48 protein-coding genes, 1 tRNA gene, 2 other RNA genes and 2 pseudogenes (1 of these 53 running past the window's edge) are annotated in these 56891 nt (G+C 64.8%); 27 read left to right on the forward strand and 26 right to left on the reverse strand.

Annotated elements, in window-relative coordinates:
* Positions 1–434: pseudogene (locus A7D17_RS22800) on the reverse strand (transposase); the annotation flags it as partial.
* A 491-nt stretch (positions 435–925) separates the two neighbouring features.
* Here A7D17_RS22800 and A7D17_RS11415 point away from each other — a divergent pair.
* Both A7D17_RS11415 and A7D17_RS24065 read left to right on the forward strand, forming a co-directional pair.
* Positions 926–1363 (forward strand): GNAT family N-acetyltransferase, encoded by a 438-nt coding sequence (locus A7D17_RS11415; RefSeq protein WP_239692170.1) that lies wholly within the window; start codon positions 926–928, stop codon positions 1361–1363.
* Positions 1364–1801: 438 nt separating this feature from the next.
* Complete coding sequence (locus A7D17_RS24065) at positions 1802–2560, forward strand: hypothetical protein (protein ID WP_153041933.1); 759 nt, start codon at positions 1802–1804, stop codon at positions 2558–2560.
* A 228-nt stretch (positions 2561–2788) separates the two neighbouring features.
* Here the strand turns inward: A7D17_RS24065 and A7D17_RS11420 are convergent, their stop codons facing one another.
* The 4 genes from A7D17_RS11420 to A7D17_RS11435 all read right to left on the reverse strand — a co-directional run bounded on the left by A7D17_RS11420 (position 2789) and on the right by A7D17_RS11435 (position 6432).
* Entirely contained in the window at positions 2789–3184 is a 396-nt protein-coding gene (locus A7D17_RS11420; RefSeq protein ID WP_064509191.1) for an H-NS histone family protein, read from the reverse strand.
* A 129-nt stretch (positions 3185–3313) separates the two neighbouring features.
* On the reverse strand, positions 3314–4834 hold the full coding sequence (locus A7D17_RS11425; RefSeq protein ID WP_064509192.1) for a site-specific integrase: 1521 nt from the start codon (positions 4832–4834) through the stop codon (positions 3314–3316).
* 87 nt (positions 4835–4921) lie between these two features.
* Positions 4922–5011: transfer RNA gene (locus A7D17_RS11430), tRNA-Ser, on the reverse strand.
* A 404-nt stretch (positions 5012–5415) separates the two neighbouring features.
* Entirely contained in the window at positions 5416–6432 is a 1017-nt protein-coding gene (locus tag A7D17_RS11435) for a LysR family transcriptional regulator (RefSeq protein ID WP_007964080.1), read from the reverse strand.
* 100 nt (positions 6433–6532) lie between these two features.
* Between A7D17_RS11435 and A7D17_RS11440 the strand changes: the two are divergent.
* Positions 6533–7111: pseudogene (locus A7D17_RS11440) on the forward strand (FMN-dependent NADH-azoreductase).
* A 60-nt stretch (positions 7112–7171) separates the two neighbouring features.
* Positions 7172–7248: non-coding RNA, sX9 sRNA (locus tag A7D17_RS11445), on the forward strand.
* Positions 7249–7622: 374 nt separating this feature from the next.
* Here the strand turns inward: A7D17_RS11445 and serS are convergent.
* Complete coding sequence (gene serS, locus A7D17_RS11450; protein WP_064509193.1) at positions 7623–8903, reverse strand: serine--tRNA ligase; 1281 nt, start codon at positions 8901–8903, stop codon at positions 7623–7625.
* Between the two features lie 110 nt (positions 8904–9013).
* On the opposite strand from serS, the gene A7D17_RS11455 reads away from it, so the two are divergent.
* Both A7D17_RS11455 and A7D17_RS11460 read left to right on the forward strand, forming a co-directional pair.
* Positions 9014–9676: an energy transducer TonB gene (locus tag A7D17_RS11455; protein ID WP_064509194.1), complete on the forward strand. Its 663-nt coding sequence runs from the start codon at positions 9014–9016 to the stop codon at positions 9674–9676.
* A gap of 247 nt (positions 9677–9923) precedes the next feature.
* Positions 9924–10490 (forward strand): TonB family protein, encoded by a 567-nt coding sequence (locus tag A7D17_RS11460; protein ID WP_082861912.1) that lies wholly within the window; start codon positions 9924–9926, stop codon positions 10488–10490.
* On the opposite strand, the gene aroA is transcribed toward A7D17_RS11460, so the two are convergent.
* The 3 genes from aroA to serC form a co-directional block, all read right to left on the reverse strand.
* On the reverse strand, positions 10474–11790 hold the full coding sequence (gene aroA / locus A7D17_RS11465) for a 3-phosphoshikimate 1-carboxyvinyltransferase (RefSeq protein WP_064509196.1): 1317 nt from the start codon (positions 11788–11790) through the stop codon (positions 10474–10476). The two genes, A7D17_RS11460 and aroA, sit on opposite strands and share 17 nt — an antisense overlap.
* 124 nt (positions 11791–11914) lie before the next feature.
* A complete protein-coding gene (gene pheA / locus A7D17_RS11470) occupies positions 11915–13180 on the reverse strand; it encodes a prephenate dehydratase (RefSeq protein WP_064509197.1) in 1266 nt (421 codons plus the stop codon).
* Positions 13181–13246: 66 nt separating this feature from the next.
* A complete protein-coding gene (serC, locus tag A7D17_RS11475) occupies positions 13247–14332 on the reverse strand; it encodes a 3-phosphoserine/phosphohydroxythreonine transaminase (protein ID WP_064509198.1) in 1086 nt (361 codons plus the stop codon).
* Positions 14333–14508: 176 nt separating this feature from the next.
* Between serC and msrP the strand changes: the two genes are divergently transcribed.
* Together msrP and msrQ are read left to right on the forward strand one after the other, a co-directional pair.
* Positions 14509–15477: a protein-methionine-sulfoxide reductase catalytic subunit MsrP gene (gene msrP, locus A7D17_RS11480; RefSeq protein ID WP_064509199.1), complete on the forward strand. Its 969-nt coding sequence runs from the start codon at positions 14509–14511 to the stop codon at positions 15475–15477.
* Between the two features lie 124 nt (positions 15478–15601).
* Positions 15602–16258 (forward strand): protein-methionine-sulfoxide reductase heme-binding subunit MsrQ, encoded by a 657-nt coding sequence (msrQ, locus tag A7D17_RS11485; RefSeq protein ID WP_064509200.1) that lies wholly within the window; start codon positions 15602–15604, stop codon positions 16256–16258.
* Here msrQ and A7D17_RS11490 read toward each other — a convergent pair.
* Entirely contained in the window at positions 16200–17009 is an 810-nt protein-coding gene (locus A7D17_RS11490) for an FHA domain-containing protein (protein ID WP_064509201.1), read from the reverse strand. The two genes, msrQ and A7D17_RS11490, sit on opposite strands and share 59 nt — an antisense overlap.
* A gap of 248 nt (positions 17010–17257) precedes the next feature.
* Between A7D17_RS11490 and A7D17_RS11495 the strand changes: the two genes are divergently transcribed.
* The 3 genes from A7D17_RS11495 to A7D17_RS11505 all read left to right on the forward strand — a co-directional run bounded on the left by A7D17_RS11495 (position 17258) and on the right by A7D17_RS11505 (position 19599).
* Positions 17258–17533 (forward strand): polyhydroxyalkanoic acid system family protein, encoded by a 276-nt coding sequence (locus A7D17_RS11495; protein WP_029219471.1) that lies wholly within the window; start codon positions 17258–17260, stop codon positions 17531–17533.
* A 159-nt stretch (positions 17534–17692) separates the two neighbouring features.
* Positions 17693–18259: a phasin family protein gene (locus tag A7D17_RS11500; protein WP_064509202.1), complete on the forward strand. Its 567-nt coding sequence runs from the start codon at positions 17693–17695 to the stop codon at positions 18257–18259.
* Between the two features lie 347 nt (positions 18260–18606).
* On the forward strand, positions 18607–19599 hold the full coding sequence (locus A7D17_RS11505) for a restriction endonuclease (RefSeq protein WP_064509203.1): 993 nt from the start codon (positions 18607–18609) through the stop codon (positions 19597–19599).
* 485 nt (positions 19600–20084) lie between these two features.
* On the opposite strand, the gene hutC is transcribed toward A7D17_RS11505, so the two are convergent.
* The gene (gene hutC / locus A7D17_RS11510) at positions 20085–20822 is read right to left on the reverse strand and encodes a histidine utilization transcriptional repressor HutC (RefSeq protein ID WP_064509204.1); all 738 of its coding nucleotides are present in this window, start codon (positions 20820–20822) and stop codon (positions 20085–20087) included.
* Positions 20823–20929: 107 nt separating this feature from the next.
* On the opposite strand from hutC, the gene A7D17_RS11515 reads away from it, so the two are divergent.
* A non-coding RNA gene (locus tag A7D17_RS11515) (sX9 sRNA) lies at positions 20930–21002 on the forward strand.
* Positions 21003–21006: 4 nt separating this feature from the next.
* Here the strand turns inward: A7D17_RS11515 and A7D17_RS11520 are convergent.
* Positions 21007–22383 (reverse strand): formimidoylglutamate deiminase, encoded by a 1377-nt coding sequence (locus A7D17_RS11520; protein ID WP_064509205.1) that lies wholly within the window; start codon positions 22381–22383, stop codon positions 21007–21009.
* Between the two features lie 60 nt (positions 22384–22443).
* On the opposite strand from A7D17_RS11520, the gene hutI reads away from it, so the two are divergent.
* From hutI to A7D17_RS23655, 6 genes are all read left to right on the forward strand, one after another.
* Positions 22444–23649, forward strand: coding sequence for an imidazolonepropionase (hutI, locus tag A7D17_RS11525; protein WP_064509206.1), 1206 nt, complete (start codon positions 22444–22446; stop codon positions 23647–23649).
* Positions 23650–23666: 17 nt separating this feature from the next.
* The gene (gene hutH / locus A7D17_RS11530; protein ID WP_064509207.1) at positions 23667–25208 is read left to right on the forward strand and encodes a histidine ammonia-lyase; all 1542 of its coding nucleotides are present in this window, start codon (positions 23667–23669) and stop codon (positions 25206–25208) included.
* Positions 25209–25395: 187 nt separating this feature from the next.
* Complete coding sequence (gene hutG, locus A7D17_RS11535) at positions 25396–26253, forward strand: N-formylglutamate deformylase (protein ID WP_064509208.1); 858 nt, start codon at positions 25396–25398, stop codon at positions 26251–26253.
* Positions 26254–26269: 16 nt separating this feature from the next.
* Positions 26270–27937 carry a urocanate hydratase gene (gene hutU, locus A7D17_RS11540; RefSeq protein WP_064509273.1) on the forward strand — a complete coding sequence of 556 codons (1668 nt, stop codon included), beginning with the start codon at positions 26270–26272 and terminating at the stop codon, positions 27935–27937.
* A gap of 469 nt (positions 27938–28406) precedes the next feature.
* The gene (locus A7D17_RS11545) at positions 28407–29516 is read left to right on the forward strand and encodes an acyltransferase family protein (RefSeq protein WP_064509209.1); all 1110 of its coding nucleotides are present in this window, start codon (positions 28407–28409) and stop codon (positions 29514–29516) included.
* 130 nt (positions 29517–29646) lie between these two features.
* Complete coding sequence (locus tag A7D17_RS23655) at positions 29647–30378, forward strand: hypothetical protein (protein ID WP_064509210.1); 732 nt, start codon at positions 29647–29649, stop codon at positions 30376–30378.
* 165 nt (positions 30379–30543) lie between these two features.
* Here the strand turns inward: A7D17_RS23655 and A7D17_RS11555 are convergent, their stop codons facing one another.
* From A7D17_RS11555 to ligA, 6 genes are all read right to left on the reverse strand, one after another.
* Positions 30544–32994: a membrane-bound PQQ-dependent dehydrogenase, glucose/quinate/shikimate family gene (locus tag A7D17_RS11555; protein ID WP_064509211.1), complete on the reverse strand. Its 2451-nt coding sequence runs from the start codon at positions 32992–32994 to the stop codon at positions 30544–30546.
* Between the two features lie 225 nt (positions 32995–33219).
* Complete coding sequence (gene gyrA / locus A7D17_RS11560; RefSeq protein ID WP_064509212.1) at positions 33220–35928, reverse strand: DNA gyrase subunit A; 2709 nt, start codon at positions 35926–35928, stop codon at positions 33220–33222.
* 209 nt (positions 35929–36137) lie between these two features.
* On the reverse strand, positions 36138–37202 hold the full coding sequence (gene mtnA, locus A7D17_RS11565) for an S-methyl-5-thioribose-1-phosphate isomerase (protein ID WP_064509213.1): 1065 nt from the start codon (positions 37200–37202) through the stop codon (positions 36138–36140).
* A gap of 511 nt (positions 37203–37713) precedes the next feature.
* Positions 37714–38397 carry a DUF3011 domain-containing protein gene (locus tag A7D17_RS11570; RefSeq protein WP_064509214.1) on the reverse strand — a complete coding sequence of 228 codons (684 nt, stop codon included), beginning with the start codon at positions 38395–38397 and terminating at the stop codon, positions 37714–37716.
* A 274-nt stretch (positions 38398–38671) separates the two neighbouring features.
* Positions 38672–39634 (reverse strand): EF-P lysine aminoacylase EpmA, encoded by a 963-nt coding sequence (gene epmA / locus A7D17_RS11575; protein ID WP_064509215.1) that lies wholly within the window; start codon positions 39632–39634, stop codon positions 38672–38674.
* Complete coding sequence (ligA, locus tag A7D17_RS11580) at positions 39631–42132, reverse strand: NAD-dependent DNA ligase LigA (protein WP_064509216.1); 2502 nt, start codon at positions 42130–42132, stop codon at positions 39631–39633. The genes epmA and ligA overlap by 4 nt, the downstream gene beginning before the upstream one ends.
* Before the next feature lie 333 nt (positions 42133–42465).
* Between ligA and A7D17_RS11585 the strand changes: the two genes are divergently transcribed.
* Positions 42466–43590 carry a pyridoxal phosphate-dependent aminotransferase gene (locus A7D17_RS11585; protein WP_064509217.1) on the forward strand — a complete coding sequence of 375 codons (1125 nt, stop codon included), beginning with the start codon at positions 42466–42468 and terminating at the stop codon, positions 43588–43590.
* A gap of 231 nt (positions 43591–43821) precedes the next feature.
* On the opposite strand, the gene A7D17_RS11590 is transcribed toward A7D17_RS11585, so the two are convergent.
* The 7 genes from A7D17_RS11590 to A7D17_RS11620 all read right to left on the reverse strand — a co-directional run bounded on the left by A7D17_RS11590 (position 43822) and on the right by A7D17_RS11620 (position 51040).
* Positions 43822–44226, reverse strand: coding sequence for a hypothetical protein (locus A7D17_RS11590; RefSeq protein WP_064509218.1), 405 nt, complete (start codon positions 44224–44226; stop codon positions 43822–43824).
* A gap of 9 nt (positions 44227–44235) precedes the next feature.
* Positions 44236–44970: a cell division protein ZipA gene (gene zipA / locus A7D17_RS11595; protein WP_064509219.1), complete on the reverse strand. Its 735-nt coding sequence runs from the start codon at positions 44968–44970 to the stop codon at positions 44236–44238.
* Positions 44971–45026: 56 nt separating this feature from the next.
* Positions 45027–48530 carry a chromosome segregation protein SMC gene (gene smc / locus A7D17_RS11600; protein WP_064509220.1) on the reverse strand — a complete coding sequence of 1168 codons (3504 nt, stop codon included), beginning with the start codon at positions 48528–48530 and terminating at the stop codon, positions 45027–45029.
* Between the two features lie 207 nt (positions 48531–48737).
* Positions 48738–49187, reverse strand: a complete 450-nt coding sequence (rplI, locus tag A7D17_RS11605) for a 50S ribosomal protein L9 (RefSeq protein WP_064509221.1) — start codon at positions 49185–49187, stop codon at positions 48738–48740.
* Between the two features lie 291 nt (positions 49188–49478).
* A complete protein-coding gene (rpsR, locus tag A7D17_RS11610) occupies positions 49479–49709 on the reverse strand; it encodes a 30S ribosomal protein S18 (protein WP_005991243.1) in 231 nt (76 codons plus the stop codon).
* Positions 49710–49720: 11 nt separating this feature from the next.
* Entirely contained in the window at positions 49721–50152 is a 432-nt protein-coding gene (gene rpsF / locus A7D17_RS11615; RefSeq protein ID WP_039411444.1) for a 30S ribosomal protein S6, read from the reverse strand.
* 549 nt (positions 50153–50701) lie between these two features.
* Entirely contained in the window at positions 50702–51040 is a 339-nt protein-coding gene (locus tag A7D17_RS11620) for a HesB/IscA family protein (RefSeq protein ID WP_064509222.1), read from the reverse strand.
* 204 nt (positions 51041–51244) lie between these two features.
* On the opposite strand from A7D17_RS11620, the gene asnS reads away from it, so the two are divergent.
* From asnS to A7D17_RS11645, 5 genes are read left to right on the forward strand one after another with little or no spacing between them, the layout of a single operon-like run.
* Positions 51245–52639 (forward strand): asparagine--tRNA ligase, encoded by a 1395-nt coding sequence (asnS, locus tag A7D17_RS11625; RefSeq protein WP_064509223.1) that lies wholly within the window; start codon positions 51245–51247, stop codon positions 52637–52639.
* 1 nt (position 52640) lies between these two features.
* Positions 52641–52898, forward strand: a complete 258-nt coding sequence (locus A7D17_RS11630) for a hypothetical protein (RefSeq protein ID WP_064509224.1) — start codon at positions 52641–52643, stop codon at positions 52896–52898.
* Positions 52895–53200, forward strand: coding sequence for a hypothetical protein (locus tag A7D17_RS11635; protein WP_064509225.1), 306 nt, complete (start codon positions 52895–52897; stop codon positions 53198–53200). Before A7D17_RS11630 ends, A7D17_RS11635 begins: the two co-directional genes overlap by 4 nt.
* Positions 53197–53523, forward strand: a complete 327-nt coding sequence (locus A7D17_RS11640; RefSeq protein ID WP_064509226.1) for a hypothetical protein — start codon at positions 53197–53199, stop codon at positions 53521–53523. Before A7D17_RS11635 ends, A7D17_RS11640 begins: the two co-directional genes overlap by 4 nt.
* Before the next feature lies 1 nt (position 53524).
* The gene (locus A7D17_RS11645) at positions 53525–54160 is read left to right on the forward strand and encodes an FMN-binding negative transcriptional regulator (protein ID WP_064509227.1); all 636 of its coding nucleotides are present in this window, start codon (positions 53525–53527) and stop codon (positions 54158–54160) included.
* A gap of 386 nt (positions 54161–54546) precedes the next feature.
* Here A7D17_RS11645 and A7D17_RS11650 read toward each other — a convergent pair whose 3' ends face one another.
* Entirely contained in the window at positions 54547–55284 is a 738-nt protein-coding gene (locus A7D17_RS11650) for a hypothetical protein (RefSeq protein WP_064509228.1), read from the reverse strand.
* Between A7D17_RS11650 and A7D17_RS25100 the strand changes: the two genes are divergently transcribed.
* The 3 genes from A7D17_RS25100 to A7D17_RS11665 all read left to right on the forward strand — a co-directional run.
* Positions 55283–55489: a hypothetical protein gene (locus A7D17_RS25100; protein WP_064509229.1), complete on the forward strand. Its 207-nt coding sequence runs from the start codon at positions 55283–55285 to the stop codon at positions 55487–55489. The two genes, A7D17_RS11650 and A7D17_RS25100, sit on opposite strands and share 2 nt — an antisense overlap.
* Positions 55490–55848: 359 nt before the next feature.
* Positions 55849–56511, forward strand: coding sequence for a carbonate dehydratase (can, locus tag A7D17_RS11660; RefSeq protein ID WP_064509230.1), 663 nt, complete (start codon positions 55849–55851; stop codon positions 56509–56511).
* 85 nt (positions 56512–56596) lie between these two features.
* On the forward strand, positions 56597–56891 hold the 5' portion of the coding sequence (locus tag A7D17_RS11665; protein ID WP_064509274.1) for a 3-hydroxyanthranilate 3,4-dioxygenase. The gene runs 236 nt beyond the window's last position; only the first 295 of its 531 coding nucleotides appear in the window; it begins with the start codon at positions 56597–56599; the stop codon falls past the right edge of the window.

Consider the following 56891-nt stretch of genomic DNA (forward strand, 5'->3'; position numbering starts at 1 on the left):
GTGCTTGATCAATCCCAGCAGGCGTTGGTCTTCCTTGGCGCGCTCACTGTCAGGCGAGCGTAACCAGGCGTAATAACCCGCCCGGTTGACGCGCAATACCCGACACATCGCGCATACCCTGAATTCCCTGCGATGGTCTTGCATGAACGCGTACTTTGCCTTCACCCCTTGGCAAAGTACGCGGCGGCCTTTTTTAGGATGTCGCGCTCCTCGGTCACGCGACGCAACTCTGCCTTCAGCCGCCGAACCTCGGCGCTCTGGTCCACCTCGGCGCGATGCACCACGCCAGGCTTGCCGAACTTGCGCAGCCAGGCGTACAGGCTGTGCGTCGTGACACCCAGTCGCTCGGCGACCTCTGCCACCTTGAACCCACGATCGGTCACTTGCCGGACCGCTTCGATCTTGAACTCATCCGTATACCGCTTGCTGCTCATGGACACCTCCGAATCTGCCATTTTCCATGGCCTTGAGATGTCTAGGAAAGCCTGGGCGTATCAAGCTTCATCGGTTCTTCTCCACCAGCGCGTTGTGCGCCTCGTGGGAACCGACAGGCGAAGCGTCCGGCCCTACCGCACCCGAGAGCGAGCACTGCGCAAGCAGCGCGCAGCGCAGGGCCGTAACAAAGCGCAAGCGTCGAGAAGGAGGCTTGCCCTTGCGGTCGGGACAGCGAAGCCAAGATTCCCTTCAAGAGGCCCAGCGCTGGTGGAGATGAAAACGCTGAGACCCAAGCTAGCTGGCAGATACCTACCTGAGTAAAGAGGACAGCTGCAGGGTTATCGGTCACTGGGTCTATGGGACAAAGCACCGTGCGCATGGCCCAGGCTTGCGCTTGCGCATTAGCTTTTGCAGTGCGCTTACGTGTCTGAGGCAAACTGACCGGCTGGATACGATTCGGACCTACCGCTCTCGCGACTTTGACGCGTGCATGGCGGTCTTCGATGGCAATGTGCCGGCGTCTTTATGCGCTGAGGAAAGACCAGAATTCGTGCGCTTTCTAACGCACCACGCTGCCGCCTGGCACTATCACGTCATTGAGCGTGCGGGCGAGCTGGTGGCCTGTGCGGGCTACTCCATCAGCACGGGTGGCACGACAGAAAGCCTCGGCTGGGGCATGGTGCATCCGCTGCTACAGCGCCAGGGCTTGGTAACACAGCTGCTCATGGCTCGCCTTGAAGCGATACGTCTTACGCCGGACATTGAGCGAGTCGTGCTGGATACCAGCCGACACACGCACCCGTTTTATGCCCGCTTTGGTTTATCGTGCAGCAAATCGTGCCGGATAGCCATGGTGCATGGCTTGGACCGTGGGGAAGTCACGTCCAACATTATGACACTTGCATTACGCTATTTGAGCAACCATTAATACCACGCTTAAAAACAGTAAAAAACATAAACACACCTTCCAAGCAATTAATAGGAGTCTTAAATGCTTTACGCACCTGATGATTCAATATTCAAAGTAATGTCACTCAAGCTAAAACCTAAACCTTTGGAATACGCATATTCTTAAGAGGAAGCAAATGAAAAATGGCCAGGATTAATCAACGAACTTGACCGGGTCGTCAGCAGCCTACTTGTTTCGGCAAAAATAAATGCAAATGTGACCTTTGCAGTAGTGTCATCCCAAAGTCCTTTTCAAGCCATGCACGTTGGACAAGACGACTTTGTAATACTCGTTGACACCCGCACGTTCGAAACATTGCTTTCCCTATGTTTACGAGTTCAATCTCTAGAAGCTCTTAACGAGATAATTGGAGCACCTCACATAAGTGAGCCGAGAGACTTTTCAGGCAAATTCTTGATGGATATTGCCAAAGAAATTGTATTTCACACCAAAGACCCCAAATATCTATTACTGCCATCACAGCCAAAATACATCTATCAGGCAGCTTTATGCTTCATCGTGGGTCACGAACTTGCACATATTTCCAACGGACACCTGGATTTCATAAAATCCGTAGGATTTATTCACCACTCAAATACGATTGAAGAGAAAGCGCTAACTCTAAAAACACTTGAAATGGATGCCGACACTACTGCGACCTCGTCGGTCATAAAAGTATTTGAACCCATGATCGAACAAGTAAGAATTCAAAATGACCTCCCTCAATCTGAGCGCGACACCGCCGAACGATCAATTAGAGCTGGATACGTTCTAGGAATATATATAGCGCACCTCTATCATGACGCATTAACACTCGACTACTTCCCGAAAGCACACCCAATCACCTATTCCCGCTTCATGATATCCATATATGTTTTGAAGAGATTCTACATCAGGCAGTTCCCTGATCAATTTCACCTCCCTGATGATGTCCGCGAGGCACTAACCAATGCTTTTGTGAGTCTAAGTGGCAGCTTGGACAATCTTTGCCATCCCATTGCAGCTAATACAGAGATTTATGATCTTAAGGATGACAAATCCACATATGAATACCAATTTTCGGGCGAGTTGATCGCGCTAGATTTTCTCGAGCCTTTACATGAAATGTGGGCAATTATAAGACCTGAACTGGAGATTTTCCGACGGGGCGGTTTTCTAGCCCCTACATTTACTTAAATGCATCGCGCCACCGTGCCGAAGGGACATTCTGTGCCGCCAGAGCTAGGTCGAGTAAAAGACGTGGTTGGTTTGCGTGCTGAGGCAAAGTCACGGTAGACGATTGCAAAGTTGAATAGCACCTTCTGGGGAATGCTATGAGTTTAGTTAGTGTCAGAGAACTCTTCCCGATATTCCCCAAAGCTCCGCACTTGGAGAAAGGCCTCGCCGTGCGAGGCCTCTTCAAATTCACCCAGGATACTTAGGGAACTTTTCGTCGGGATGCTTGGCTTTCCACTCTTTGTAAGACGCGCTCCCCTGCCAAATGGTGAAGGCCTTAGGCGGACGACCGCGCCCTGACCATGTCTCCTGATTGTGTGGCAACCAATACTTGGGCGCTACTTCCTTTCTTGTGGAAGCAGCCTTTTTCGGCTTGACCACATCAGCGCCGATCAGAGCCGCAATCTCGGACTTCTGCTTTGCACTGAAATGCTCGGTGTATTGGTCGAGAAGCTTGACGATCTCCGAATAAGCTTCAGATGATTGCTGCTGGCGTAGCTGAGCTTCCTGCTCTTCCAACTTCCGAATTTCTTCTGCCAATTTCTCTTTAGCAGCGGCAAGGGCACTCAAAGACGCGGTTGTCATTCAGGACTATTCCAATCGGTTGACGGTTGATTAGCAAATTATTCGGGAGAAATTTATCGCAGCAAAGCTGTGTCTGGTCAAGTCAGCAAGCTCAACTCTTTGGCTTTAGTAGCATGTTTTCGCAATAGTTTAGGGAAATGGCCGAACACGCCTAAACGATACAGCTTTCATGCCCCCGTCTGCACCAAGGCATTTGCGAAGAAGCTCGACGTTCAAGCCATAGTGCAACGATTTCAAACCAGGAGAGTGCTTGCTCAAGCCTTTGAGCTTTTCTGCGACGGTGAAATCACGGCTATACGTCGCGTGGTGCTCGTCGTCCAATTCATGACCCACGATCTGAGCGCGCAACTCCGAAGGACACCCAGCCCCCTGCAACTCCTGGATCACCGACTTGCGAAGCGAGTGAAAACCACGCTTTGCCTTCGGCCACTCTTTTCCGATCTCGGCGAGATGGCGACTGAACGCCTTGGTGATCCAATTGCCGGCTCCATTCTTGGCGTCCGCCCTTGCTTGGGGGAACAGTCGCTTGTGTCCAGCCGCCTTACAGGTATCGACCCACTCCATAAAACCTAGGGCCAAAAGATCCGGATGCAGCGGCACCGTGCGCAAACTCACTTCGGTCTTGACCTTCTGGTGCTCGCCTTCATCCGAAATCCGGATGCAAGGGATCTTGCCCTCTTTGAACACATCAGCCACCAACAGCTGCCCGACTTCTGATGCTCGCGCCCCCGTATAAAGACCAATCAAAGCTGCCCATCGGGCATTGGCCGAGAGTCGTTCGAAGTTGACCGGGGAGAAGATCGTTTTGATTTGCTCACGGTCATAGGCTTTGAACCCAAGCTTGCGCCTGGCACGCTTCTCTCGCACGGAGTAGCTCACATGTCCGGATGCGGGGTTGTCGCCTTTGGGGTAGTAGCCAGAGGCAATCGCCCAATCAAAGAAGCCGCCCTTCCCGCCCACATAGCTTTGCTTGTTTGTGAGTGTTGGTGTCGAAGCACCCTTCTCCCGCATGTGCTGATACCAGCGAGCCAAATCAGGTCGCGTGATCGTGTGGAGCTTGGTCTTTGCCCCCAAAAAAGCGACCAGCGAATCAACAGCCGCCATCTTGATCGTATAGGTCTTGGGGAGGGTGCGACTCTTGATGGTTGCCAACCAAGCCTCGCGCGCCTTCGACAAAACAATGACCTCGGCCACCTGCGGCAGAGAAGCTTTCGGTTGAACTGTAAGACCAGGGTCAAGAGCGCCGATGGCGGCGACTTCTGCCGCATTGGCCCATGTCTGACTCTTGCGGAAGAGCCGAAGATCTTCGTCGTTGTCGATCTGCCAGCGCTCACTGATCGTGCCATCCGGTGCTTGCGTGCGATGCAAGGTGAGCTCACGAAGCGAAGCTCCATGGCCTAGGCGCTCGACCAAGGCTTCCATGTCTTTCTTGCCCAGCTTATCCACACGTCGATCCCTCAACACGTCGAAGGCCTGAGCATAGCCTGCGGCAAGCAGCAATGCGCGCAGACGCGCACTGGCAAGCTCGCTGGTGTGGAGGGTTCGTTTGATGACCTTTTGGTCGAGCACACGCTGCAGATCGACAGGCACGCGCTGACGAAAAGCCCAGTGACCCGTTGGAGAGCGAGTGAGGTGATGAGGGATACGCATCGGGGAGATGTGTCCCGATTTGTGTCCTGCCGAAGACCTTCATCAAGCTAGAAATAATTGTTAAAAATCAACAACTTAGATCCAACTTGGCGGAGAGAGTGGGATTCGAACCCACGGAAGGTTTGACCCTTCGCCGGTTTTCAAGACCGGTGCCTTAAACCGCTCGGCCATCTCTCCGATGCTGCTACGCATGATCGCCGAAGGCATCGGCTGTCACGCTGGCGACCCGCGTTGCGCGGGTGACGCCTGATGGTGGCCACACGGGCATCTTGTGCTGGGCCACCACTCCCAGGAGTGCTCCCGGGCGCGCATTCTCGCATGCCCGGGCGCGTTTTGCTTGGTGGCACCACTCGCTTGTGGCGGGCTAGCTAGCTGGCTAGCTGGCCGGCTGGCGCAGCGTAGCGCGGCGCTACTCGTGGCCGGCCGCTACACGTGGTGATCGGCGGGATGCACCCAAGATGGACGCAGCCGGCCGAACGTCTGAAGTGAACTGACTGCCGAGCACCTCGCGGGCTGCCAAACAACCGGACAGCCAGCGCAGCATCCAAGCACAGCCCTCAGCCGGCTTCGACAACGAGTGCTCAGCCTGCCTCGGCCACCGCCAGGCGCGGCGCAGTGCCGGCGGCACGCTTGAGCTTTTCGGCCAGTTCGGCGCAATTGCCGCCGCAGTCAAGGCGTGAGCGTTCGATCTCCTGCGGCAGGTGTTCGGCCAGGAAGTCGATGAACACGCGCACGGCCGGCAGCAGGCCGCGACGCGAGGCGAACACGGCGTGGCAGATGCCTTGCGGCAACGACCAGTGCGGGAGCACTACTTCCAGTTCGCCGCTGCGCACCGCTTCGGCGCACACGGTTTCCGGCAGCATGGTGATGCCGAAGCCATCGCGCGCCATTGATTGCAGCAACGGGAAATCGAATCCGGCAAGGCGCGGCTGCAGGTCCACGCGGCGCATTTCGCCGTTCGGGCCATGCAGTTCCCAGCGCTGATGGGCTTCGTCTTCGCTGGTGCTCATGGTGGTGTGGTTAGCCAGTTCGCTCGGGTCTTTCGGGCGTCCGGCGCGGTCCAGATATTTGGGGCTGGCCACCAGCAGTTCCTGCACCTGGCCGAAGCTGCGCATCACCAGGCTGCCGTCGTCGTCCAGGCGCGACCGTACCCGCAGGGCGATGTCGTAGCCTTCATTGATGACGTCGACGCGGCGGTTGCTGATGTTGAGCTGCAGCCGCACCTTGGGGTACTTGGCCAGAAATTCCGGAAGCAGCTTGGGCAACTGGATCTGCGCGAGCGAGACAGGAACGCTCACACGTACAAGACCGCGTGGCTCGGCACTGAGACGATCCACCACCTCGCGCGCGGCCTGGGCCTCGGCGAGCATGGTCTGGGCATGGCGGTGCACGCTGGTGCCCACGTCGGTGACCGCAAAACGGCGCGTGGAGCGCTGCAGCAGGCGCACGCCCAGGTCGGTTTCGAGCTGGCTGATGCGCCGGCTCAGGCGCGATTTGGGGATGCCGAGCGCGCGCTCGGCTGCGGCGAAGCCGCCGTGGTCGACCACCATCGCGAAGTAGTACAGGTCATTCAGGTCGTGCATGGCGCAGGTATCCATGGATAGAACGATAAGTGATATTTAACCATCTTTATCCCAACAGAGCAACGACCTAGCTGCACGCCTCCGCGGCGCCGCCGCGTGCCAGCAGGTCCTTGCCATGAAGCTGCTTCATCTCGATTCCAGTGCCCTGGGCGCCAACTCCATCAGCCGCGAACTCAGTGCTGCCGTGGTGGCGCAGCAGCGCCTGCTTCACCCGGACCTGCAGGCGAGCTACCGCGACCTGGACCAGGACCCGATCCCCCATCTCACCGGCCAGTCGCTGGCGCAGGCCGATGCGGCCTAGGCGGCCGCCGCCGAGCAGGTGATGCAGCAGTTTCTGGATGCCGACGTCATCGTGATCGGTGCGCCGATGTACAACTTCAGCATTCCCTCCACGCTGAAGGCGTGGATCGACCGGATCGCGGTGGCCGGGCGCACGTTCCGCTATACCGCCACGGGGCCGGAGGGCTTGGCCGGCGGCAAGCGCCTCATCATCGCCAGCGCGCGTGGTGGCATCTACCCCGAGACGAGCAACGATTTCCAGGAACCGTACCTGCGCCAGGTGTTCGGCTTTCTGGGCATCGACGAGGTGAGCTTTGTGCGTGCGGAAGGCGGTGCCTATTCGCCACAGCATCGCAACGACGCGCTGGCCCAGGCGCTGGCATCACTGCAGCAACCGGAAGAAATGGCTGCCTAGTGCAGGTGGCAGGACGATTGCGCAGCCGCCAGGCGGACGCGGCCGGCATTCGAAATCGGCATGGACGACGCGCAGATTCCGGTGCTGGCCGCACCGCCCGCACCCGTCTGACAACTGCTCGCCAGATGGTGTTAGCCGCTCTTGAGCGCACGGTTTCTCGGCATTCGTCGCAGCACATCGCGCAATGCGGGATGTGCATGGCTCGTGTCCGTGCCTCCGTTGCCCGCATATCTGCGCGTCCTGCTGCGGGCATGCGAGATCCTGGTTGACGCTTGCACCAATACCTCCAATCGCGCGTGCGCATCGCAAGGCAAACAAAAAGGGGCCTTTGCAGGCCCCTTTTTGTTCGTCGTTCTGGATGCTGCTGGTAGTGGCGAGCTGCAGACTCCTGCGCAGCAGCCAGCATCAACCGGGCTGCGGATCGGCCGCGCGTAGCGGTATCGACGTCACGCAGACCCGTTGCCGCGTATCGGAGCCGGTGCGTGGCGCACCGGCTCCGATGCGGGTGGCATCAACCGATTTTTTCCAGCCCGCCCATGTACGGACGCAGCACCTGCGGCACATCGATCGAGCCATCGGCGTTCTGATAGTTCTCCATCACCGCGATCATCGCGCGGCCCACCGCCGTGCCCGAGCCGTTGAGGGTATGCAGCAGTTCCGGCTTGCCGCTGGCCGGGTTGCGCCAGCGCGCCTGCATGCGCCGCGCCTGGAAATCGCCGCAGTTGGAGCACGATGAAATTTCGCGATAGGTGTTCTGCGACGGCAGCCAGACTTCCAGGTCGTAGGTCTTGATCGCGGAAAAGCCCATGTCGCCGGTGCACAGCAACACTTTGCGATACGGCAGGCCGAGCTGTTCCAGCACCACTTCGGCGCAGCGCGTCATGCGCTGGTGTTCGGCATCGCTGTCGTCCGGCGCGCAGGCGGTGACCAGCTCGACCTTCTCGAACTGGTGCTGGCGAATCATGCCGCGGGTATCGCGGCCGCCGCTGCCGGCTTCCGCGCGAAAGCACATCGAATGCGCAGTCATGCGCAGCGGCAGGCGCTCGGCATCGATGATCTCGTCGCGCACGATATTGGTCAGCGGCACTTCTGAGGTGGGGATCAGATATCGCCGCGATTCGCCCACTTCGGTCTGGAACAAATCCTCTTCGAACTTGGGCAACTGCCCGGTGCCGCGCATCGAATCGGCGTTGACCAGCAACGGCACATTGGTTTCTTCGTAGCCGTGCGCGCCGACGTGCAGGTCGAGCATGAATTGCGCCAGCGCGCGGTGCAGGCGCGCAATCGGCCCGCGCAACACGGTGAAACGTGCGCCCGAGAGCTTGGCGGCGGTTTCGCCATCCAGCCAGCCGTGCGGCGCGCCGAGTTCCACATGATCCTTGACCGCAAAGTCGAAGGTGCGCGGGGTGCCCCAGCGCGACTGCTCCACGTTGTCGGCCTCGTCCTGGCCGTGCGGGACATCGTCGGCGGGCAGGTTGGGCAAGCCCAGCGCGATGATCTCCAGCTTGCCGCGAATGCCATCCAGGGCCTCTTCCGACGCCTTGAGCTCGTCGCCGAAACCGGCCACCTCGGCCATCAGCGCGGCAACATCTTCGCCCTTGGCCTTGGCCTGCCCAATCGCCTTGGATTTCGAATTACGCAGGCTCTGCAACTCCTGCGTGCGCACCTGGATACGCTTGCGCTCGCTCTCCAGCGACTCCAGTTCCGCGGTGTCCAGGGAGAAACTGCGCGTGCTGCGCAGGCGCTCGGCAAGGTCGGCGGGATGTTGGCGAAGCAGGGCCGGATCTAGCATCGGAAGTCTGTGTGTCGGTGGGAGCCTGGGATTATCGCCTGTTCCGCCACCTGCTGCGATCGATTCACCGGGGCTATGCCAGAATTGCGGCGATCCTTCAGGTGAGTCCTATGCCCGCGCCCCGCCCTGCGTCCGATCGCCAGATCGTCCTGCGTCTGCCCCGCCACACCCTGAAAATTGCCGGCATTGCCTTCGGCGCCGGCCTGCTGCTGTTCCTGCTGGTCTGGGCCACCGGCCGCAAGGACGACTTCTACAAGCCCTCGCCCACCCAGCCGAGCGCCAACGCGACCGCCACGGACGACACGCTGCAGCCGCTGCCTGCACCACTGCCGGCGCAGGACAGCGCCAGCGACATGCCGCAGGCCAAGCCGCAGGAAGACACCCCCACCCTGGTGGAAACTGCGCCAACGCCCCCGCCAGCACCGGCTCCCTTGCCTGAAGACGCTGCTCCCGGAGCGCCGGGCACGGCAGCGCCTTCTGCACCGATGGCAGGCGGCAACCGCCCGGTTCCGATGCAGGGCCAGATGCCGCCGCCGCGTTATCCCTCGGCGGCCTTGCGCCGCGGCGACGCTGGCGACGTGGTGGTGCGCGTGGATGTGGACGCGGCCGGCAATCCGGGCGGAGTCACCCTGGTGCAGCGCAGCGGCTCGCGCGACCTGGACCGCGCGGCGATGGAGGCCGTGCGGCACTGGCGCTTCCATCCGGCGCAGAACAATGGCCAGCCGGTGGCCGGCAGCCTGGACATCCCCTTCGAGTTCAAGCCTGCGCAGTAAGCGGGGCTAACAGCATGCACTGGGCACTGGCGGCACCAGGCGTCGTCCGGCCCCGGCAATCGATGAAAGAGCTGTTAAATCGTGAACTTGGGCGGCCCACTCACGTCTCGCACCGTAGCCCGTTAGCGTCACTAAGCTGAATCACGACACAGCCTGGGTGGAGCAAGTCCGCCCTGCCTTAGCTGCCCCTCAGGCAATGCCGACCAGACTGCCTGGGTCATCCCACAGATGCGCCAGGAGGTCGGCCATGTCCTTCACCTCGAATCCTTCAACCCAGAGTCCGGCCCTGCCACGTGCTGCAGAGACGCGCAGGCAGGACATGGAGAACGACGGAGCCTCGCCCTGGCTCTGGGCGACCCTGGTTGCCGTGCTGGTGGTGATCCCGACCTGGTGGTGGGCGCGCCACAGTGACGAATCGTTCGCCACCGACACGGCCCCTGCCCCGGCGGCCAGCAGGCAGATCCTGCCCAGCGCCGATGGCCCGCGCGCGATGACCATGGTGGCGCATCAGCCGATGCGTGCACCGGTCAGCAGCAAGGAAGCCATTCCGCTCCCCGGCAATGCCCTGCCCGCCTACCCGGCCGAGCTGGCCCGTGCCGATCTCGAAGGCAGCCGGACGGCGCGGCTGCAGCTGGATATGCAAGGGCACGTGCGTGAGGTGACCATCGTCGAGCGCGAGGGCAGCAGCGACCCCCGCCTGGACGCAGCGGTGGTGCGCAGCTTGCAGCAATGGCGCTTCGAGCCCGCCACACGCGACGGGCATGCCGTGGTCAGCACCGTGCAGGTGCCGGTGGAGTTCAGCGCGCAGCGCTGAGGCCAAAGCCGGCGCCCTGCGCCAGGGTGTCGAAATCCGGGAACGAGGTGGCCACGTTCGCCACATCGTTGATCTGCACCTTCCCGGTAGACAACTGCCCGGCAATCGCAAATGCCATCGCAATACGATGGTCGCCGTGACTTTCGATCACGCCGCTGCCGATGGCCCCGCCGTGAATGGTGGCGCCATCGGGCGTTTCGTCCACCTGCACGCCCAGCGTGCGGAGTCCGGTCGCCATTGCGGCCAGGCGGTCCGATTCCTTGACCCGGAGTTCGGCCGCGCCGGTGACCACGGTCTGCCCGGAGGCTGCGGCCGCCGCCACGAAGAGCGCGGGAAACTCGTCGATCATGTCCGGCACCAGCGCTTCGGGAATCTGCGCGCCACGCAGCGGTGCGTGACGCACGCGCAGGTCAGCCACCGGCTCGCCGCCATGTTCGGCATGGTTTTCCTCGCTGATGTCCGCACCCATCAGGCGCAGCGCTGCCAGTAGCCCGGTGCGGCGTGGATTCAGGCCGACCGCACGCAATACCACGTCAGAGCCGGGAACGATGCTGGCGGCGACAATGAAGAATGCCGCCGAGGAAAAATCTGCCGGCACTGCGATGTCGGTGGCACGCAGGCGCTGGCCGCCACGCAGGCGCGCCTTGCCGGGCGAAAAGTCGATCTCCACGCCGAATGCCGACAGCATGCGTTCGGTGTAATCGCGCGTGGGATGCGGCTCGCTCACCGAGGTCTCGCCCTGCGCATACAAACCAGCCAGCAGCACCGCCGATTTGACCTGGGCACTGGCCACCGGCGAGACGAAGTCGATGCCGTGCAATGCCTGCCCGCCCTGCACCTGCAACGGCGGCGTGCCATCGTCCTGTGTCTGGATCTTCGCGCCCATTTGCGCCAGCGGGCCGGTCACGCGCCGCATCGGCCGCTTGGACAGGGACTCGTCGCCCACCAGTACGCTATCGAAGGGTTGCGCCGCCAGCAGGCCGGCCAGCAGCCGCATGCCGGTGCCCGCATTGCCGCAGTCCAGCGCCTGGCCGGGCGCCTGCAGCCCGTCCACACCCACGCCATGCACGATGCGCCGCGACGCCGATGGCGTTTCGATGCGCACGCCCAGCCTGGCGAAGATCGCCGCGGTGGAACGGGTGTCTTCGCCTTCCAGAAAGCCGTCGATCTGCGACACGCCATCGGCGAGTGCGGCGAACATCACCGCCCGATGCGAGACCGATTTGTCGCCGGGAATGACCAGGGTGCCGCGCAAGGCGCTGCCTTGCTGCGCGATCCAGTGCTGGGTGCTGCTGCTCATGCGATTGATCCGAGTGCTGCGGCATCGCCGTACCGGGCGATGCGCTGGGTAAGAAATGGCGGCGCCGTCATCGCCGGGGCGGCGGCGCGCCGGTGGCGGCCGGACTGGGGCCGGAGACGCTTGCTCAGGGAATGGCCACCGGATACGACCCCAGCACCTTGATCTGTGCCGAATGCGCTTCCAGCTCGGCCAGCGCCTGCTTCATCGCCTCGTCTTCCACATGGCCGACCAGATCGATGAAGAAGCCGTATTCCCACTTGGCCTGATGCGAAGGCCGCGATTCGATGCGGTTCATGCTGATGCCATGGCGCGCGAACGGGCTGAGCACGTCGAACAATGCGCCCGGCTTGTCGTGGATGAACACCAGCACCGAGGTGCGGTCATGCCCGGACGAAGGGAAGATCTGCCGGCCGATCACCAGGAAGCGTGTGGTGTTGTCATCGTCGTCCTCGATCGACTTCATGATGACCTTCTTCAGGCCGTACACGTGCGCGGCGCTCTCGCCGCCGATCGCTGCAGCATCTTCGGCATTGCGTGCGCGGCGCGCGCCTTCGGCATTGCTGGAGACCGCGATCTTTTCCACCTTGGGCAGGTGCGAACGCAGCCAGCCGGCGGTCTGTGCAAAGGATTGCGAATGCGCGTAGATGCGTTCGATATCTTCCAGCCGGCCATTGCGCGAGAGCAGATACTGATGCACGCGCAGTTCGACTTCGCCGCAGATTTTCAGGTTGGAGGTCAGGAACATGTCCAGGGTGACCTGGATGGTGCCCTGGCCGGAATTTTCCACCGGCACCACGCCGAAATCGGCGTTGCCGGCTTCCACTTCCTGAAACACTTCTTCGATGGTCGCCATCGGCAGGCCTACCGCCGAGCGCCCGAAGTGCTTGAGCACCGCCTGCTGGCTGAAGGTGCCTTCCGGCCCCAGGTAGCCGATCTTCAACGGCTCCTGCTGGGCCAGGCACGCGGACATGATTTCGCGGTACACGTGCACCAGCACTTCATCGCTGAGCGGGCCCTCGTTGCGGTCCACCACCATGCGCAGCACCTGCGCTTCGCGCTCGGGGCGGTAGTAGTCCACCGCCGCGGCCAGCTTGCCCTTGGCCTTGCCGACCTGATGGGCGAAGTTGGCGCGCTCGGCGATCAGCGCCTGGATGTTGCGGTCGATCTCGTCGATCTTGGCGCGCACATCGGCCAATACCGGTGCCGCGGTGACCGGCTTGCCGGCCGCCTTGGCCTGTTTGACTGCCGCCTTGGCCTGTTTGCCTGCCGGCTTGGCTTGTTTGCCTGCCGGCTTGACAACCGGCGCGCTCGCGGCCGCCTCGTCGGCGGTCTTCGCCGGTGCGCGCTTGCCGCCGGCGGTGGGCGTGGATTTGCTGGATCTGGATGCCATCGCTGGGCGTTCCTCGAAAAGACGGCGCATGCGCCTGCGCGGCCTGCGCCGCGGATGGAAGTGGGCTCAGCCGTGACGCTGCTGGAAGTCGTGCATGAAGGTCACCAGCGCCTGCGCGCCGGCCACCGGCATGGCGTTGTAGAGCGAGGCGCGGATACCGCCCACCGCCTTGTGGCCCTTCAATGCAAGCAGGCCGGCGGCCTTGGATTCGCTGACGAATCGCGCATCCAGCTGCTCATCGGGCAGGAAGAATGGAATGTTCATGCGCGAGCGCACTGCCGGCTTGACCAGGTTGCGATAGAAGCCGCCGGAACGATCGATGGCGCCGTACACCAACGCGGCTTTTTCCGCATTGCGCCGCGCAAATTCTTCCACCCCGCCCTGCTCCAGCATCCACTTTACGGTCAGCCCGAGCACATACCAGTTCCAGGTCGGCGGCGTGTTGAGCATCGAGTCGCGCGCAAGGTGCGAGGCATAGTTGAAGATGTCCGCACGCGGCTGGCCGGCGCGTTCCAGCAAGTCGCGCCGCACGATCACCACCGAGATCCCGACCGGCCCAAGATTCTTCTGCGCACCGGCATAGATCAGCCCGTAGCGCGAGATATCCAGGGGCTCGGAGGCGATGGAGGAGCTGAAATCAGCGAACAGCGGCAGTGTCCCCACCGCCGGAATGTCGCGGAATTCGACGCCGTGGATGGTCTCGTTGGCGGTGATGTGCACATAGGCCGAGTGCGGCGACAAGGTCCAGCTGGCCACCGGCGGGATGTCGATGAAGCCTTCGGCCTGCGCATCGGCAGCGATGCGCGCATCCACGTACGGCGCGGCCTGCTTGATCGCGGTCTTGCCCCAGTGCCCGCTGATCACGTAGTCGGCAGCCTGGCCCGGCGCGGCGAAATTCAGCGGCAACAGCGCCTGGATGGTGGTGGCGCCACCGGCGGTAAACAGCACTGCGTAGTCGTCGGGAATCGACAACAAGGTTCGCAGGTCGGCTTCGGCCGCGGCCGCCACCGCCATGAAATCGGCGCTGCGGTGGCTGATTTCCACGATCGAGGCGCCCACGCCATTCCACTCGACCATCTCCGCCTGCGCCTGGCGCAGGACCGATTCCGGCAATGCCGCAGGGCCGGCACTGAAATTGAACGCGCGAGTCATGGCACACCTTGTCGAGCTAGCCTTCTAGTATGCCGCAGCGCATCGGGCTTGGCAGCGGGCAAAAAAGTTGCAGCTGCATCCTTTTGACTGAGCGTGACGTAACGTGGTGGTGCACCGGAGCGAACTTTTGTCCCGGTTGGTTACTCTCAACGCTGCAGCCACTGCCGGAGCCTGCCATGTCGTTTCGCGATGCCTTCAAACTGCCCGCCAGCCAGATCACCGATGAGTCCGTTTACCGCGAGCGGCGTCGGCTGCTGCAGCTGTTGGCATTGACTCCGGCAATCGGCGTGACCGGTTGCGCCGAAGCCGACCCACCGCCGCCGCCCAGGACCGTGGTGACCCCGGCGCAGGCGCGCAGCGGCTTCCGCACCGCCGAAGAACTGACCAAGCTGGAAGACGTCACCAGCTACAACAACTTCTATGAGTTCGGCACCGACAAGACCGACCCGTCGAAGGCGGCCAAGACGCTCAAGCTGTCGCCGTGGTCGGTGAAGGTCAGCGGCGAATGCGAAAAGCCCGGCAGCCTGTCGCTGGATGAGCTGCTCAAGGGCGTGGCGTCGGAAGAACGCATTTACCGGCTGCGCTGCGTGGAAGGCTGGTCGATGGTGATCCCGTGGACCGGCATGCCGCTGGGCGAGGTGCTCAAGCGCTTTGCGCCAACCTCCAAGGCCAAGTATGTGGCCTTCACCACGTTGGCCGACCCGCAGCAGATGCCGGGCGTGCGCTACCGCTCCATCAATTGGCCGTATCGCGAAGGCCTGCGGATCGACGAGGCGATGCACCCGCTGACCCTGTTGGCCACCGGCCTGTACGGCAAGCCACTGCCGCAGCAGAACGGTGCGCCGCTGCGCTTGGTGGTGCCGTGGAAATACGGCTTCAAGAGCATCAAGTCGATCGTGGAAATCCGCTTCGTCGAGAAGATGCCCGAAACCGCCTGGCACGATCTGCAGCCGTCCGAATATGGGTTCTTTTCCAACGTCAACCCGGCCGTGGATCACCCGCGCTGGAGCCAGAAGACCGAGCGCCGCATCCCCGGTACCGCCAGCAAGCTGTTTGCCGAGCGGATTGCGACCAAGCCGTTCAATGGCTACGCCGATCAGGTCGCCTCGCTGTATGCGGGTATGGACCTGAAAAAGTGGTTCTAGGCAACACGCACCTTGCTATCGACCTGCGCAGGAGCGCACCCGGGCGCGACAGGCATGACCAGCAAAGCCCGTCGCGCCCGGGCGCGCCCCTGCGCTTGGGCATCGCTTCCTTCTTCGAGATCGCATGGCCAAGACTTCCGTCCCCCTGATCGCCGCCAAGACTGCGGTACACGTGGCTGCATTGGCGCCGATCGCATTGCTCGCCTGGCAGTTCTGGCAGGTGTGGCAAACCGGTAGCGACGCGCTGGGTGCCGATCCGGTGGCCGAGATCGAGCATCGCACCGGGCTGTGGGCGCTGCGCTTCGTAGTGATCACCTTGGCAATCACACCACTGCGTCAGCTCACCGGCCAGGCGGTAGTGATCCGCTTCCGGCGCATGCTGGGACTGTATGCATTCTTCTACGCCAGCGTGCATCTGGCGGTGTATCTCAGCCTGGACCTGCGCGGCTTCTGGACGCAGATCTTCGAAGAGATCCTCAAGCGTCCCTACATCACCGTGGGCTTTGCCGCGTGGCTGCTATTGCTGCCGCTGGCGATCACCTCCACCCAGGGCTGGATGCGCCGGCTCAAGCGCAACTGGGGCCGGCTGCACCAGCTGATCTACCCGATCGGGGTGCTGGCGGTGCTGCACTTCTGGTGGCTGGTGAAGTCCGATATCCGCGAGCCAGCGCTGTATGCCGGCATTCTTGCCGCCCTGCTGGGCTGGCGGGTCTGGAAAAAACTCAGCGCGCGCCGAACCACAGCAAGGCGCTCAGCGCAGCCGCCAGCAGCACCGCGCTGAGCAGCAACCACGGCCAGCGGGCGACCTTCATCGGCGCACGCGAAGGTTCGGCCACTGCGCGTGGTGGCAGGGGCGGTTCGGAATCGGGGATATCCCATGTGGTGCCGTGATGGATGCGCGGCACTTCCACCACAAACCGGTGGCGGGCATCGAATACCACCTGGTCGCCGGCCTGCAGCCAGCCATCGCGCACCTGCACGCCGTTGATCCAGCTCCCTTCTTCCGAGCCCAGATCGCGGATCAGCACGCGGTCACCATGGCGTTCCAGGCGCGCGTGCTGGGCGGTGAAGGCCGGATCGTCGATGACGATGTCCGCGGCCGGGTCGCTGCCCACCAGGCGTGAGCGATCCAGGGTGAAGCTGCGCCCGTGATGGCGCCCGCCCAACCCACGCAGCAGCAGGCAGACCTCGCTGAGCCCGGCATCGTCGGGCGGCAGATCGTTGGCTGGCGCACTGGAGGGGGCACTGCGCAGCAGCATTTCCACGCCGTCGGCGTAGATCGCATCGCCGGGCCGCAGCAAGGCCATGCGACGCACCGGGCGTCCGTTGACGTGGATCCCGCGGATGCCGTTGGCCACCTGCAGCCACAGCCCGCGCTGGTCCAGGCAGAACTGCGCCAACAGCAGCGCCCCCTGCGCATCGGCCACCACCCGCACGCTGCCGGAGGCATGCCGTACGATCCGGTGGACGCCGGGCTTGAGGGAATGGTCCGGCTGCTGCCGGTGGGTGAAATGAACTTGCAGGTCGCGCACCGGCCGCAGCCTAGCAGGTTTGCCGTTGAGAGCGGCCAACAACCTCACCGCGCCTGCGCGCCGCCGGCCAGCATGGTTGATGAGGTGCCGCATTCGCAGCCGGATCCAGGGCCTGCGCCAGTTCGCGGTGGCCCATGCCGCCAGGCTGGCGAGGCGCGACGTACGGCCGCACGACATACGGCCGCACTTGGAGCCAGGCGCGCGCATGCGCACAATGCGCGCCTACTTTCGTATCACCCAGGCCCCTCATGTCCAGCATCGATATCCGCCATGACCACTCCTTGACGCCGGCACAGGCCCGCGCAGCGATCGACGAGGCGGCGCGCAAGCTCACCGATCGCTACGGCGTGGCCTCGCAGTGGGAAGGCGACACCTTGCGCATCTCGCGGTCAGGCGTGGATGGCGCGATTGCCCTGCTGCCGCAGCAGGTGCATGTGACGGCCGAGCTTGGCTTCCTGCTATCGGCGATGCAGCCGATGGTGGAATCGGAAATCCGTCGGCTATTGTCGGAAAAGCTGGCCTGAGCGCGTCGTCGCTGCCGCTGCTTCAGCGCCAAGTCACCCGCCCCGCGCGGGATGGGCGGATGCTTGGGCAGGCCTGACCGGACCGCGTTTCACCTGTCCGATGCAAGGCCGGCACTAGGGTGAACCCAACGTCACTTCGGCAATCGACAGGAGCATCGCATGACGACCGGATACGATCAGAACGGCAACCGCGACACCGCGGCTTCGGGCTTCCAGGCCCAGGCGGAGCAGATTTCGCGCCGGCTCGGCGAATCGGCGCAGACCGTGTGGCTGGCCGGGCTAGGTGCACTTGGACGCGTACAGAGCGAAGGCGGCAAGTTGTTCGACTCGCTGGTGCGCGAAGGCGCCGCCTATGAGCGCACTGGCCAGCGCAAAGCCGCCGACAGCGTGGACGAGCTGCGCGAAGAAGTGGAGACCCAGTTCGAGCAGGCCCGCGATACCGCGGTGCGCGGCTGGGACAAGCTGGGCAAGGCCTTCGACGAGCGCGTCAAGGGTGTGCTGCGCACGCTCAATATCCCCGAGCAGGAAGAGCTGGAAAACCTGCGTCGCGAGGTCGAGTCGCTGAAGGCCCAGGTACGGGCCAATACGGCGGCGACCAAGCGCGCCAACCGGACCGCCAACCAGGCCGCGCAGGCCGCCAGCAGCGATTCCGCAGGTAGCGGCAGTTCGACCGGTGCCAGCGGCGCATCCCCCACCGGCAATGCCGCGGCCTTCGACGGCGAATAAGACCCGGCTCGTGCGGGCATGCGGACCGGCCGTCAGCGTTGGCACGCCGCGTCCGAGCTGGGCGCGGCGCGCGCTCCATGCGTGGTTCCGGCATTGAACGGACGGCGGTTTTGCTTCGCGCCTCGCGATGTTGCAAAGCAGCATGGTTTTTCAGACAATCGGGAACGACCCGCCAGTCCTGTTGTACGAAGTCCGTTTGCTCCCCTCCCCTCACGGCTTCGGACTGGCGGGTCTTTCGCTGTCTGGGTCACGGCTCGCGATATCTCCGCCAGCGATCCATTGACGAATCCGGCGCGAAGGATTCTTCTAGGGGCATCGACTCGTAATACGCGCCATACCTTCGCTTGATGCTTATGCCTTCCTGGATCTTGGCGCTCCCGGCTGCACTGCTGCTCTGGCTGGCAGTGTGTGCCTATCTCTGGTTGGTGCGACGCCGCGCCAACGAAACCACGGAAGGCGTGCGCGCCCTGGCGGCCATGCATTGGCGCGACTTTTCCGCCGTGGTGCTGCGTGTCCTGCAGGACCAGCGTGGCTGGCAACCGACCCAGCTGCCGCAGGATGGCCTGCCGACTGCAGACTTCATGATGCAGACCGATCACGGCAGCCGCCTGGTGGCCTGCAAACATGGCCGCGGTTACCGCATCGGCGTGGCCGCGGTAAATGAGCTGGGCGCGATGGCCCGCCTGGCCGGCGCCGGTGGCGGCGTGATGGTGACCGAAGGGCGCATGGAACGCGAAGGTCTGGCTGCGGCCGAAAAACAATCCATCGAAGTACTGGACGGCACTCGCCTGTGGCCCCTGCTCAAGCCCTACCTGCCAGGCGATGTGGAGACCGGCGTGGTGGGCATGGCCAGGCGCCGTGCCATCCGCCACAGCATCATCGCCGGTGCGGCACTGGCCACGCTGGCGCTGCTGGCGGTTGTGGGACTGCGTCCGCCGGAGCCCACCCCGACGTCAGCCCCCGTTGCAGCGGCCCAGCGCGCAGCGGCGGGCAAGACACCGCCGGCGACGCCAGCCGCGCCCGCCGCGCCGCCGGTTGCGGCCACACCGGTACCCGCTCCCCCGCCGGCAGCGGACGCCGGCGAACCGGACGCGGAAACGCTGCAGGGCTACCGGCGCGACGTCTCCAAGGCCCTGGCACAGACACCGGGCCTGGTGCGCGGCATCTGGATCACGCAGGCCACGCTGGCGGTGGATCGCACCATCGAAGACAGCGCCGCGTGGCCGCTGATCTGCGAGGAACTCAAGCGCTACCCGTATCTGCGCACCGTGCGGGTGCAGCTCAATCCACGTGCAGGGGTGGCAGAACCGGTGCGATGGCGGCAGTGCACGACGATTTGAATCGGGAATTGGGAATCGGGAATTGGGAATTGGGAATTGGGAATTGGGAATTGGGATTCGGGATTTGGGATTTGGGATTTGGGAATCGGGAATCGGGAATCGGGAATCGGGAATCGGGATTAAGATTTTCGCGGTGAGAGATATGTTGCGTCAGTGCGCCGGCCCGGTTGCGATGTGAGGGCACGAGGTCGTTGCCGTAGTTGGTCCACTGCGTGCGGTGTGGTGTTTGCGCGACAGAGGGTGCGACTCGAGACGGTGCGACTCGTTGGCTGTGTTCCCAATGGCTGTTGATGAAAAACGCTGCAGCAACCGTGCGTGAGCAGCCATCGCCGCGGCGCTTGCGTGACCGTCGCCAGGCGGCCCTCATTAGCCACTGCGACCGCACACGAGCGCTCGCTCGCGGACGATCTGGTGGTGCGGATGCATGGCGCCGCTGCCGGCGCTACCGCATCGCGGAGATGCTGTACGCCGTTCTGCGCGCTGCCTTAGCGCATTCCCGGTGCGAACCGCGCCACCAGGTCGTAGGAGCCGCCCAGGAACAGCTGGCGCACGTAGGTCACCGGCTGTTCGCCGCGCCAGGTGTGGCGGTCGATGACCAGGCAGGCAGCACCTTCTTCCACCTGCAATTGCCTGGCCTGCGCGGCGTCGGCGCCGACAGCGCTGATGCGGTGTTCGGCGCGCGTCCACGGCACGTTGCGCAGCAGCCAGCTGCCCGGCGCCACCTCGGTGAACGGCTGCGCCAGGGCATCCGGCACGGTGGTGATATCGATCACGCGCTGCTCCAGCGCGAACGGGCTGCCATCGGCCAGATGCACGCTTTCCAGCGCCAGCAGCTTGCCGGTGCTGCCCAGCGCACGCTCTTGCGGCACGCGCTGACGCACGCTTCGCAGCCGCCGCGAGAGCAGCGAAAAACGGTAGGAGTGACCGCGCGTGGTCATTTCCACCTCGATGTCCGGGATCGAGAGCGCCACCTGTTCCAGATGCGGATGCGGCCGCGCCACGAACGAGCCGGTGCGGCGGCGGCGTTCGATCATGCCGGCGTCGGCCAGCAGGCCGAGCACCTTGTTGACCGTCATGCGCGAGCATCCGTAGCGGGCCATCAACTCGTGCTCCGGCGGAATGCGGTGCCCGGGCGGCCAGTCGCCGCTGTGAATCCGTTGCTCCAGATCCTGGCGGATGCGTTGGTGCAAGGTGCCGGGCGCGGCGATGGGGATGGCGGTCAAAGCAGAGGTCTCCGGTCAGACCTGCATTGTGCGCGCATCCGCTTAGACCGGCTAACAGAACGACTACGCTCACGGCCAGGCGGGCGCGACGCGTGCTCCAAACCGGCATACCACTCGTACACTTCGATTCCTCCGCACCATTCGCACCCACCTGATGACTGCTTGCCACTTGTGCTAGCCGCTTTTAGCTGCCCAGCACTGTTCGCAGGATTTCGGCAAAACGCGTGGCGATCCGCGCACGGTCCACATGCTGTCCGTCGCGCACCACCGGCCGGCCATTGCGCCAGACGTTACGGACCGCAGTGCCGCGCGCGGCAAACAGCCAACTGTCCAGCACTGCATCGTCGCTGCGTGCCAGCAAGGCGGGATGCGTCAGGTCCAGCTCCACCAGGTCGGCCGCCGCACCGACCCGTATCCCGTGCTGGGCGACACCCAGCGCTTGCGCGGCGCCCGCACCGGCGCGGTCGTACAACCAGCGACCGCTGGAAACATCGGCCGGCGCCAGCACATTGCGCGCCTGCAGCGTCAGCCGCTGGCCGTATTCGAGCAGGCGCAGCTCTTCGGCGGCATCGATCAACACGTTCGAATCCGAGCCGACGCCGAAGCGACCGCCGGCCGCGGCAAAGGCCTGCATCGGAAAGATCCCGTCGCCCAGGTTGGCCTCGGTGATCGGGCAAAGCCCGACCACCGCGCCGCGTTGCGCCATCGCCTGCACCTCGCTGGCGGTGACATGGGTGGCATGCACCAGACACCAGCGCGTATCCACCGGCGCATTGGCCAGCAGCCACTCCACCGGACGCTGGCCTGACCACGCCAGGCAGGCGTCGACCTCGCGCTGCTGCTCGGCGATATGGATGTGGATCGGCCCATTGGTGAGTGGCTGCAGGTCCACCAGTTGCTGCGGCGTGACCGCACGCAGGCTGTGCGGCGCAAGCCCGAGCACGGCGTCCGGCAGCGCCTTGAGGCTGTGTCGGCAGTCGTCGAGCAGGCGCGCGAAGCCGTCGATGTCGTGGATCAACCGCCGCTGCGCGATGTTCGGCGCGGCAGCGCCGAAGTCCGAATGCGCGTAGAACACCGGCAACAGGGTCAGCCCGATCCCGGTATTGGCCGCCGCCGCTGCGATGCGCCCGGACATCTCCCCAGCCTGCGCGTAGGGCGTGCCGCCGGGGCTGTGGTGCAGGTAATGGAATTCGCCAACCCGGGTGAAGCCGCTCTCCAGCATTTCAACGTAGGCCTGCTCGGCGATCGCCTGCAGGCTGTCGGGGTCCAGCCGGTCGACGAAGCGGTACATCAACTCGCGCCAGCTCCAGAAACTGTCGCCGCTGCGCCCGCCGACTTCGGTCAGCCCGGCCATGCCGCGCTGGAAGGCATGACTGTGCAGATTACCCAGGCCGGGCAGCAACACCTCGCAGCGGAGGTCGGCGCCGCCGGGCGCGGTCTCCGGCTGCACCGAGACGATGTGCCCTTGCGCCAGCGTGATCCGCACCTGGCTGGCCCAGCCTTCCGGCAACAAGGCCCGGGCAGCCCAAAACACCTGCGCATGTGCCTGCTCGTCTGCCACTGGACACCTCCGATTGACGACCCTATTGTATATACATATCAGACACCACGAGCCTGCGCCATGCATTGCGACGTTCTCTGGCACAACGCGCAACTGATGACCCTGGACGCCGCCGATGGTGGCCTGGGCGTCGTGGACGACGGCGTGGTTGCCAGCCAGGACGGCCGCATCGTCTATGCCGGCCCGGCCGCGCAGGCGCCGGTATTGACCGCCGGCATCGCGCACGATTGCCAGCGGCGCTGGATCAGCCCGGGCCTGATCGATTGCCATACCCACCTGGTCTACGCCGGCAATCGCGCCAACGAGTTCGAACAACGCCTGCGTGGCGCCAGCTATGCGCAGATTGCTGCGGCCGGTGGCGGCATCGTGGCAACGGTGCGCGCCACTCGCGCTGCCGACGACGCGGCGCTGCTTGCTGCCAGCCTGCCGCGCCTGGATGCGCTGCTCGCCGAAGGCGTGACCACGCTGGAGATCAAATCCGGCTATGGGCTCACCCTGGAAGACGAGACCAAGCAGCTGCGCGTGGCACGCCAGCTCGCCAGCTTGCGCCGGGTCGAGGTGGTGCCCACCTTTCTGGGCGCGCATGCGGTGCCGCCGGGAAGCGATGCACAGGCGTATATCGATGTGGTCTGCACGCAGATGATTCCCGCCGTGGCCGCGCAAGGGCTGGCCGAGGCAGTGGATGTGTTCTGCGAGCATCTGGCGTTTTCGACCACGCAGGCCGAACAGGTATTCGTCGCCGCGCAGGCGCACGGCCTGCAGGTCAAGATCCATGCCGAGCAATTGAGCAACCAGCACGGCGCAGCGCTGGCCGCGCGCCATGGCGCCTTGTCGGCCGACCATATCGAATACCTGGACCAGGCCGGCATCGAGGTAATGTCCGCCGCCGGCACGGTCGCGGTGCTGTTGCCGGGCGCGTTCTACTTCACCCGCGATACGCAACTGCCGCCGATCGCCGCGCTGCGTGCGGCCGGCGTTCCGCTGGCCTTGGCCACCGACTGCAACCCGGGAACCTCACCGCTCACCAGCCCGCTGCTGGCAATGAACATGGCAGCCACCTTGTTCCGCATGACCGTGGACGAATGCATCGCCGGGTTCACCCGCGAAGCGGCGCGCGCGCTCGGCCGCGCTGCGCGGCTGGGACGGCTGCGCACCGGCTTGGACTGCGACCTGGCGATCTGGGACATCGAGGCGCCGGCCGACCTGGTGTATCGCATGGGCTTCAACCCGCTGCATGCCCGCGTCTGGCGCGGGCATCTGACCTGATTATCTCTGGAGTTGTCATGAGTGCTTCTGTTGTTCTGCAACCCGGCGCTGTCACGCTTGCACAGTGGCGTGCGCTGTATCGCGGCGCCGAGGCGGCGCTGGATCCGGCCTGCGCGGCGGCGGTCTTGCGCAGTGCGCAGACGGTGGAAGCGATCGTCGCGCGCGGCGAGCCGGTCTACGGCGTCAACACTGGCTTCGGCAAGCTGGCCAGCGTGCGCATCGAGCGCGACGACCTGGCCACCCTGCAACGCAATATCGTGCTGTCGCATGCCGCCGGCGTCGGCGAGCCTACGCCGGTGCCGGTGGTACGGCTGATGATGGCACTCAAGCTCACCAGCCTGGCCCAGGGTGCCTCGGGGGTGCAGCCGGACACCCTGGCCCTGCTCGAGGCGATGCTGCGCGCCGGGGTCACCCCGGTGGTGCCATGCCAGGGCTCGGTTGGGGCATCCGGCGATCTGGCGCCGCTGTCGCATCTTGCGGCGGTGATGATCGGCGTTGGCGAAGCCTTCGTCGATGGACAACGGCTGCCGGCGGCCAACGCCTTGGCGCAGGCGCAGCTGCAACCGCGCGTGCTCGGCGCCAAGGAAGGGCTGGCGTTGCTCAACGGCACCCAGTTCTCCACCGCCTGCGCACTGGCCGGTCTATTCGAGATCGAAACCGTGTTGCAGGCGGCACTGGTCACCGGGGCCTTGTCGGTGGAAGCAGCCAAGGGTTCGGATACGCCGTTCGATGCGCGCATCCATGCCCTGCGCGGGCAGCCAGGGCAGATCGCCACCGCGACCGCGCTGCGCGCCCTGATGGCCGACTCGGCGATCCGCGAGTCGCACCGGCTTGGCGATGTGCGCGTGCAGGACCCGTATTGCCTGCGTTGCCAGCCGCAGGTGATGGGCGCGGCGCTGGACATCATGCGGCAGGCCGCGCGCACCCTGGAAATCGAAGCCAATGGCGTCTCCGATAATCCGCTGGTCTTCAGCGACACCGGCGAAGCCTTGTCTGGCGGCAACTTCCATGCCGAGCCGGTGGCGTTTGCCGCCGACATGCTGGCTATGGCGGTCTGCGAGATCGGCTCGATCAGCGAGCGCCGTACCGCGATGCTGGTGGACCCGGCCTTGTCCGGATTGCCGGCGTTTCTCACCCCGCGCCCGGGCTTGAACTCGGGCTTCATGATTCCGCAGGTCACCGCTGCGGCATTGGTGTCGGAAAACAAGCAGCGCGCCTATCCGGCCAGCGTCGATTCGATTCCCACCTCTGCCAACCAGGAAGATCACGTGTCGATGGCCGCGCATGGCGCGCGCCGCCTGCTGGCGATGGCAGAGAACGCCGCGCACGTGATCGGCATCGAGCTGCTGGCCGCCGTGCAGGGCTGCGACTTCCACGCGCCGCTGCGCTCCAGCGCCGCGCTGGAAGCCGCACGTGCCCTGCTGCGCGCACAGGTGCCGACGCTGCAGGACGACCGCTACTTCCACCCGGACATGCTGGCTGCCAGCGCACTGGTGCGTTCCGGCGCATTGGCCGACGCAGTGGCGATCGCCTTGCCGGGCGTGGAGCAGCATGCATGATGCGGCGATCTGCAGACGGCCTGCGCAGCGCGTTCGCCTCCCGCCATGCACTGCCTGGTATCGCCCCTCTGGCGGATGCCGTACATCCCGGCACTGCGGGTGCAAGGGTCGCGCGGCGCGATGACCACCCCCCCGCACATCACCGGCACGCATCGCGCGCCGCTACGCAGGCAACCGGAGTCCAGCCATGAGCACCCTGCCCGACTGGCTGGAAATTCATCAAGGGCAGGCGCCCCTGCTGATCAGCTTCCCGCACACCGGCACCGAGCTGCCCGATCACGTGGCCGACCGTTTCGTGTCGCCGTGGCTGGCGCGGCGCGATGCGGATTGGTGGGTGCATTACCTGTACGACTTCGCCCAGTCGCTGGGTGCCACGACGGTGCGCACCGCGATCTCGCGCTCGGTCATCGACGTCAATCGCGACCCCAGCGGCGCATCGCTGTACCCCGGCCAGAACACCACCGGCCTGTGCCCGCTGACCACCTTCGACGACCAGCCGCTGTATGCCGACGGCCTGGCGCCGGACCAGGCGCAGATCGATCAGCGCCGCGCGCGTTGGTTCGACCCGTATCACGCGGCGCTTGCCGAAGAAATTGCGCGCTTGCGCCAGCTGCATTCCAGGATCGTGGTATACGACGCGCACTCGATCCGCTCGGTGATCCCGCATCTGTTCGACGGCGAGCTGCCGCAGTTCAACATCGGCAGTAACGATGACCGCAGCTGCGACCCGGTGCTGGTCGACGCCGTAGAACAGCTCTGCCGCAGCAGCGGCTCCAGCACGGTGCGCAACGGGCGCTTCAAGGGCGGCTGGATCACCCGCCACTACGCGCAACCCGAGCACGGCGTGCACACGCTGCAGATGGAGCTGGCCTGCCGTGGCTACATGCGCGAGCCGGACACCATCACCCCGGACAACTGGCCCACGCCGTGGCAGCCGGTGCACGCGGCCGCATTGCGCGCAGTGCTGCGGCATGTACTGCTGGCCTGCCTGCAGTTTGCCAATGTGCCCTCACCCAATGCCGCGCCGCCCGCGGCCCACCGTTGATTGCAAGGAACCCGGCATGACCCGTCACGATGCAACCCGCGTCATCCGCGCCGCCACCGGCAGCACGCTCACCGCCAAGAGCTGGCTGACCGAAGCGCCGTTGCGCATGCTGATGAACAACCTGGACCCGGACGTGGCCGAGCGCCCGCAGGAACTGGTGGTCTACGGTGGCATCGGCCGCGCCGCGCGCGATTGGGACTCCTTCGATGCGATCGTCGCCGCACTTACCCGCCTGGACGACGACCAGACCTTGCTGGTGCAATCGGGCAAGCCGGTCGGCGTGTTCCGCACCCATGCCGACGCCCCGCGCGTACTGATTGCCAATTCCAACCTGGTGCCGCGCTGGGCCAACTGGGACCACTTCAACGAACTGGATAAAAAGGGCCTGGCGATGTACGGCCAGATGACGGCCGGCAGCTGGATCTACATCGGTGCGCAAGGCATCGTGCAAGGCACCTACGAAACCTTCGTGGAGATGGGCCGCCAGCATTACGGCGGCAGCCTGGCCGGCAAGTGGCTGTTCACCGGCGGGCTTGGCGGCATGGGTGGGGCGCAGCCGCTGGCTGCGGTGATGGCCGGCGCGTCCTGCCTGGCGGTGGAATGCCGCCGTTCCAGCATCGACATGCGCCTGCGCACCGGCTATCTGGATACCTGGACCGATTCGCTGGACGAGGCGCTGCGCCTGATCGAGGAGTCATGCACGGCGAAGAAGCCACTCTCGGTCGGCCTGCTCGGCAATGTCGCCGACGTGCTGGACGAACTGCTGCTGCGCGGGATCAAACCGGACCTGCTGACCGACCAGACCTCCGCACACGATCCGGTCAACGGCTACCTGCCGCAGGGCTGGAGCGTGGACGAATGGGACGACAAGCGCGTCAGCGTGCCCAAGGAAGTGGAAGCCGCCGCACGCGAAACAATGGCCAACCATATCCGCGCGATGCTCACCTTCCACGCACTCGGCGTGCCCACCGTGGATTACGGCAACAACCTGCGCCAGATGGCATTGGAGCAAGGCGTGTCCGACGCGTTCGACTTCCCCGGCTTCGTGCCCGCCTACATCCGCCCGCTGTTCTGCCGCGGCATCGGCCCGTTCCGCTGGGTGGCGCTGAGCGGAGATCCGGAAGACATCGCCAGGACCGATGCCAAGGTCAAGGAATTGATTCCCGACGATGCGCATCTGCACCGCTGGCTGGACATGGCCGCCGAGAAAATCGCCTTCCAGGGCCTGCCGGCGCGGATCTGCTGGGTCGGCCTGGGCGATCGCCACCGGCTGGGTCTGGCCTTTAACGCCATGGTCCGCAGCGGCGAGCTGAAGGCGCCGGTGGTGATCGGCCGCGACCATCTGGATTCCGGCAGCGTGGCCTCGCCCAATCGCGAAACCGAAGCCATGGCCGACGGCTCCGACGCGGTGTCTGACTGGCCGTTGCTCAATGCCCTGCTCAATACCGCGTCGGGCGCAACCTGGGTGTCGCTGCATCACGGCGGAGGCGTCGGCATGGGCTTCTCGCAGCATGCCGGCATGGTCATCGTCTGCGACGGCAGCGAGGCCGCCGACCGACGCATCGAACGCGTGCTATGGAACGACCCCGCGACCGGCGTGATGCGACACGCCGATGCCGGTTATGCCATTGCAACCGATTGCGCTCGCGAGCAGGGCCTGGACTTACCTGCCATCCTGTCCTGACGTTCTTACTTTCGCTGATGCGGCGGGAGCGGATAACGGCTGCGGGCGCTGCTACACACTGCAGCGTCCGAGCGTCCTCGTCGCATTCGACGGCAGCCGCCGTTTTAAACGATTGCATCGTGCGCATGGTCGCCACTGAATCGCCGCACACAGGCGCGGATTTACTTCGCTGATGCAGTGACGCCGATGCAGCGCTTCACTGCGCTGCATCGTGCCGCACACATCAGCTCGCTATGCATTCGTTGACTGCAGGTATGCGGGCGAGCTGGACGCAGAGTGATCCTGATCACGGCTCGCATTATCGGCGCGCACGGCGATGACGCGGATTCTGCCGATCGAGTAAGCTTGCGACGAGTCAGGCAACCGGGGGGAGCGCCTGGCCCTGCTGATTTGGCAACGCACGCAAACAACATCGCGCCCTCAGCAGGCGCGGGGTTTTTCGTATGGATCACACTGAGAGCCCCCACTCATGCAGCAGGAACAGCGCATCGATTCGTTGACCGGCATTCGCGGTCTTGCTGCTTTGCTTGTCGTCTACGCGCATCTGGCGGAAGAAAAATTCTTCACCGATACCCACCTGTTTCCCGGTGAAATGGGCGTTATGGTGTTCTTTACCCTGAGCGGGTTTCTGATGGCCTTTCTCTACGGAGAAAAAGACCCCAATTACCCTTCGGTGGCGCGCTACGCCATCTCCAGGTTCTCGCGCATTGCGCCGGCCTACCTGACCGTCGTGCTGGCATCCTATGTGATCTACAACCTGGTCGATCCGCAGTTCGTCTACGCCATCAGCCACGACAACCTGCTACGCCATCTGCTGTTCTCCGGCAATGTGTCCGCACTGTGGAGCATTCCGCCGGAAGTGCAGTTCTATGTGATCTTCGTGGGCATCTGGTTTGCGCTGCGTGCCTTCCGCACCAGCAGCAATGTCACCTTGATGGTGGCGGTGCTCGGCACCGTCCTGATGCTCATCGCCTACAGGGCACAGCTGCCCGGCACCTTTATCGGCTCCAAGATCCATTATTTCCTGGCCGGCGTGGTGTTCGGGCTGGTGCGCACCCGGGTTGGCGCCAGCGTCAACATGACTACCCTGGCGGTACTACAGGCTGGCGTCATCTGGCTGCTGCTTGCGGTCATCCTGGGCATTATCGATGTCGATCTCGGTTCCAAGCGCGAGCTTTACCTCACGCTGGAGACAGCCGGCTTCGCCGGCATCTTCGTGTTCCTGTTCTCCTTCGACACCGGGCTGAGCAAGCGTCTGCTCGGCAACCGCTTGATGATGCTCAGCGGCGAATGCAGTTTCTCGATGTATCTGCTCAATATTCCGATCATCTACGCCGCCCTGGTGGTCATGGATGGCCTGCCGCCAAGGCCAACCCTGGCCTTGCCGATCATCGCGATCACCATCGTGGCCGCCTGGACGATGTACCGCCTGATCGAACTGCCGGGAAATACCGTGCTACGCCGGCTCGGGACGTGGCTGTTGCTGCGTCCGCGCAGCGCGCCTGTCGTGCCGGTGGCCGCGATCAGTCCCGCCCCGCTGGCAACGGAACCGACGCCAGGCACCACTCGACTGCCCTGAAGCGACTGTATGCGTGCGGGATGGCGTCCTGACGCGCGTCCCCACGTGCGGCTTCCACGGTTCACGTCGATTGCCCTCAAGAACGTTGCTGCCAGGCCGACAAGGTATGCAACGTTTCGAGGAATCTCCCATGGGCATCCTGATCTACCTGGTGCCTGCATTCGCACTCTGGGCCCTGATCGCCACCGCGCTGGCCTTTGTGCGCGGTCGGCAACTGCGTGCCGAGTCCGGGCAGTTGGCCAGCACCCAGGACAGCCTGGGCCGCTACCAGGCGGCCCTGTCGCAGCTGAAGGCACGCGCGGCCGCCAGCGCACTGGAGCTGGAATCGCTGCAGCGCAGCTACACCGTGCTCAAGCAGTCGTTGGAACAGCAGGAGCAGACCGCCGCCCAGCACGAAGACCCGGCCGCCAGCCAGGTCATCCCGGTAGTCATGGTGCAGCGGCTGGATATCGCCAACGAGATCGGCACGCTGTTCGCGCATGTCGCGCGCGTGGCGCGCAGCCTGCGCCGCTACAGCGCCTATAGCCGTGGCCACAGCGCGCCGGAGCCCAGTACTGCGCGGTACGACCTGCATTGGCTGGCGGACTGCCTGCACAGCTTCGACCAGATCGGCCACGCACTGCTGCGCGGCAATATCGCTGCACTGATCACGGCCTGCCAGGATCTGCTGTCGATGTACGACCACTATTTGAAGGACGGCTCCGGCTATAACAGCCGCGATACCTTCCAGCGGCTGAGCAGCGATGTGCCGCTGTCGGAAGCCACCGACGCCATCCGCTCGATCATCGTCAAGGCGACGCTGGCGCAGGATGTGCAGGACGCGGTGCAGGACGATGCGGTGGCGGCGGCCAGCACGGGCTGAATCGGGAATCGGGAATCGGGAATCGGGAATCGGGAATCGTAAGAGCGTGTGTGCCGCTAACTGTGCAGTCAACGCGTGCGCTTGGATGGGGGGCCTTCAAGCCGCGCTTCGCTGGCGCAACAAAAACGCGCCGTTATCGGCGCGTTTTTGTTTGTGCGTCCAGCACTAATGTTGCGGTAAGGCATAGGCGATCAACGCGTCGCCTGCCGGGGTTTCCATGAAGTGGTGGCCGCCGGCCATGATCACCAGGTACTCGCGGCCGCCATAGGAATACACCATCGGGTTGGCCTGCCCGCCGGCCGGCAGCTTGGCATGCCAGAGCTCCTTGCCGGTGGCCAGGTCGATGGCACGAATCAGGTCGTCGGTGGCTGCGGCGATGAAGATCAGCCCGCCCGCAGTGACTACCGAACCACCGTTGTTGGGCGTGCCGATCTCGATCGGCAGGCCGGAGCGGATGCCGAACGGGCCATTGCCACGCGCACTGCCGAACGGGCGATCCCACAACGTCTTGCCGCTGGCCAGGTCGATGGCGCGGATGCCGCCATACGGCGGTTCCTTGCACAACAGCTTGGTAAACGGCAGTCGCCAGCCGGCGTTGACGTTGATCGCATACGGCGTGCCGGCCTGCGGATCGCCCGCGCCTTCTGCACCACCGGCATCGCTGCGCACCTGGTCGCGCGGTGCCCAGCCCAGCTTGTCGGCCTTGGCGCGTGGAACCAACAGGTTGTAGTTCGGCATGTCGTTGTAATTGGCCACGACCACGCCGCGCTGCGGGTCCACCGCCACGCTGCCCCAGTCCGAACCACCGTTGTAACCGGGGTATTCGATCGAATGCCGGTCCGCTTCTGGCGGCGTGTAGATGCCCTTGTAGCTGGCGGCGCGGAACTGGATACGGCACACCAATTGGTCGATCGGGGTCATGCCCCACATATCGCGCTCGGTCAGATCCGGCTTGCGCAGCGTGTGATACAGCGAAAACGGCTGGGTCTTTGCGCGCATCTGCGGCTCGACCCCACCAGCGGGCACCGCACGTTCTTCCACGCCAACCAGCGGCTTGCCGGTGCGTCGATCCAGCACATACAACTCACCCTGCTTGCTCGGCAGCAAGACCGCCGGCACGTTGACGCCATCCTTCGGGAAGTCGATCAGGCTCGGCTGCGACCCCAGGTCGTAATCCCAGGCATCGATATGGGTGGTCTGGAAATTCCACACCGGTTTGCCGATAGTGACATCCAGCGCCACCAGCGAGGTGGCGTAACGATTCTCCTGCGGCGTACGCGAGCTGCTCCAGTAATCGGCGGTGGAGTTGCCCATCGGCAGGTACACATAGCCCAGCTGCTCGTCCGCAGCGGCGGTGGTCCACATATTGGGCGTACCACGCGTCCAGGTCTGTCCCGGCGGCGGTGCGCCATTCCAGTCCGGGTGGGTCATGTCCCAGGCCCAGCGCAGTTTGCCGGTGATCGCGTCGAAACCTTCGATCACACCGGAGGGTTCGTAGCGCTTCTGACCATCGAGCACCTGATGGCCAGTGACCACCACGCCGCGCACGATGGCCGGCGGCGAATTGATCGACACGTAGCCCGGCGGGGTCTCGCCCATACCCGCGGTGATATCGACCTGGCCATTGCTGCCGAAGTCCGGGCACAGTTGACCGCTACGTGCATCCAGCGCAATCAGGCGCCCATCCAGCGTGCCTTCGATCACGCGCGTGCGGCACAACGCCGAAGCGGCGGTTGCGGCCACCGCCGGCACCTCGTAATACGACACGCCACGGCACGCGGCGGTATATGGAATCGCCTCGTCCTTGACCCTGGGGTCGTAGCGCCAGCGCTGCTTGCCGCTGGACGCATCCAGCGCGATTACCTGGTTGCGCGCAGTACACAGGTACAGGCTGTCGCCTACCTTCAACGGGGTGGTTTCCGCGCCCCAGCGCTTGCTAGGCAGATCACCGGTGTGGAAGACCCACGCTTGCTCCAGCTGTGCGACGTTGTCGCGGTTGATCTGTTGCAGCGGCGAATAGCGCTGGCCTGCCTGGCTACGCCCGTATGCGGCCCAATCGCCATCGGCGGGCGCGTTGGCCGGTTGCACATCGTGTGCGGCAGACGCTGCCGGCGCACTGCGATTGACCAGGCCACCGACCATCCCTGCAGCATGCGTCAACGCGCCATCAGCCTCGGTCACGCCGTGCGGCATGAACGCAAGCGCGAACGCGACCACAAACACGGCCGCCAGCACACCCGCCACGCTGCGCGACACCGCGCGCGATACCGGGCGTTGCAGCTTGGGCAGCAGCAGCGCAAGCACCAACGCCAGGCCAACGATCAGGCCCAGGCGCGGCACCCAACGCCAGTAATCGCTGCCGGACTCCCACCAGGTCCACAGCAGCGAGCCAGCCACCACGGCCGCAAACCACCACGCGCCCGCGTTGCGGCCACGGAACAGCAACACGCCTGAAATCAGCATCGCCGCACCCGCCGGTGCGTAATACCAGGAGCCACCCAGCGCGGCCAACCACACGCCACCGGACAGCAACACCGCGCCCAGCACGGCAATCACGCCTCCCAGGATCGCAAGCGCCCAATGGCCGCGACCGGAAGGACGATCCACATTCGTCATCAGTTGTTCCTCTTCGACTCAGCGGCAACGCAACGCCGCCGCACCGCCACTTACCTTCGACCTGCAACGGTGAAAACACCGCGTTTTTCGAGGGGATTGCGCTTAAACACTGCGTTGCACATGTCATCGCCTGCAATAAACCAAGCGCACAACAAAAACGCCTGCAATAAAAAACGCCGGCTTTGCCGGCGTTTTTTGTTCAACTGCAGCGATGGCGCTACCCGATCATTCTTCGGTTGCCGGTGGCAGCGCCACCGACTCTGCGGTTGCACTCGCTTCTTCTGCCACGTCGTCCACTTCATCCAGCGATGCGTCCAGGCGTTCCACCGCCTGCAGCTTCTCGCCCTTGGACAGCCGGATCAGCGTCACGCCCTGGGTATTGCGACCCACGCGCGAGATTTCCGAACCGCGCGTGCGCACCAGGGTGCCGCCATCGGAGATCAGCAACACTTCGTCGGTGGCGCCGAGCAGCACCGCACGCACCAGCTTGCCGTTGCGCTCGGTGGTCTGGATACCGATCACGCCCTGGGTACCACGCCCCTTGCGCGGGTACTCGGCCAGCGGCGTGCGCTTGCCATAGCCGTTCTCGGTGGCGGTGAGGATGTAGGCCACGTTGCCGTCGTCGGCGACCTCGATCACGGCAGACTCGCCGCCATCGGCGGCTTCCACCACGTCATCGACCTCGTCGCCTTCAATCTCGTCTTCGACACCTCCCGCACGCTCGGCCACGATCAGGCTGACCACCTCCTCGCCCTTGGTCAGACGGATACCGCGCACGCCGGTGGCGGTACGGCCCATCGAACGCACGGTGGACTCGCCAAAGCGCACGGTCTTGCCGTTGGAGGCGAACAACAACACGTCGCGATCGCCATCGGTCAGCGCAACGCCGACCAACGCATCGCCATCGTCGAGATTGATCGCGATCTTGCCGCGCGCCAGACGGAAGGCGAACTCGCTCAGCGGAGTCTTCTTGACCGTGCCGTTGCGTGTTGCGAAGAACACGTAGCGGTTGTCGGCGTATTCGCGCACCGGCAGCACCGCCTGCACACGCTCGCCGGATTCCAGCGGAATCCAGTTGATGATCGGGCGGCCGCGCGCATTGGAGCCGGCCTCCGGCAATTGATGCACCGGCAGCCAGAACACCTTGCCGCTGCTGGTGAAGGTCAGCAGCGTGTCGTGCGTGTTGACCAGCCACAGCTGGTCGATGAAATCCTCTTCCTTGGTCGCTGCGGCAGAACGCCCACGGCCGCCACGCCGCTGCGCGCGATACGCGCTCACCGGCTGACGTTTGGCATAGCCGGCGTGTGACAGCGTCACCACCACGTCTTCCGGCGCGATCAGATCCAGGATGTCCAGGTCTTCTTCACTGTGACGGATCTCGGTGCGACGCGCATCGCCGTACTCTTCGCGCACGTTGATCAGCTCGTCGCGGATCACCTGCAGCAGCACGTCCGGATTTTCCAGGATGCGGATCAGGCCCTGGATGACTTCGAGCAACTGCCTGTACTCGTCGGTCAGCTTTTCCTGCTCCAAGCCGGTCAGGCGATGCAGACGCATTTCCAGGATCTGCGAGGCCTGCACTTCGCTGAGCTGATAGAACCCATTGGCCAGACCCACGCCCGGCGCCAGGTCTTCCGGCTTGGACGCTTCGGCACCGGCGGCACCCAGCAACGCACCGACCAGACCCGGTTCCCAGGTCTTGGCCAGCATGCGCTCGCGCGCTTCCTGCGGGTTGGCCGAGGTCTTGATCAACTCGATCATTTCATCGATGTTGGCCAGCGCAACGGTCAGGCCTTCCAGCACGTGCGCACGCGCACGCGCCTTGCGCAGTTCGTAAATGGTGCGGCGGGTGACCACCTCGCGCCGGTGGCGGATGAACGCCTCCAGCATCTGCTTGAGGTTCATCAACTGCGGGCGGCCATCGATCAGCGCCACCATGTTGATGCCGAACACCGACTCCATCTGGGTCTGCTGGTACAGGTTGTTGAGCACAACCTCGGCCGACTCGCCACGCTTGATTTCGATGTAGATGCGCATGCCGTCCTTGTCGGACTCATCGCGCAGCTCGCTGATGCCTTCGAGCTTCTTTTCCTTGACCAGCTCGGCGATCTTTTCGATCAGCCGCGCCTTGTTGACCTGGTACGGGATCTCGGTGACGACGATCGCCTCGCGGCCGTTGTCGGCCACTTCCACATCGGCCTTGGCCCGGATGCGCACGCGGCCACGGCCGGTGCGATAACCGGCGGCAATGCCGGCGGTACCGTTGATGATGCCGGCGGTGGGGAAATCCGGGCCCGGGATGTATTCCATCAGGCCGTCGACGTCCAGCTCGGGCGTATCGATCAGCGCGATGCAGGCGTTGATCGCCTCGCTCAGATTGTGCGGCGGGATGTTGGTGGCCATGCCCACCGCGATACCGGCCGAGCCGTTGACCAGCAGGCTCGGGAACCGCGTCGGCATGACCGTCGGTTCCAGTTCCTTTTCATCGTAATTGGGCTGGAAATCGACGGTTTCCTTGTCGATATCGGCCATCAGCTCATGCGCCAGCCGCGACATGCGCGACTCGGTGTAACGCATCGCCGCGGCAGAGTCGCCGTCGACCGAACCGAAGTTACCCTGGCCGTCCACCATCATGTAGCGCAGCGAGAACGGCTGCGCCATGCGCACCAGCGTGTCGTACACCGACTGGTCGCCGTGCGGGTGGTATTTACCGATGACGTCGCCGACGATACGCGCCGACTTGAAGTAGGCCTTGTTGCTGTGGGCGCCCAGCTCATGCATCGCGAACAACACGCGGCGGTGCACAGGCTTGAGGCCATCACGGGCATCGGGGAGTGCGCGGCCCACGATCACGCTCATCGCGTAATCGAGATAGCTCTTGCGCATCTCGTCTTCCAGGTTGACCTGGATGATTTCCTTGGCGGTTTCTGCCATTCGGGTTCCGTAAGTGAGGTGGCGGGCGAGCCGGAAAGCCGCGTCGGGGGCGCCTTGGTGACAGGCTGCCGACCCCACGCTCCCGCCGATCGATTCAAGCGCCGGATTGTACCATGAAGGGACAGCCGGATGCCGCCGGTTTAGCGGCCAGAAACAAGCACTTGCGGGACTTTACGCGACGTTTGCGGCGTCCCGCCCCGGCGCCGGGCTCAGCTGCCGAACGCGGCCTGCATGCGCCCCTGGTCGGGCTGCTCGATTACCCCGCGTTCGGTGACGATGGCATCGATCAGACTGCCCGGGGTGACGTCGAATACCGGATTCCAGGCATGGATGCCCTCGGCCACCGTACGCACCCCGCCCACGCCGAACAATTCGCCTGGATCGCGCTGCTCGATCTCGATCTGGTCGCCGTCCACGGTGGCCATGTCCACCGTAGACGAGGGCGCCACCACCATGAACTTGACCCCGTGGTGGCGGGCGGCGATGGCGAGTTGGTAAGTGCCGATCTTGTTGGCGGTATCGCCGTTGGCGCAGATACGGTCCGCACCGACGATCACCCACTGCACCAGACCGGATTTCATCAAGTGCGCGGCCGCCGAATCGGCGATCAGGGTGGCATCGATGCCGTCCTGCTGCAGTTCCCACACGGTCAGGCGCGCGCCCTGCAGCCAGGGGCGGGTTTCGCCGGCAAACACCTTGGCAATGCGTTGCTGCGCCATGCCGGCGCGGATCACGCCCAGCGCAGTGCCGAAACCGGCGGTGGCCAGCGAGCCGGTGTTGCAGTGGGTCAACACGCCGCTACCCGGGGCGATCAGCCCGGCACCGAGCGCGCCCATGTGGCGATTGGCGGCCAGGTCTTCATCGGCGATGGCCTGCGCTTCGCGTGCGAGCACCGCGCGCCAGTCGGCACCGGCTACGCCCAATACCCGGCGCATGCGCATCAATGCCCAGGCCAGGTTGACCGCGGTCGGGCGCGCGGCGTTGAGCCGCAACAGCGCCGGTTCGAGTTTCTGCAGAGCCGCACTGCCATCGTCGGCCTCGATGTCGCGCGCCGCCAGCACCACGCCCCACCCGGCTGCGATACCGATTGCCGGCGCGCCGCGAACGGCCAGCGAATGGATGGCCTCGGCCACGGCATCGCTGCTCTCGCAACGCACATGCTCCACCACGAAAGGCAGCTTGCGTTGGTCGAGCAATTCCAGGGCATCGCCGGTCCACAACAGGGGGCGAATGTGGTCGTAGCGGGCGTAATCGATATGGGCGCTGTCGTTCATGCCCCTATTGTAAGGCGCGCGGGCAGCCCAGTCAGTGGACCGGCATTGCTTAGCCCGTCGTCCTGGTGCAGCAAAGCGTCACGTGCAAGAGCCTGGTTGATCGAGGGTGCGGTGCCCTCGCCGCTCGCGGGACACGTCGCAAGTACGTCCATACAGGCTCGGTGGCGGTATCCATGCCGCCACACGGTCACACAATCGGCGAGGGCACCGCACCAGACGGTTGGCTGGTGGTTTTGTTGAAGAGCGAGGAGCGCGTCGCGGCTTGTCGATTGCTTGTTGAACACCACGCACGCCGACCGTCGCGACTGGTCCTTGCCCGCTCACCGTCGCGAGACCTTGAGCAGCATGGATGCCGCGCCAGAACCTCCAGGGATGGATTCACGGCGTGTCCTGCGATGGTGGGCAAGGGCCCTGCAGCCAGAACCGCAGAGCAACCGCCGCGCGGCGAAGACCTGAATCCTCCGTCCAGCAATAGACCGGCGCCTGCTAGCGCAGCAGCCCTGTCAGTCGCTCAGTCGACGATGAACTCGGCGCGGCAACCGTCGTTGACCCACACCCCATCGCGGCTCCAGCCCCAGGTCTGGCCTTCCACGCACGGGGTTTTGGACATCTGCCGGCCCAGTCGCACGGCACGTTCCACCGACACCCCGCAGGTGCGCCGCGCGCTCTTCTTCGACTCGCAGGTGACCATGCGCGGCATGGCCACGAAGCCGGAGCCATCTTCGGCACCAACCTCGAATTCGCCGTCGCAGCCGCGCGATACCCAAATCTCGTTACGGCGCGTTCCCCAGGTGCGGCCTTCCTTGCACGGCCACATCGAGCGCTGGCGCAGCAGCCGCACCGGCGCGCCACGCAGTACCACTGGACACACCACCTTGCCGCCATTGGAATCGCAGCGCACCACCCGGCGCATCACGGTGGCCGTGGGCGCGCTGCTGGCGAATTCGGCACGGCAGCCCTGCTCCACCCACACGCCCTCGCGGTCGACATCCCATTCGCTGCCACGGATGCAGCTGGTCTCGGACAGCTGGCGCACCAGCTGCACACCGCTGGCCACTGCCATTGGGCAATGCACGCGCGCCATGTCCTTGGACTCGCAGCGCACCACGCCGGAGCCGCGATCCGCAGCGCGTGCGTCGGCGAGCATCAGCAGCGGCAAGCACCACAGACCGCATAAGCTGATCAGCCACTTCATGCCAACAATCCTCACCCCGAAACGATGTACGTCGCGCCCCCGTTGGACGTGAAGATGAGAGCACCATCGATGTGAAGATAGCAATACGGTGGGCATGACAAGGCCGTGGCAACCCGGCGTGGCCAGCCTGCGCACGGCGAAGTATCAACTGCAGTATTTGGTGCGAGGCAGTCGTTGAGCTACGGGCGCGCAGGTCCCGGCGCGGAGTTGCCCCTGCGGCCCAGGATGCAGTGCGCAGCGTAAGCGTTCGCGCTGGCCGCGCTGCCGGCGCGCCTCAGGCGCGGGCGAACTCGAAGGCCAGCACGTCGGCAATGCGCGTGGTGCCGCGCATGGCCATCAACAACCGATCCACGCCTACCGCCACGCCGGCGCAATCGGGCAGTTGCGGCAATACCGCCAGCAACGGTTCGTCCAGCGGCAGCTGTGGCAGTCCACGCGCGGCCCGCACCGCGTTGTCGCGCTGGAAACGCGCACGCTGTTCGTGCGCATCGTTCAACTCGTGGTAGCCGTTGGCCACCTCGTAGGCACCCAGATACAGCTCGAAGCGCTCGGCCACCGGCGGATCGTCGTGGCGGATCCGCGCCAGCGCGCATTGGCTGGCCGGCCAGTCGTGCACCACGGTCAGCGTATCGGCGGCAAAGCCGGGCTGCAGACAGTGGGTCATCAGCAGGTCCAGCCAATCGTCGCGCGTGAGCCCCTGCGGATCGATGGCGATCGCCTGCAACGGCGCACGCAGCGCCTGGATCGAGTCCAGCAACGGATCGACGCCCAGCCGCTGAACGAACAGCTCGCGGTAGCTCAACACCTGCACGGTGGCTTCGCGGTCGACCAGGGCCAGCGCACGCTGCACCAGCGCGATGGTCTCCTGTGCCAGCGCCCGGTGCTCCCAGCCCACCCGATACCACTCAAGCATGCTGAATTCCGGATTGTGCCGGCCGCCGGCTTCGCCATTGCGAAACACGCGGCCCAGCTCGTAACAATCGCCCAGGCCGGCGGCGAGCAGGCGCTTGAGCGGGTACTCCGGCGAGGTGCGCAACCAGCGCACCGGTGCACCGGCATCCACGTGCCCGCTGAAGCGGGTGCTGAAGCTTTCGATATTCGGCTCGGTGTTGCCGGCCTGTGACAGCACCGGCGTTTCCACTTCGATGACGCCGCGCTCGGCGAAGAAGTCGCGGATCGTGGCATTGAGCCGCGCTCTCAACTGCAACGCGGCCAGGTCCAGCGACGCAGTGGTCACGGCTGCTGCCCGTGCTCGCCCAGGAAGGCCAGCAGACGTGCCTCGTCCCAGATCTCCACGCCCAGCGACTGCGCCTTGTCGAGCTTGGAGCCGGCCTCCTCGCCCGCCACCAGGAACGCAGTCTTCTTCGACACGCTGCCGGCGACCTTGGCACCCAGGGCTTCCAGCCGCTGCTTGGCCGCATCGCGGGTCAATGCCGCCAACGTGCCGGTGATCACCACGGTCTGGCCATCCAGCGGACCGGCCTGCACCGCGGCAGCGTCCGGCAGACGCGCCAGCACGGTCTCCGTCGCCTGCTGCGCGGCGCTGGCCAGGGCGGCGTTCTCCGGGCGATCCAGCCATTGCAGCAGCGCGGCGACCACCGGCGCCGGCACGCCGGCCTGTTGCAGGGCATCGGAGCCGGCAGTACGCAGCGCATCGAACGAGGACACTGTGGCGGCCAGCTGCTGCGCACGCACCGGCGTGACCTTGGGGATGTCCATGTCTTCCAGCACGCTGGCAAAGCTCAGCGCATCGCGCAGCCTGGGCGATGGCGAATGCGCATCGCCGATGCGCACGCCCCGTTGCAGCAGGTCGTCGATGGCCTGCTGGTTGCCGGGCTGATCCAGGAAATGCCCGAGCGAGCGTGCCACTTCGCCGCCGATATCCGGCACGCGTTTGAACAGCGGCCACGGCAGATGACGGATCAGCTCCAGATCGCCGAACCAGGCCGACAAGGCCTTGGCGGTGCTTTCGCCCACATGCTCGATGCCGAGTGCGAACAGGAAACGCTCCAGCGTGGTATCGCGCGATTTTTCGATCGCCTCGATCAGGTTCTCGGCCCACTTGGTGGCGATCTTGCGGCGGTTCCAGTCGAAGCTTGGCAACCCGGCGCGCAGCAGGTCGGCCTGCCAGGTCGGCGGAGCATCGCGCTCGCCGGCCAGATCCACACCGATGCTTGCGACGGTGGCTTCCAGCTGCGCATACGCGCCGCTGGCCAGGTGCTCGCGCGCCTCGCGCAGGAACGCGTGCGGACTGTCGGCGGTGCTGATCAGGCGCAACTGCAGCAGTTGATCGACGGTGAGCAGATACAGATCGGCCACACCTTGCACCAGTCCGCTATCGACCAGCACTTCGATGAATTTCTCGCCCAGGCCGTCGACATCCATCGCACGCCGCGACACGAAATGCCGGAACGCTTCCTTGCGCTGCGCCGGGCAGGTCAACTCGCCGGAACAGCGCCACACGGCCTGGCCCTCCTCGCGCACGATCTCCGAGCCGCACACCGGACATTGGGTAGGCATGCGCCATTCCTGCGTGCCAGCGGGGCGCTGGTCGGCCACCACGCCGGCCACTTCCGGAATCACATCGCCGGCACGCCGCACGATCACCGTGTCGCCCACGCGCACATCCAGCCGCGCGATCTGGTCGGCATTGTGCAAGGTCGCGTTCGTAACGATCACCCCCGCCACATGCACCGGCTTCAGCCGCGCCACCGGCGTGGCCGCACCGGTACGGCCGATCTGGATCTCGATCGCCTCCACCGTGGTGGACTGCTCCTGCGCGGGGAACTTATGCGCAATCGCCCAGCGCGGCGCACGCGAGACAAAGCCCATCTCGCGCTGGCCGGCCAGATCGTCGAGCTTGTAGACCACCCCGTCGATGTCGAAGGCCAGCCCGTCGCGCGCGGCACCGATGCGCTGGTAATACGCCAGCAATCCCGCGCTGCCCTGCACCACTTCGACCAGCTGGCTGACCGGAAAGCCCCATTCGCGCAGCTGCGCCAGGATGGACGAATGCGTCTGCGGCAGCGTTCCGTCACGCACCTCACCCACGCCGTAGGCGAAGAAGCTCAACGGGCGCTGCGCGGTGATGCGCGCATCCAGCTGACGCAGCGAACCGGCCGCACCATTGCGTGGATTGGCCAGCACCTTGCCGCCCTGTGCGCGCATCTGCGCGTTGTAGGTTTCAAACGCCGCGCGCGGCATGTAGACCTCGCCGCGCACCTCCAGCACCTTCGGCCAGCCCTGCCCGCGCAGGCGCAGCGGAATCGCCTTGACCGTGCGCAGATTGGCGCTGACATCCTCGCCGGTCGCACCGTCGCCGCGGGTGGCACCCTGCACGAAGTCGCCGTCTTCATAGCGCAGGCTGATCGCCAGGCCATCGAGCTTGGGTTCGGCGCAAAACACCGGCTGTTTGAGCTCCAGCCGCTCGCTGATGCGGCGGACGAACTCGCTCACTTCCTCATCGCTGAAGGCATTGCCCAGCGACAACATCGGCAGGGCGTGCCGCACTTCGGCAAAGCGCGATGCGGCCAGGTAGCCCACGCGTTGGGTCGGCGAATCCGCGCTGGCCAGCGCCGGATGCTCGGCTTCCAGTGCCTCCAGCTCGCGCATCAGGCGGTCGTAATCCACGTCGGCCATCTGCGGCTCGTCGAGCACGTGATAGCGGTAGTTCGCGTCTTCGATGCGACGGCGCAAGGCCTCGATGCGCTGCGCGGGATCCGGGCTGACAGTCATACTGATCGCTGGGCTGACTCTGGGCCGCTCATTCTAACGGGCCATGCCGGTGCACAAGCGGCGGCTGCGCACGTTGCCCCAGGGTCTTCGGCGCCGACTCACCGGGATGGCGATGACTGAGCGCAGGCTGGTCGCCCTGCCGCCGCCGCAAGCCTGACCGGCATGGGCACGACGCATTGCCGGCAGGCAACACGCCCAATTTGCCACTGCCAACAGCCCGACGCCTCTGCCATCGCCGCAAAAGCCGGGTGGTCAGGAGATTTCCCGATAGGCAGAGCGCCCCAAACCCGCTAGCGTGGCGCCCTCTTTGCCCTGTCCGTCTGGAGCTCACCCGTGTCGTTGCCCGTCTCGCGCCGTTCGTTTCTCAGCCTCGCCACGTCCGGCGTGGCGGTGTCCGCACTGGGGCTGACGTCGCCGGCCGAGGCAGCCCGCAAACGCGCAGCCGCGCCTGCCGCCCCCGGCGTCGCCCCGGCCTCCGGCACGGTGTACCTCAACTACAACGAACATCCGCTCGGCCCCTCGCCTGCCGCCCTGGACGCAGCAACGCGGTCGCTGGCGCGTGCTGGCCGCTATCAGTTCGAGATGGAGCAGGATCTGCGCAACCTGATGGCCGGCGAATTGCAGCTGCCGAACGATCACATCGCGTTCTTCCCAGGCTCCAGCGACCCGTTGAACCGCACCGGGTCGCTGTTCACCTCGCCACGCGCAGGCCTGGTCATTGCCGACCCGACCTTCGAAGCACTGGCCGATGTCGCCACCGCGCATGGCGCACCCGTGCGCCGTGTGCCCTTGCGTGCCGATGGTGCGCACGACGTCAAGGCAATGGCCAAGGCCGATCCAACCGCCGGCCTGATTTACGTGTGCAACCCCAACAATCCCACCGGTTCGATAACTCCGCGTGCAGACATCGAATGGCTGCTGGTCAACAAACCGGCCGGCGCCGTGCTGGTGGTCGACGAGGCCTATATCCAGTACAGCAACGAGACCTCGGCGGTGGACCTGGTGCGTCAGCGCCAGGACCTGATCGTGCTGCGCACGTTTTCCAAGCTGTACGGCATGGCCGGCCTGCGCCTGGGCGCGGCCATCGCCGCTCCGGGGCTGCTGAGCAAGCTCGCCACGCTGGGTGGCAACCCGCTGCCGGTGCCCGCCATGGCGGCCGGCATCGCCAGCCTGCGCGACCCATTGCTGGTGCAGACCCGGCGCGCCGAGAACGCGCGCGTGCGCGAGGACACCATCGCCTGGCTCAAGGGCAAGGGCTACACCTGCCTGCCGTCGCAGGCCAACTGCTTTGTGGTGGACATCAAGCGTGATGCCAAGGTGTTCGCCGACTCGATGCAGAAGCAGGGCGTCATCGTTGGACGCAGCTGGCCGATCTGGCCCAAGCGCGTGCGCGTGACTGTGGGCACCGAGGCGGAAATGCTGCGCTTCCGCGAGGCGTTCGCCAAAGCCAAACGCTAGCCCTTCTCCCATCGGGACATGGTCCTGCTTCATGGGAGCGAAGGTGCCCCGTAGGGGCGGATGAGAGTGCGCCTCGGGAATCTGCCAGCGTCTGTCATGGCAAACGCGTCGCCACGCGCCGTCAGCATTGAATCACCGACTGCTCCGCTGCCACGCCCCGTACCCTCACCCCACCCCCTGCTCCGCGCCCCGGCTCGCGCTTGCGGCGCGGAAGCTCAAAGGCCCGGGCGCCTACGGCGCGAGAGCCGTGCCTTCTCGCCCCGCGGGGAGAGGGGCTTTAGCGCGCAGCGTGCGCCGGATCCACAGGTAGCTGATCACAAACGTCAGCAGCATCGAGCCGGCATTCCACAGCAGCAGCTCGCGCAGCATCGGCGTGCCGTGCAGGAGATGCGTGTAATAGCGGGAATCGAACAGCGCGATCGCGTGCGGCATGAATACGCCGATGAATGGCGTTGGCACCGGCGCGACCAGTGCGGTGATCGCGAGCGCAAAGCCGCCCACAACCCAGGGCGAGTTACGCGGCCGCTTGCGCAGGCGCGCGGCGATCACCGAAAAGATCCACAGCAGCGGCATCGCCAGGATCGCCCACAGCACCGACAGCAACGCCACCGCCAACACGCCCTGCAGGCTCAGCATGGGCTCAACTCACCAGCGCGGCGATTTGGTCAGCGGCGGTGCCTGATGCTGGCGGTCGTAGGCGCGCAATTCGTCGCGGATATGCGCCACCCGCTGCCGGCCCAGCGCATTGCGGCTATCGTCCAGCACCACGCCATCCAGCAATTCGGCCATGCGCTGCACGGTGGGCAGCATCTTTTCCCAGGCATCGAGCGCGGTCATCGGCGCCGGCAACGTCAGGAAGAAGGCGATCGCCGGCGTCTGCATCTCGCGGATGTTGGCCATGTCGAAACTGCCTGGCTTGAGGATGCTGGCCATGCTGAAGATCGGTCCGCGCTCGGGATGGCCCTCGACCAGACGGTGGAACACATTCATATGGCCGAACACCAGCCCGGTCTTTTCGGCGGCCACCACCACGTCTTCGCCGCGCAGGATCTGGCCGGCCTTGGCCGCCACGAACAGCGACACGATCTTGTCGAAATCCTGGTTGGGGCGCTTGCCGACGTCATTGCCGCCACCGGCATCCTGCGCATCCAGCTCCAGTTCGCTTTGTTCGGCACTGCGCTCGCTGCGTTCGACTGCTTCACCCTCACTGCCTGCATCGCCGGAAATCACCGGCTCGCGGCGCTCGCGTGGCTGCCCCTCGTCCTTGTCCACCCGACGCCCCTGTGGCGACTTCTTCGGGCGGCCGAACAGGAAAATGGCTGCGACCAGCAGCAGCCCGGCGATCAGGATTCCGATCCGGATCATGGCCATGTCGGACATTCAGCATGCCTCCGCAATAAAGTGACAGGTGTCGTCATTCCGGCAAGCATGGCACGTCATGCCGCACCCGCCAAACGCGCGGCCTCTTCCAGGTCCACGCTGACCAGGCGGCTGACGCCCGGCTCGCGCATGGTCACGCCGGACAACTGACGCGCGGCTTCCATCGTGGCCTTGTTATGGCTGACAAACAGGAACTGCACCTTCTCGCTCATCTCGCGCACCATGTTGGCCAGGCGACCGACGTTGGCCTCGTCCAGCGGCGCGTCCACCTCGTCCAGCAGGCAGAACGGCGCCGGATTGAGCTGGAAGATCGCAAACACCAGCGCCACGGCGGTCATCGCCTTTTCGCCACCGGACAGCAGCGAAATGCTGGACACGCGCTTGCCCGGCGGGCGCGCCATGATGGTGACGCCGGTATCGAGCAGGTCCTCGCCGGTAAGTTCCAGGTACGCGTGGCCGCCGCCGAACAGGCGCGGATACAGCGCCTGCACACCGGAATTGACGCGATCGAAGGTGTCCTTGAAGCGGCCGCGGGTTTCGCGGTCGATCTTGCGGATGGCTTCTTCCAGCGTTTCCAGCGCGGTGTTGAGGTCCAGGTTCTGCGCGTCCAGATATTCCGAGCGCTGCGCGGCCTCGCCGTACTCCTGGATCGCGGCCAGGTTCACCGGTTCCAGGCGGCGCATGCGGCCATCGATCTGGTTCACCGCCGCTTCCCACTCGGCGGCATTGGCCGCCTCGGGCAGGCCGTTGACCACGTCCTCAAGCACGAAGCCGGCCTTGACCACGGCAGCGGAGAGCTGCTCGGCGTTGAGCACCAGCGCCTGTTGATCGAGCTTGCGCTGGTTGATGCGCTCGCGCTGCGCCAGTGCCTGTTCGTCGCGCTGCTGGCGGGTCTGCTCGAAGCTGCGCAGCTCGCCGTCGATGCTGTCGAGCAGCGTGCGCGTTTCGCCGAGCACGCGCTCGGTACGCACACGCTCGCTCAGGGCGGCCTGGTGTTCGTGTTCCAGCGTCTCCACCGGGGAATCGCCTTCGCTGAGCTGGGCCACCAGGTCTTCCAGGCGCGTATCCAGCTGGCCGCGCTGGCTGTCCATGCGCTCCAGGGTCTGGCTGAGCGAGGTGATCTGGGTACGCTGCGATTCCAGCGTGAGCGCCAGCGCATGCATCGCATCGCGCACGCCGCGTGCAGCATCACGCGCCTGATCGCGTGCATCGGTGAGCTGGCGGCGCTCGTTTTCCAGCGCCTGCTGTGTGCCCTGCAGGTCGCCCATCAGGGTGACCGCGTCTTCGAGCTTCGCGCGTGCTTCGCGGGCTTGTTCGCGGCTGGTGTCCAGCGTTTCCAGCAGCTGCGACAACTCGGTTTCGATGCGCTCGATGCGCGTGCGCGCCGCATCGACCTTGCCCTGCTGGCTCTGCAACTGGCCGGCCAGTTCGGAGACGCTGCGGTGGGCCATATATAACTGGCGCTGCGCATCTTCGCGCTGCTGCTCGGCCGCCAGCGACTGCTCGCGGAAGCCGGCAAGCCGGTGTTCGAGATCGGCCTCGCGCTCCTGCAGGGTTTCGATCTGGGTGCGTAGCTCCTGGATTTCGCGCTCGCGCAGCAGCGCGCCTTGCTTGGCCGCGCCCGAGCGCGACACGCGCACCCAGCCTTCGCCCAGGCGTTCGCCATTGCGGGTAATGACCGAGTCGCCTTCGGGCAAACCGGGTTGCAATGCACGCGCGGCGTCCAGGTCCTCGGCGGTGTGCAGGCGCGCCAGCAGGCGGCGGATCGCGATCGGCCCCTGCACCTTGGCGGCCAGCGAGGTCGGCGCGAAACTCGCGCTGTCGGTGGCGCTGGACACCAGCGCAATACGGCCCTCGCCCAGCTCGCCCAGCGCATCGACCAGCTGCTCGGGCGCCTCCACCAGCACGCCTTCGATCAACTGCCCCAGCGCGCTTTCGACGGTATTTTCCCAGCCGCTTTCCACCGTGATGCGTTCGCCAACGCGCGCCGCCGAATCCAGCCCACGCGACTTCAGCCATGCCACTGCCGCGCCCTGCTCCTGGCCCAGCGCAGCCTGCTGCAGGGTTTCCAGCGAGGACAGCCGGCCACGCGCGGCCTGCGCCTGCTTGCGTACCTCGGCCAGCTCGCCCTGGCTGGCGCGTTGCTGGTCCTGCAGCGTGGCCAGCGCGTGCTTGCGCGCTTCCACCTGCTCGTTCAACCCGTCCAGCGAGGTCTTTTGCGTTTCGTGGCGCAACTCGATCTGCTCGAACGCCTCGGCTAGGGCGTCCAGATCCAGCCCGGCGCGTTCATTGACCAGCGCTTCGCGGCGGCGCTCGGCCTCCAGCGACTGGCGGTCCAGGTAATCGACGCGGGTGCGCTCCACTTCGCCGGCGCGCGAGGCTTCACCGGTGTCGCGGTTATGGGTTTCCCAGCGCTGCTGCCAGTCGGCCAGCCGCGCTTCGGCCTCGCGCAGCGCTTCCTGACGGAATTCATGGTCTTCGCGCAGTTGCTCCAGTTGCGGTTCGGCATCGGCCACGGCCTCGCGCAGCACGCTCAGTTTCGCCGAGTCGCCACTGATGTGCTGGGTCAGCTCCTGCAGTTGGCTGTGCGCCTCGTCGCGCGCCTTGTGCAGGCGATGCGAGAGTTCGCGCTGATGCTGGATCTGCTGTTCGATACGCGCCAGCGCGCTGCCCACCTGATAGACATCGGCCTGCGCCTTGGCCACCGCATCGGCCGCCTCTTCGCGACGCACGCGCCCGGTTTCGATGCGCGCTTCGGCATCGCGCTGTTCGGCGATCAGTTGCTGCAGGCGCGTCTCTTCCTGATTCAATTTTTCGCGCAGGCCTTGCAGCTGCCCGTCCAGGCCGCGGTATTCCAGCGCCTTCCACTCGGCATCCTTGATCCGGCGCTCTTCCTGCAAGGCCTGGTACTGCTCGGCCTGGCGCGCCTGGCGCTGCAGATGCGCCAGCTGCTTGGTGATTTCCTCGCGCAGGTCGCCCAGGCGGTCGAGGTTTTCGCGGGTGTGGCGGATGCGGGTTTCGGTTTCCTTGCGGCGTTCCTTGTACTTGGAAATGCCGGCGGCTTCTTCCAGGTACACGCGCAGATCTTCCGGGCGCGCCTCGATGATCTGGCTGATCATGCCCTGCTCGATGATCGAGTAGCTGCGCGGCCCCAAGCCGGTGCCCAGGAACAGGTCGGTGATGTCGCGGCGCCGGCACTTGGTGCCGTTGAGGTAATAAGCGCTGTTTCCGTCGCGGCTGACCAGGCGCTTGACCGAGATCTCGTTGAACGAGGCGAACTCGCCGCTGATGGTGTGATCGGAGTTGTCGAAGATCAGCTCCACCGTCGCCTGCGATACCGGCTTGCGCGCCGAGGACCCGGAGAAGATCACGTCGGTCAGCGAATCGCCGCGCAGGCGGCTGGCCGAGCTCTCACCCATCACCCAACGCACCGCGTCGATGATGTTGGACTTGCCGCAGCCATTGGGACCGACGATGCCGGTCATGTTGGTGGGCAGGTGCAAGGTCGTCGGGTCGACGAACGACTTGAAACCGGACAGCTTGATCGTGGACAGGCGCATGGGAGTGAAGATTCCGGGCACCGCACGGGCGGGGCCGGCAGGCGCTTTTTCCTGTGAAGCCGCCCCTAAGCCCTTGATCCACAAGATCTATGGGCCGTGGAACCGGCAATGGAGCATGAGTATAGCGGGCCTGGCATCGCCGGCGTGGCCGCAGAAAGACGAAGGGCGCCTAACCAGGCGCCCTTCGGGTACAGCGTGCAGCGTGGATCAGGCGTCGGATTCGACGATGACCTTGACAGAGGTCTCCACATCGGCGTGCAGGTGCAGCACAACGTCGTACTCGCCGACATTGCGGAATGCGCCTTCGCCCAGGATCACTTCGCTCTTTTCCAGCGGCAGGCCGGCGGCGGTGAATGCCTCGGCGATGTCGCGCGGGCCGACCGAGCCATACAGCTTGCCTTCGGTCGATGCATGTGCACCGATGGTGACGCTGGCGCCTTCGAACTTGGCGGCGCGGCCCTGTGCGTCGGCCAGGATGGTGTTGGCCTTGGCTTCGTACTCGGCGCGCTTGGTTTCGAACGCTTCGACGTTGGCAGCGGTGGCCGGCACGGCCTTGCCCTGCGGCACGAGGAAGTTACGGCCGTAGCCCGGCTTGACGCTGACCTTGTCGCCCAGATTGCCCAGGTTGGTCACTTTCTGCAGAAGAATCAGATCCATGGTGGTACTCCGTTATTCGTTAGCGCCGGCACGTGGGCTGGCGCAACGGGTGCTGTCCGAATAGGAGAAGCCGGGAATCGGGATTGGGGAATCGGGAGTCGTAAAAGCCCCGCCTGCCGCCGCCCTTTCAATGACCAGGCTTCTATCAATTTGATGACCCGCACATGGATGCGCGGGCTTCTGTGAGTCCCTCACATACAGCCGTGCGGGCTTCTGTGAGGGATTCACGCAACATCGTGCGTATCTTGCGAAAGGAGCCGCGTAAATGGCGGACTCCCAACGCGGGATTACTCAGACGTCGTGGTTGTCCGTGTACGGGATCAGCGCCAGGAAACGCGAGCGCTTGACGGCCGTGGCCAGCTGGCGCTGGTACTTGGACTTGGTACCGGTCACGCGGCTCGGCACGATCTTGCCGTTCTCGGTGAGGTACTGGCGCAGGGTGTTGAGATCCTTGTAATCGATCTCTTTCACGCCCTCGGCGGTGAACTTGCAGAACTTGCGACGACGGAAGAACTTGGACATGACAGCGCTCCTTAAGCGGCTTCGGCGTTGTCGCCGTCGGTATCGGTGGCAGCGGGGGCTTCGCCCTCTTCATCGTCACGACGACGACGCTCGCTACGCTCGGGCTTGTCGCCCTTCTCGTCCTTGCTCTTCATGATCAGCGACTGCTCGGTATCCGGGCCATCGCGCTTGACGACCAGGTGACGCAGCACCGCATCGTTGAAGCGGAAGCTTTCCACCAGCTCGCTCAGCACGGCCTGGTCGACTTCGATGTTGAGCAGCACGTAGTGCGCCTTCACCAGGTTCTGGATCGGGTAGGCCAGCTGACGACGGCCCCAGTCTTCCAGACGGTGGATGGTGCCGTTACCGCCCTCGATCAGCGACTTGTAGCGCTCGATCATGGCCGGGACCTGCTCGCTCTGGTCCGGATGGACCAGGAACACGACTTCGTAATGACGACTCATGTTGTTTTACCTTTCGGATGTGGCCACGTGGGCCGGACAGCTCCCCGGTGGTCCGCGCAAGCGGCCGGTGGAGCAAGGGTCTCCGCCCGGAATCAGGCAGGAAGCAGGAAAGTATGGCAGTACAGGCGCTTAGCCGCAACCGGGCACTGCGGCGGAGGCTTTGAAGCACTCTCCGACTGGGAGAGCACCGGCTTGATCGACTAATGACGCCAGCCGCCAGTTGGGTTGGGGTGAAGGTACGGGCGAAACTTTCGTGTCTCAACCTGCGCCGGGCTGGGCCCACCCTCATCCGGCGCTGCGCGCCACCTTCTCCCGCCTGGCGGGAGAAGAACAAAAGGACAACAAACAGCCGAACTGTAAGAAACAGCCGAACTGTCGCTTAAAGCCCCTCTCCCGCCGGGAAAGAGGTTGGGATGATGGTGCGGAAGCGAAGCCCTAGCGACGTTCGACCGCGCCAGGCTTCGCCCCGTAACCTCGTCTGCCCCTTCCGGGCACCTTCTCCCGGCGGGAGAAGGAAACATTCCGACGCCGCTCGGCTGACTCTTTGGCTCAGCGGTGCTCGGCTTCAGTGGTGAAGCTCTCCCCGCAGCCGCACTCGGCGGTCGCGTTGGGATTGCTGAAGGTGAACGTCTCGCTCAGGCCGTGCTTGCCGAAGTCGATGCAGGTGCCATCCACCAGCGGCAGGCTGGTCGGGTCGACGAAGATACGGACCCCACCCTGCTCGAACACCGCATCGTCGTCGCGCTGCTCGCGCGCCAGATCGGTGATATGGCCCCAACCGGAGCACCCGGTCTTGGTGACGCCAAAGCGCAGGCCCAACGCACCCGGGGTCTGCTGCACGAAACGCTGCACGCGCTCCAGCGCGGCGGGGGTGAGACTGACAGCCATGGGGGCACTCCAAAACAGTGGTGACAAGTATAGCGAGACCGCAACAACCAGGCGGGACGCTGAGCCAAGATGTCTGCGACAGATGGGGGCGGTGCGCGCCTGCGACAAGCGCGGTCGTCGGCAAGCCGTTCAGATGCTCGCGCCGGCGCGGTCGCAGCCAGTAAACTCGCAGGTCATTCAAGGTCGCTACGGCGAGGAACAGTCATGACGGTGGTCAGCGTTGAACATGCGCTTGCGGGAAAGCTCCCCGAAGGCGGCGAAGTCACGGTACGGGGGTGGGTGCGCACCTTGCGCGGATCTGCCGGACTGGCCTTCATCAACGTGACCGATGGCTCGTGCTTCGCTCCGATCCAGGTGGTGGCCAACGACACCCTGCCCAACTTCGACGAGATCAAGCGCCTGACCAGCGGCTGCTCGCTGATCGCCAAGGGCGTGCTGGTGAAGTCGCAGGGCAAGGGCCAGTCGTTCGAGATCCAGGCCAGCGGCGTGGAGATCGTCGGCTGGGTCGAAGACCCGCTGACCTACCCGATCCAGCCCAAGCCGATGACACCGGAGTTCTTGCGCGAAGTGGCGCACCTGCGCCCGCGTACCAATCTGTTCGGCGCGGTCACCCGTATCCGCAACTGCCTGGCGCAGGCGGTGCACCGCTTCTTCCACCAGAACGGCTTCAACTGGATCAGCACCCCGATCATCACCACCTCCGATGCCGAAGGCGCCGGGCAGATGTTCCGCGTTTCCACGCTGGACATGGTCAACCTGCCGCGCGATGCCACCGGCAACGTGGATTTCAGCCGCGACTTCTTCGGCAAGGAAACCTTCCTGACCGTGTCCGGCCAGCTCAACGTGGAGGCGTACTGCCTGGCGCTGAGCAAGGTCTACACCTTCGGGCCGACCTTCCGCGCCGAGAACAGCCACACCACCCGCCATCTGGCCGAATTCTGGATGATCGAGCCGGAAATCGCCTTCGCCGATCTGGCCGAGGACGCGCGCCTGGCCGAGCAGTTCCTCAAGTACCTGTTCCGCGCGGTGCTTGATGAGCGTGGCGACGATCTGGCATTCCTGGCCGAGCGCGTGGACAAGAACGCAATCAGCAAGCTGGAAGCCTTCATCAATGCCCCGTTCGAGCAGATCGACTACACCGAAGCGGTAAAGCTGCTGCAGAACTCGGGCAAGAAGTTCGATTTCCCGGTGGAATGGGGCCTGGACCTGCAGACCGAGCACGAACGCTGGCTCACCGAGGAACACATCGGCCGCCCGGTGGTGGTCACCAACTATCCCGAGCACATCAAGGCCTTCTACATGCGCCTGAACGAGGACGGCAAGACCGTCGCGGCGATGGACGTGCTGGCGCCGGGCATCGGCGAGATCATCGGCGGCAGCCAGCGCGAAGAGCGCCTGGACGTGCTGGATGCGCGCATGGCGCAGTTCGGGCTGGATAAGGAGCACTACAGCTGGTACCGCGATTTCCGTCGCTACGGCTCGGTGCCGCATGCCGGCTTCGGCTTAGGGTTCGAGCGCCTGGTGGTCTACGTGTGCGGGCTGGGCAATATCCGCGATGCCATCCCCTACCCGCGCGCGCCAGGCAGCGCGGAGTTCTGAGGTGAGCGTGCCGGCCGCCACCCCCATACTCCAATCGCTGGCCTTCGGTCTGGCGGCGATCACGGGCGGGCTGACAGCGATACGTAGCGTGTTGCTGGCGCGGCTGGCGTCGCGCCAACTCGATCCGCAGCGCTGGTGGCAGACCAACACCGCGCGTGCCGCGACCCGGCATGCCACGGCTCCGATGCGCTGGGCCATTGCAGCGCTGATCATTGGCGCGGCGCTCCCGAAACTTTTCCTGATGCTGGCGGCCGCATGATTCTGTTCTTCGCCCTGTGCTTCGTCGGCCTGGCCGTCGCAGGCCTGACCGCGCTGCTGATCTTCTGGCCGCTGACCCTGGTGCATATGCGCGACCGCCATCCGGAAGCGTTGGCCAGCTTCGGCGACCCGGCCTTCATCAGCCCCACCGCGTGGCGCTGGTTGTTGGCGCGCCGCTACCGCAGCTACCGCGACGGTGCGCTGTCCGGGTTGGCCACGCCCGCCTGGCTCTCGCTGCTCACCATCTTTTTCGGCCTGGGCATGGCGGCCCTGCTCGGGCTGCTTTCCAAGGTTCTGACATGACTCACGCTGCACCCGATACCGACCTCGATCGCGACCAATGGTGGCTGGCCACCATCGGCCGCACCTTGATCTGGGCACGCCTGCGCATCAAGGCCGCCGGCACCGCCGAAGTGCTGGACAGCGATGGCAAGACGCTGCCCTACGACAGCGAAGACAGCGCACGCGCCGCGCTGTTCGACGCGGAATTTGTCGCACTGGACGGGCTGGACGAAGAAGACGCGCTGATCCGCGGATTTTCGCTGCACGAGATTTCGCCGCCGCAGGGTACCGACGATGCCGACCTGCGCGAACGCATGGTGATCAGCATGGGCGGCCGCGCCTGAGATGTACGCGCCGCGCGCCTTCGCACAGACCGATCTGGCGCTGCTGGACTGGCTGCTGGCACGCGACGCGTTCGTCACCCTGATCAGCCAGGGCGAAGACGGAGCGCCGGCAATCTCGCACCTGCCGGTGCTGTACCACCGCGATGGCGAGGCCATCACCATCGAAGGCCATTGGGCACGCCCCAATCCGCAAGCCCGTGCCTCTGCCGATGCGGTGATCGTGGTGCACGGGCCGCACGCCTATGTGTCGCCCACCTGGTATCCGGACAAGGAGGCCGCCGCACGCGTACCGACCTGGAACTACGCGGTCGCACACCTGCATGGCCAGTGCAGCCGGGTCGACGACGAAGCGACCCTGGGCGACCTGATCGACCGCATGAGCCAGCATTTCGAGCACCGTGTCGGCAGCGACTGGCGGTTCGAAATGCAGCGCGACAGCCATCGCCGCCAGCTGCGCGGCCTGGTCGGATTCCGCTTCGTGCCCAGCCGTATCGAACTCACTTTCAAGTTGAGTCAGAACCATCCGGCTGCCAATCAGCGCAGCGTCAGTCAATTCCTGGTGCAGCAACCCGACCAAGCCTCGCACGCGATCGGAGCGTTGATGCAGGCGGGAGTGGATGCCGATACGACACGCTGAGACAACCTCGGCCGCGCACCTGGACGACTGTCGCCAGACCGCCGCGCCGCGTCGGCTACATCCGAGCGCATGCTGCAGCGAATCGACGGATGCTAGGCAGGAGCACGCGAGCGAGCTTGTCATGCGCTCACCAGGGACTGTCGGTTCCGGACTGATGGAGCCTTCGTCAGATGCTGGTGTTCGCAATGGTGCAGATAGCGATGCGGCGCCGCGACGGGTTCGTGCGTCCAGCGCGTGGTACGCACGTTAGCGAACTGTACCGCAATGACCCCAAATGTACCGCCTCTGCGCCGAGTCCGGCACCGGCCAGAATGACCATCACATTGCAGCCCAGCGTACTGCCTGAGGAAATATCCTTGACTGGCAGACGCGCCCTTGCATCCAGCTCAGGGCATCCGCTCGAACAGCGCCGTATCGCGCTGCCCTCTCACAACAAGCGCGAGCTCTGCATTGCCATCGGCACGGATCCGCAGACTGGCCTGGCTATCGCTGAGCTGACGGCAATAGCCCCTATCGTTGGCCCCGATCCAGGCATTCAACGCGTCTGCCGAACGCCCGGCATAGCGCAATTCCACCTGGCAATCGCGAGGGGCGCCGTACCGCAGGCGACCGAGCACGTCTCCCGGGCGGATTGTGGTCGCCACGATCTCCAGCTGTGCAGAGATCAGGCCCGCCCCGAGCCAGCGCCCGGCTTCGGCCAGCCCTGCGCTGCTCTGGTCCAGGACAACGATCAATGGCGAGTCGCGGCCTGGCAGCGTGAGTTGCATGCTAGAGCTTGCACCATCGGACACCTGAAGCTGGGCACGCCCACCGGTCAGCGCATCGCAAAACCTGCCGCCATTGCGCGACGACAGCGCGTAGCCGTCCGGCTGCGCGCGTAGCTCAAGCGCGCAGTTGAAGGGAGGGCCAAACCGCAAGTCCGCCGTCTGTATGCCGTCGGCTCCCGCCGCGCGCCCGCTCAGGCGGACATAGACCGGGCCGGCGCCGCCGCTGGAGGACAGGACGCCGCGCCAGTCACCGGCCGGTATGCCGTCAGCCGGAGCAGCCTGTACTGCAGTCAGCGAAAGACAAAAGGCCAATGCCGAGCTGACGCGGAAGATGTGACGTTGACCTTGGCCAGACATGGGAAAGCTCCGAGAGGAAGTTGGACATGGAAAGCCCGATCACGCTACTGCTCAGCACGCCATTTGTAGCATTCACCAGAACGGCAGCCAGGCCTATGATGAAGATGGATCGCCGCCGGCACCGAGACCGCCGACAAAGATCTGCATGCAAGGCGGCCACATCGGTCGCCAGCCGCTCGGCTACCGCACGGGCATTGGCGTCTGACAGCAGCGACCTCATGGCACCGTGCCGAGCCCACACAGTGGCACGTCCACGGACAGATGAAGCCGCCACTGTTTCAATGCAATGCCATCAAACCAAAGCACGCCACGCGGACATTCGCTTCATTGATCGCCGATTTTCATCGCGTGCAAAGGCGTACGGCGGCACGGAGATCCCGCGGGGCTGCTGGGTGGTTGAAGTCAGCCATCGGAGCCTCCGGTCGAGTCGATCTGCGGCGCCAGTGTCCGCATCAATGCAATGGCTGGACATTCGCCGTCGCAGATACTATCGAGCCTGAAAGCTGATTCATTCCGGCCCCCGTCAGGAGCCACCACGACCGCGTTTTCTGGAATACTGCCCCCATGAACGAGCTCAACCATCTGCTAGACAACAACCGCGCCTGGTCCGAGCGTATCCGTCGCGAAGACCCGGAATTCTTTTCCAAGCTGTCCACCCAGCAGACGCCCGAGTATCTTTGGATCGGCTGCTCGGATTCGCGCGTGCCGGCCAACCAGATCATCGACATGGCGCCGGGCGAGGTCTTCGTCCATCGCAACATCGCCAACGTGGTGGTGCACACCGATCTGAACTGCCTGTCGGTGATCCAGTTCGCGGTCGACGTGCTCAAGGTCAAGCACATCCTGGTGGTGGGCCACTACGGCTGCGGCGGCGTGTTCGCCAGCCTGACCCAGAAGCGCATGGGCCTGGTGGACAACTGGATCCGCCATGTCACCGATGTGGCCGACAAGCACGAAACCTGCCTGCACGACGCCGGCGACCTGCCGGTGCAGCACGCGCGGCTGTGCGAACTCAATGTGCTGGAACAGGTGGTCAATGTCTGCCGCACCACCATCGTGCGCGATGCCTGGGAGCGTGGGCAGGAACTGTGCGTGCATGGTTGGGTGTACAGCCTGCGCGATGGCCATGCGCACGATCTGGGCATGTCCATCGACCGCGCCGACCTGCTGCAGGAGCGCTACGACGCGGCGCTGGCGAAAATCCAGGCCGATCACGCCGAACGCTGAGTCGGCGCTGCATGCTTGATCGACCGCGGCGCCCATCGGCGTCGCGGTTGGCTATGCTGGTGGCCTTCTTCGCCGAGGAATGTCGATGCTGGTCCCGCCGATCAACCTGCATGCCTGGATCGAGCAACACCGCCACCTGCTCAAGCCGCCGGTGGGCAACAAGTGCATCCAGCAGGACGGCTTCATCATCATGATCGTCGGCGGGCCAAATGCGCGCACCGACTATCACTACGACGAAGGCCCGGAGTGGTTCTTCCAGCTCGAAGGCGAGATGGTGCTGAAGGTGCAGGACGACGGCGTGGCACGCGACATCCCGATCCGCGCCGGCGAGATCTTCCTGCTGCCGCCGAAAGTGCCACATTCGCCGCAGCGCGCTGCCG

Source organism: Xanthomonas floridensis (genome assembly GCF_001642575.1).
Taxonomy (GTDB): domain Bacteria; phylum Pseudomonadota; class Gammaproteobacteria; order Xanthomonadales; family Xanthomonadaceae; genus Xanthomonas; species Xanthomonas floridensis.

What these genes read in the sequence shown, in the direction of transcription:
- A7D17_RS11415 (WP_239692170.1), top strand. Translation starts at nt 926, where the DNA reads ATGGCGGTCTTCGATGGCAATGTGCCGGCGTCTTTATGCGCTGAGGAA.
- A7D17_RS24065 (WP_153041933.1), top strand. Translation starts at nt 1,802, where the DNA reads ATGGATATTGCCAAAGAAATTGTATTTCACACCAAAGACCCCAAATAT.
- A7D17_RS11420 (WP_064509191.1), bottom strand. Translation starts at nt 3,184, where the DNA reads ATGACAACCGCGTCTTTGAGTGCCCTTGCCGCTGCTAAAGAGAAATTG.
- A7D17_RS11425 (WP_064509192.1), bottom strand. Translation starts at nt 4,834, where the DNA reads ATGCGTATCCCTCATCACCTCACTCGCTCTCCAACGGGTCACTGGGCT.
- A7D17_RS11435 (WP_007964080.1), bottom strand. Translation starts at nt 6,432, where the DNA reads ATGGATACCTGCGCCATGCACGACCTGAATGACCTGTACTACTTCGCG.
- serS (WP_064509193.1), bottom strand. Translation starts at nt 8,903, where the DNA reads ATGCTAGATCCGGCCCTGCTTCGCCAACATCCCGCCGACCTTGCCGAG.
- A7D17_RS11455 (WP_064509194.1), top strand. Translation starts at nt 9,014, where the DNA reads ATGCCCGCGCCCCGCCCTGCGTCCGATCGCCAGATCGTCCTGCGTCTG.
- A7D17_RS11460 (WP_082861912.1), top strand. Translation starts at nt 9,924, where the DNA reads ATGTCCTTCACCTCGAATCCTTCAACCCAGAGTCCGGCCCTGCCACGT.
- aroA (WP_064509196.1), bottom strand. Translation starts at nt 11,790, where the DNA reads ATGAGCAGCAGCACCCAGCACTGGATCGCGCAGCAAGGCAGCGCCTTG.
- pheA (WP_064509197.1), bottom strand. Translation starts at nt 13,180, where the DNA reads ATGGCATCCAGATCCAGCAAATCCACGCCCACCGCCGGCGGCAAGCGC.
- serC (WP_064509198.1), bottom strand. Translation starts at nt 14,332, where the DNA reads ATGACTCGCGCGTTCAATTTCAGTGCCGGCCCTGCGGCATTGCCGGAA.
- msrP (WP_064509199.1), top strand. Translation starts at nt 14,509, where the DNA reads ATGTCGTTTCGCGATGCCTTCAAACTGCCCGCCAGCCAGATCACCGAT.
- msrQ (WP_064509200.1), top strand. Translation starts at nt 15,602, where the DNA reads ATGGCCAAGACTTCCGTCCCCCTGATCGCCGCCAAGACTGCGGTACAC.
- A7D17_RS11495 (WP_029219471.1), top strand. Translation starts at nt 17,258, where the DNA reads ATGTCCAGCATCGATATCCGCCATGACCACTCCTTGACGCCGGCACAG.
- A7D17_RS11500 (WP_064509202.1), top strand. Translation starts at nt 17,693, where the DNA reads ATGACGACCGGATACGATCAGAACGGCAACCGCGACACCGCGGCTTCG.
- A7D17_RS11505 (WP_064509203.1), top strand. Translation starts at nt 18,607, where the DNA reads ATGCTTATGCCTTCCTGGATCTTGGCGCTCCCGGCTGCACTGCTGCTC.
- hutI (WP_064509206.1), top strand. Translation starts at nt 22,444, where the DNA reads ATGCATTGCGACGTTCTCTGGCACAACGCGCAACTGATGACCCTGGAC.
- hutH (WP_064509207.1), top strand. Translation starts at nt 23,667, where the DNA reads ATGAGTGCTTCTGTTGTTCTGCAACCCGGCGCTGTCACGCTTGCACAG.
- hutG (WP_064509208.1), top strand. Translation starts at nt 25,396, where the DNA reads ATGAGCACCCTGCCCGACTGGCTGGAAATTCATCAAGGGCAGGCGCCC.
- hutU (WP_064509273.1), top strand. Translation starts at nt 26,270, where the DNA reads ATGACCCGTCACGATGCAACCCGCGTCATCCGCGCCGCCACCGGCAGC.
- A7D17_RS11545 (WP_064509209.1), top strand. Translation starts at nt 28,407, where the DNA reads ATGCAGCAGGAACAGCGCATCGATTCGTTGACCGGCATTCGCGGTCTT.
- A7D17_RS23655 (WP_064509210.1), top strand. Translation starts at nt 29,647, where the DNA reads ATGGGCATCCTGATCTACCTGGTGCCTGCATTCGCACTCTGGGCCCTG.
- A7D17_RS11555 (WP_064509211.1), bottom strand. Translation starts at nt 32,994, where the DNA reads ATGACGAATGTGGATCGTCCTTCCGGTCGCGGCCATTGGGCGCTTGCG.
- gyrA (WP_064509212.1), bottom strand. Translation starts at nt 35,928, where the DNA reads ATGGCAGAAACCGCCAAGGAAATCATCCAGGTCAACCTGGAAGACGAG.
- mtnA (WP_064509213.1), bottom strand. Translation starts at nt 37,202, where the DNA reads ATGAACGACAGCGCCCATATCGATTACGCCCGCTACGACCACATTCGC.
- A7D17_RS11570 (WP_064509214.1), bottom strand. Translation starts at nt 38,397, where the DNA reads ATGAAGTGGCTGATCAGCTTATGCGGTCTGTGGTGCTTGCCGCTGCTG.
- ligA (WP_064509216.1), bottom strand. Translation starts at nt 42,132, where the DNA reads ATGACTGTCAGCCCGGATCCCGCGCAGCGCATCGAGGCCTTGCGCCGT.
- A7D17_RS11590 (WP_064509218.1), bottom strand. Translation starts at nt 44,226, where the DNA reads ATGCTGAGCCTGCAGGGCGTGTTGGCGGTGGCGTTGCTGTCGGTGCTG.
- zipA (WP_064509219.1), bottom strand. Translation starts at nt 44,970, where the DNA reads ATGTCCGACATGGCCATGATCCGGATCGGAATCCTGATCGCCGGGCTG.
- smc (WP_064509220.1), bottom strand. Translation starts at nt 48,530, where the DNA reads ATGCGCCTGTCCACGATCAAGCTGTCCGGTTTCAAGTCGTTCGTCGAC.
- rplI (WP_064509221.1), bottom strand. Translation starts at nt 49,187, where the DNA reads ATGGATCTGATTCTTCTGCAGAAAGTGACCAACCTGGGCAATCTGGGC.
- rpsR (WP_005991243.1), bottom strand. Translation starts at nt 49,709, where the DNA reads ATGTCCAAGTTCTTCCGTCGTCGCAAGTTCTGCAAGTTCACCGCCGAG.
- rpsF (WP_039411444.1), bottom strand. Translation starts at nt 50,152, where the DNA reads ATGAGTCGTCATTACGAAGTCGTGTTCCTGGTCCATCCGGACCAGAGC.
- A7D17_RS11620 (WP_064509222.1), bottom strand. Translation starts at nt 51,040, where the DNA reads ATGGCTGTCAGTCTCACCCCCGCCGCGCTGGAGCGCGTGCAGCGTTTC.
- asnS (WP_064509223.1), top strand. Translation starts at nt 51,245, where the DNA reads ATGACGGTGGTCAGCGTTGAACATGCGCTTGCGGGAAAGCTCCCCGAA.
- A7D17_RS11635 (WP_064509225.1), top strand. Translation starts at nt 52,895, where the DNA reads ATGATTCTGTTCTTCGCCCTGTGCTTCGTCGGCCTGGCCGTCGCAGGC.
- A7D17_RS11640 (WP_064509226.1), top strand. Translation starts at nt 53,197, where the DNA reads ATGACTCACGCTGCACCCGATACCGACCTCGATCGCGACCAATGGTGG.
- A7D17_RS11645 (WP_064509227.1), top strand. Translation starts at nt 53,525, where the DNA reads ATGTACGCGCCGCGCGCCTTCGCACAGACCGATCTGGCGCTGCTGGAC.
- A7D17_RS25100 (WP_064509229.1), top strand. Translation starts at nt 55,283, where the DNA reads ATGGGAAAGCTCCGAGAGGAAGTTGGACATGGAAAGCCCGATCACGCT.
- A7D17_RS11650 (WP_064509228.1), bottom strand. Translation starts at nt 55,284, where the DNA reads ATGTCTGGCCAAGGTCAACGTCACATCTTCCGCGTCAGCTCGGCATTG.
- can (WP_064509230.1), top strand. Translation starts at nt 55,849, where the DNA reads ATGAACGAGCTCAACCATCTGCTAGACAACAACCGCGCCTGGTCCGAG.